Annotated in this window: 46 protein-coding genes (1 of these 46 cut by a window edge); 21 read left to right on the top strand and 25 right to left on the bottom strand. The window is 65.9% G+C overall.

What is annotated here, in order from left to right; genetic code table 11:
- Nucleotides 1-134: 134 nt before the first annotated feature.
- Entirely contained in the window at nucleotides 135-1,223 is a 1,089-nt protein-coding gene (locus tag ACQR1F_RS16140) for a Zn-dependent alcohol dehydrogenase (RefSeq protein ID WP_316239409.1), read from the bottom strand.
- 220 nt (nucleotides 1,224-1,443) lie between these two features.
- Nucleotides 1,444-3,228 carry an acyl-CoA dehydrogenase family protein gene (locus ACQR1F_RS16135; protein WP_434913445.1) on the bottom strand — a complete coding sequence of 595 codons (1,785 nt, stop codon included), beginning with the start codon at nucleotides 3,226-3,228 and terminating at the stop codon, nucleotides 1,444-1,446.
- Nucleotides 3,229-3,338: 110 nt separating this feature from the next.
- Here ACQR1F_RS16135 and ACQR1F_RS16130 point away from each other — a divergent pair, with 110 nt between their 5' ends.
- Nucleotides 3,339-4,358 (top strand): glutathione S-transferase family protein, encoded by a 1,020-nt coding sequence (locus ACQR1F_RS16130; RefSeq protein WP_434913444.1) that lies wholly within the window; start codon nucleotides 3,339-3,341, stop codon nucleotides 4,356-4,358.
- Nucleotides 4,359-4,453: 95 nt separating this feature from the next.
- On the top strand, nucleotides 4,454-5,155 hold the full coding sequence (locus tag ACQR1F_RS16125; protein WP_315805206.1) for an SDR family NAD(P)-dependent oxidoreductase: 702 nt from the start codon (nucleotides 4,454-4,456) through the stop codon (nucleotides 5,153-5,155).
- Between the two features lie 260 nt (nucleotides 5,156-5,415).
- Here the strand turns inward: ACQR1F_RS16125 and ACQR1F_RS16120 are convergent, their stop codons facing one another.
- Both ACQR1F_RS16120 and ACQR1F_RS16115 read right to left on the bottom strand, forming a co-directional pair.
- Nucleotides 5,416-6,036: a GNAT family N-acetyltransferase gene (locus ACQR1F_RS16120; RefSeq protein ID WP_434913443.1), complete on the bottom strand. Its 621-nt coding sequence runs from the start codon at nucleotides 6,034-6,036 to the stop codon at nucleotides 5,416-5,418.
- Between the two features lie 77 nt (nucleotides 6,037-6,113).
- A complete protein-coding gene (locus ACQR1F_RS16115) occupies nucleotides 6,114-6,317 on the bottom strand; it encodes a DUF1127 domain-containing protein (RefSeq protein ID WP_315805208.1) in 204 nt (67 codons plus the stop codon).
- A 114-nt stretch (nucleotides 6,318-6,431) separates the two neighbouring features.
- Between ACQR1F_RS16115 and ACQR1F_RS16110 the strand changes: the two genes are divergently transcribed.
- The 3 genes from ACQR1F_RS16110 (at nucleotide 6,432) to ACQR1F_RS16100 (ending at nucleotide 9,352) form a co-directional block, all read left to right on the top strand.
- Nucleotides 6,432-7,352: a transcriptional regulator GcvA gene (locus ACQR1F_RS16110; protein WP_434913442.1), complete on the top strand. Its 921-nt coding sequence runs from the start codon at nucleotides 6,432-6,434 to the stop codon at nucleotides 7,350-7,352.
- 119 nt (nucleotides 7,353-7,471) lie between these two features.
- Nucleotides 7,472-8,782, top strand: coding sequence for an MFS transporter (locus ACQR1F_RS16105; RefSeq protein ID WP_434913441.1), 1,311 nt, complete (start codon nucleotides 7,472-7,474; stop codon nucleotides 8,780-8,782).
- Nucleotides 8,783-8,869: 87 nt separating this feature from the next.
- A complete protein-coding gene (locus ACQR1F_RS16100; protein ID WP_434838536.1) occupies nucleotides 8,870-9,352 on the top strand; it encodes a CinA family protein in 483 nt (160 codons plus the stop codon).
- A gap of 211 nt (nucleotides 9,353-9,563) precedes the next feature.
- Here ACQR1F_RS16100 and ACQR1F_RS16095 read toward each other — a convergent pair whose 3' ends face one another.
- The 10 genes from ACQR1F_RS16095 to ACQR1F_RS16050 form a co-directional block, all read right to left on the bottom strand.
- Entirely contained in the window at nucleotides 9,564-10,904 is a 1,341-nt protein-coding gene (locus tag ACQR1F_RS16095; protein WP_315805212.1) for an HlyD family type I secretion periplasmic adaptor subunit, read from the bottom strand.
- Nucleotides 10,901-12,643, bottom strand: coding sequence for a type I secretion system permease/ATPase (locus ACQR1F_RS16090; protein ID WP_434838535.1), 1,743 nt, complete (start codon nucleotides 12,641-12,643; stop codon nucleotides 10,901-10,903). Before ACQR1F_RS16090 ends, ACQR1F_RS16095 begins: the two co-directional genes overlap by 4 nt.
- Nucleotides 12,644-12,837: 194 nt before the next feature.
- Nucleotides 12,838-13,107, bottom strand: a complete 270-nt coding sequence (locus ACQR1F_RS16085) for a GlsB/YeaQ/YmgE family stress response membrane protein (protein ID WP_316182845.1) — start codon at nucleotides 13,105-13,107, stop codon at nucleotides 12,838-12,840.
- A 124-nt stretch (nucleotides 13,108-13,231) separates the two neighbouring features.
- Nucleotides 13,232-14,215 (bottom strand): ABC transporter ATP-binding protein, encoded by a 984-nt coding sequence (locus tag ACQR1F_RS16080; protein ID WP_434890285.1) that lies wholly within the window; start codon nucleotides 14,213-14,215, stop codon nucleotides 13,232-13,234.
- A 235-nt stretch (nucleotides 14,216-14,450) separates the two neighbouring features.
- The gene (locus tag ACQR1F_RS16075; protein ID WP_434890284.1) at nucleotides 14,451-15,863 is read right to left on the bottom strand and encodes an amidase; all 1,413 of its coding nucleotides are present in this window, start codon (nucleotides 15,861-15,863) and stop codon (nucleotides 14,451-14,453) included.
- Nucleotides 15,860-16,057: a hypothetical protein gene (locus ACQR1F_RS16070; protein ID WP_315805217.1), complete on the bottom strand. Its 198-nt coding sequence runs from the start codon at nucleotides 16,055-16,057 to the stop codon at nucleotides 15,860-15,862. Before ACQR1F_RS16070 ends, ACQR1F_RS16075 begins: the two co-directional genes overlap by 4 nt.
- Before the next feature lie 29 nt (nucleotides 16,058-16,086).
- Nucleotides 16,087-17,136 (bottom strand): ABC transporter ATP-binding protein, encoded by a 1,050-nt coding sequence (locus ACQR1F_RS16065; RefSeq protein ID WP_315805218.1) that lies wholly within the window; start codon nucleotides 17,134-17,136, stop codon nucleotides 16,087-16,089.
- A gap of 223 nt (nucleotides 17,137-17,359) precedes the next feature.
- The gene (locus ACQR1F_RS16060; RefSeq protein ID WP_316216678.1) at nucleotides 17,360-18,262 is read right to left on the bottom strand and encodes an ABC transporter permease; all 903 of its coding nucleotides are present in this window, start codon (nucleotides 18,260-18,262) and stop codon (nucleotides 17,360-17,362) included.
- Between the two features lie 2 nt (nucleotides 18,263-18,264).
- A complete protein-coding gene (locus tag ACQR1F_RS16055) occupies nucleotides 18,265-19,218 on the bottom strand; it encodes an ABC transporter permease (protein ID WP_315805220.1) in 954 nt (317 codons plus the stop codon).
- Between the two features lie 170 nt (nucleotides 19,219-19,388).
- On the bottom strand, nucleotides 19,389-21,008 hold the full coding sequence (locus ACQR1F_RS16050; protein ID WP_434913440.1) for an ABC transporter substrate-binding protein: 1,620 nt from the start codon (nucleotides 21,006-21,008) through the stop codon (nucleotides 19,389-19,391).
- Nucleotides 21,009-21,256: 248 nt separating this feature from the next.
- On the opposite strand from ACQR1F_RS16050, the gene ACQR1F_RS16045 reads away from it, so the two are divergent.
- On the top strand, nucleotides 21,257-22,852 hold the full coding sequence (locus tag ACQR1F_RS16045; protein ID WP_434913439.1) for an ABC transporter substrate-binding protein: 1,596 nt from the start codon (nucleotides 21,257-21,259) through the stop codon (nucleotides 22,850-22,852).
- 82 nt (nucleotides 22,853-22,934) lie between these two features.
- Here ACQR1F_RS16045 and ACQR1F_RS16040 read toward each other — a convergent pair whose 3' ends face one another.
- Nucleotides 22,935-23,954 carry a hypothetical protein gene (locus ACQR1F_RS16040; protein WP_315805223.1) on the bottom strand — a complete coding sequence of 340 codons (1,020 nt, stop codon included), beginning with the start codon at nucleotides 23,952-23,954 and terminating at the stop codon, nucleotides 22,935-22,937.
- Nucleotides 23,955-24,041: 87 nt separating this feature from the next.
- Here ACQR1F_RS16040 and ACQR1F_RS16035 point away from each other — a divergent pair, with 87 nt between their 5' ends.
- Entirely contained in the window at nucleotides 24,042-24,431 is a 390-nt protein-coding gene (locus ACQR1F_RS16035; RefSeq protein WP_434913438.1) for a hypothetical protein, read from the top strand.
- A gap of 59 nt (nucleotides 24,432-24,490) precedes the next feature.
- Here the strand turns inward: ACQR1F_RS16035 and ACQR1F_RS16030 are convergent, their stop codons facing one another.
- Both ACQR1F_RS16030 and ACQR1F_RS16025 read right to left on the bottom strand, forming a co-directional pair.
- Nucleotides 24,491-26,716 (bottom strand): CHASE2 domain-containing protein, encoded by a 2,226-nt coding sequence (locus tag ACQR1F_RS16030; RefSeq protein WP_315805225.1) that lies wholly within the window; start codon nucleotides 26,714-26,716, stop codon nucleotides 24,491-24,493.
- Between the two features lie 47 nt (nucleotides 26,717-26,763).
- Nucleotides 26,764-33,063, bottom strand: a complete 6,300-nt coding sequence (locus tag ACQR1F_RS16025) for an Npun_F0296 family exosortase-dependent surface protein (protein ID WP_434913437.1) — start codon at nucleotides 33,061-33,063, stop codon at nucleotides 26,764-26,766.
- A 606-nt stretch (nucleotides 33,064-33,669) separates the two neighbouring features.
- Here ACQR1F_RS16025 and ACQR1F_RS16020 point away from each other — a divergent pair.
- The 3 genes from ACQR1F_RS16020 (at nucleotide 33,670) to ACQR1F_RS16010 (ending at nucleotide 36,843) form a co-directional block, all read left to right on the top strand.
- Nucleotides 33,670-34,425, top strand: a complete 756-nt coding sequence (locus ACQR1F_RS16020) for a transglutaminase-like cysteine peptidase (RefSeq protein ID WP_434913436.1) — start codon at nucleotides 33,670-33,672, stop codon at nucleotides 34,423-34,425.
- A 145-nt stretch (nucleotides 34,426-34,570) separates the two neighbouring features.
- Nucleotides 34,571-35,320 (top strand): ABC transporter ATP-binding protein, encoded by a 750-nt coding sequence (locus ACQR1F_RS16015; protein ID WP_316182836.1) that lies wholly within the window; start codon nucleotides 34,571-34,573, stop codon nucleotides 35,318-35,320.
- Nucleotides 35,317-36,843 carry a permease gene (locus ACQR1F_RS16010; RefSeq protein ID WP_434913435.1) on the top strand — a complete coding sequence of 509 codons (1,527 nt, stop codon included), beginning with the start codon at nucleotides 35,317-35,319 and terminating at the stop codon, nucleotides 36,841-36,843. The genes ACQR1F_RS16015 and ACQR1F_RS16010 overlap by 4 nt, the downstream gene beginning before the upstream one ends.
- A 5-nt stretch (nucleotides 36,844-36,848) precedes the next feature.
- On the opposite strand, the gene ACQR1F_RS16005 is transcribed toward ACQR1F_RS16010, so the two are convergent.
- A complete protein-coding gene (locus tag ACQR1F_RS16005) occupies nucleotides 36,849-37,754 on the bottom strand; it encodes an alpha/beta fold hydrolase (RefSeq protein WP_434913434.1) in 906 nt (301 codons plus the stop codon).
- 107 nt (nucleotides 37,755-37,861) lie between these two features.
- Here ACQR1F_RS16005 and ACQR1F_RS16000 point away from each other — a divergent pair, with 107 nt between their 5' ends.
- On the top strand, nucleotides 37,862-38,680 hold the full coding sequence (locus ACQR1F_RS16000; protein WP_434913433.1) for an MBL fold metallo-hydrolase: 819 nt from the start codon (nucleotides 37,862-37,864) through the stop codon (nucleotides 38,678-38,680).
- Here the strand turns inward: ACQR1F_RS16000 and ACQR1F_RS15995 are convergent.
- Nucleotides 38,677-39,129, bottom strand: a complete 453-nt coding sequence (locus ACQR1F_RS15995; RefSeq protein WP_316182833.1) for a cupin domain-containing protein — start codon at nucleotides 39,127-39,129, stop codon at nucleotides 38,677-38,679. The genes ACQR1F_RS16000 and ACQR1F_RS15995 overlap by 4 nt on opposite strands.
- A gap of 328 nt (nucleotides 39,130-39,457) precedes the next feature.
- Here ACQR1F_RS15995 and ACQR1F_RS15990 point away from each other — a divergent pair, with 328 nt between their 5' ends.
- Nucleotides 39,458-39,922, top strand: a complete 465-nt coding sequence (locus ACQR1F_RS15990; protein WP_434913432.1) for a DUF4399 domain-containing protein — start codon at nucleotides 39,458-39,460, stop codon at nucleotides 39,920-39,922.
- Between the two features lie 102 nt (nucleotides 39,923-40,024).
- Here the strand turns inward: ACQR1F_RS15990 and ACQR1F_RS15985 are convergent, their stop codons facing one another.
- Together ACQR1F_RS15985 and ACQR1F_RS15980 are read right to left on the bottom strand one after the other, a co-directional pair.
- Nucleotides 40,025-41,281 (bottom strand): aminopeptidase, encoded by a 1,257-nt coding sequence (locus ACQR1F_RS15985; RefSeq protein WP_434907463.1) that lies wholly within the window; start codon nucleotides 41,279-41,281, stop codon nucleotides 40,025-40,027.
- A 988-nt stretch (nucleotides 41,282-42,269) separates the two neighbouring features.
- The gene (locus tag ACQR1F_RS15980) at nucleotides 42,270-42,584 is read right to left on the bottom strand and encodes a hypothetical protein (protein ID WP_434913431.1); all 315 of its coding nucleotides are present in this window, start codon (nucleotides 42,582-42,584) and stop codon (nucleotides 42,270-42,272) included.
- Nucleotides 42,585-42,926: 342 nt separating this feature from the next.
- Here ACQR1F_RS15980 and ACQR1F_RS15975 point away from each other — a divergent pair, with 342 nt between their 5' ends.
- Nucleotides 42,927-43,493 carry a hypothetical protein gene (locus tag ACQR1F_RS15975; RefSeq protein WP_434863994.1) on the top strand — a complete coding sequence of 189 codons (567 nt, stop codon included), beginning with the start codon at nucleotides 42,927-42,929 and terminating at the stop codon, nucleotides 43,491-43,493.
- Between the two features lie 60 nt (nucleotides 43,494-43,553).
- Here the strand turns inward: ACQR1F_RS15975 and ACQR1F_RS15970 are convergent, their stop codons facing one another.
- The 4 genes from ACQR1F_RS15970 to ACQR1F_RS15955 are packed head-to-tail and all read right to left on the bottom strand — an operon-like array spanning nucleotide 43,554 to nucleotide 49,443.
- Entirely contained in the window at nucleotides 43,554-46,721 is a 3,168-nt protein-coding gene (locus ACQR1F_RS15970) for an efflux RND transporter permease subunit (protein WP_434913430.1), read from the bottom strand.
- Complete coding sequence (gene ihpB / locus ACQR1F_RS15965) at nucleotides 46,714-47,700, bottom strand: divalent metal ion exporter adaptor subunit IhpB (RefSeq protein WP_434863992.1); 987 nt, start codon at nucleotides 47,698-47,700, stop codon at nucleotides 46,714-46,716. The genes ACQR1F_RS15970 and ihpB overlap by 8 nt, the downstream gene beginning before the upstream one ends.
- Entirely contained in the window at nucleotides 47,697-48,965 is a 1,269-nt protein-coding gene (gene ihpA / locus ACQR1F_RS15960) for a divalent metal ion exporter subunit IhpA (protein WP_434913429.1), read from the bottom strand. The genes ihpB and ihpA overlap by 4 nt, the downstream gene beginning before the upstream one ends.
- Before the next feature lie 58 nt (nucleotides 48,966-49,023).
- Nucleotides 49,024-49,443 carry a hypothetical protein gene (locus ACQR1F_RS15955; protein WP_434913428.1) on the bottom strand — a complete coding sequence of 140 codons (420 nt, stop codon included), beginning with the start codon at nucleotides 49,441-49,443 and terminating at the stop codon, nucleotides 49,024-49,026.
- Nucleotides 49,444-49,764: 321 nt separating this feature from the next.
- Between ACQR1F_RS15955 and ACQR1F_RS15950 the strand changes: the two genes are divergently transcribed.
- The 8 genes from ACQR1F_RS15950 to ACQR1F_RS15915 all read left to right on the top strand — a co-directional run.
- Nucleotides 49,765-51,240 carry an amidase gene (locus tag ACQR1F_RS15950; protein ID WP_434913427.1) on the top strand — a complete coding sequence of 492 codons (1,476 nt, stop codon included), beginning with the start codon at nucleotides 49,765-49,767 and terminating at the stop codon, nucleotides 51,238-51,240.
- Nucleotides 51,241-51,434: 194 nt separating this feature from the next.
- On the top strand, nucleotides 51,435-51,614 hold the full coding sequence (locus tag ACQR1F_RS15945; protein ID WP_316216693.1) for a DUF2256 domain-containing protein: 180 nt from the start codon (nucleotides 51,435-51,437) through the stop codon (nucleotides 51,612-51,614).
- Nucleotides 51,615-51,618: 4 nt separating this feature from the next.
- Nucleotides 51,619-52,071 carry a DUF3429 domain-containing protein gene (locus ACQR1F_RS15940; RefSeq protein WP_434913426.1) on the top strand — a complete coding sequence of 151 codons (453 nt, stop codon included), beginning with the start codon at nucleotides 51,619-51,621 and terminating at the stop codon, nucleotides 52,069-52,071.
- A gap of 65 nt (nucleotides 52,072-52,136) precedes the next feature.
- Complete coding sequence (locus ACQR1F_RS15935) at nucleotides 52,137-52,886, top strand: aspartate/glutamate racemase family protein (protein ID WP_316182822.1); 750 nt, start codon at nucleotides 52,137-52,139, stop codon at nucleotides 52,884-52,886.
- A gap of 149 nt (nucleotides 52,887-53,035) precedes the next feature.
- Nucleotides 53,036-54,121 (top strand): ABC transporter ATP-binding protein, encoded by a 1,086-nt coding sequence (locus ACQR1F_RS15930; protein ID WP_434913425.1) that lies wholly within the window; start codon nucleotides 53,036-53,038, stop codon nucleotides 54,119-54,121.
- A 25-nt stretch (nucleotides 54,122-54,146) separates the two neighbouring features.
- Nucleotides 54,147-55,193: an ABC transporter substrate-binding protein gene (locus ACQR1F_RS15925; protein WP_434894059.1), complete on the top strand. Its 1,047-nt coding sequence runs from the start codon at nucleotides 54,147-54,149 to the stop codon at nucleotides 55,191-55,193.
- A 4-nt stretch (nucleotides 55,194-55,197) separates the two neighbouring features.
- On the top strand, nucleotides 55,198-56,067 hold the full coding sequence (locus ACQR1F_RS15920; RefSeq protein ID WP_316182820.1) for an ABC transporter permease: 870 nt from the start codon (nucleotides 55,198-55,200) through the stop codon (nucleotides 56,065-56,067).
- Nucleotides 56,064-56,665, top strand: partial view of an ABC transporter permease gene (locus ACQR1F_RS15915; RefSeq protein WP_434873484.1) — the 5' portion only. It continues 214 nt past the right edge of the window; 602 of the gene's 816 nt are visible here — the first part of the coding sequence; its start codon is at nucleotides 56,064-56,066; the stop codon falls past the right edge of the window. Before ACQR1F_RS15920 ends, ACQR1F_RS15915 begins: the two co-directional genes overlap by 4 nt.

Genomic DNA, 56,665 nt, shown 5'->3' with positions numbered 1-56,665 from the left:
AAAACCCACAACAGTTGAGCCTCGCAATATGCGGAAGCTGAACCGGACAGCCGTGGGTCAAGCCCGGGCATGACGAGTGACTAATAGGCAGACCCGCCGAACCTAATCAACTTCCTCACACCCGACCGTGCCCCTCATGCATCGAACATGATCACGCTGCGCAGCGTCTTGCCGGCCTTCATGTTGGCAAAGCCCTCGTTGATCTCCGACAGCTTCAGCTTGGCGGAGATCCAGTCCTCCAGGTGCAGCTTGCCGCGCAAGTAGAACTCGACGAGTCGGGGCATGTCGACGCGGAAATGGTTGGAGCCCATCGACGAGCCCTGGATGCGGCGCTCGCGCAGGAAGTCGAAGCCGTGCAGCTCGATCTTCTGGCCGAACGGGATCATGCCGACGATGGTCGCGGTGCCGCCCGGCGCCAGCATCGCGAACGCCTGCTCGGCGGTCTCTTTGCGCCCGAGCACCTCGAAGGCGTGATGCACGCCGCCCTTGGTGAGCTCGCGCACCTGGGCCACGACGTCGCCCTCAGTGGGATTGATGATGTCGGTCGCGCCCAGTTTCGTCGCAAGCTGCAGCTTGGCCGGATTGGTGTCGATGGCGATGATGCGGCCCGCGCCCGCGATCTCCGCCCCGTTGATCGCGGCCATGCCGACGCCGCCGCAACCGATCACGGCCACCGTCTCGCCGGCCGTTACCCGCGCCGTGTTGACGACGGCGCCATAGCCGGTGATGACGCCGCAGCCGATCAGCGCCGCGAGATCGAGCGGCATGTCCGGGCGGATCTTCACGATCGCATTCTCGTGCACCAGCATCTGCTCGGCAAAGGACGACAAATTGAGGAACTGATGCAGCTTCTCAGCTCTCGCCCATGACAGCCGGTTGGAGGCGCCGGGCGGCATCTTCACCGTCGCATCGGTGCACAGCACCGGGCGGCCCGTCGTGCAGTTGTCGCAGGTGCCGCAGAACACCGAGAGGCAGGTGACGACGTGATCGCCCGGCTTCACATAGGTGACGTCGGAGCCGACCTGCTCGACGATCCCAGCCGATTCATGGCCGAGCACCGCAGGCAGCGGATGCGGATACAGGCCCTCGATGAAGTGGAGGTCGGAATGACAGAGACCGGCCACCGCCGTGCGGATCAGCACTTCCCGCGGCCCCGGCTTTGGCACGCTGACGTCCTCGATGACGAGCGGCTTGTTGACCTCCATCAGCACGGCGGCTTTCATTGGCGTTCTCCCTGTTTCGTTTATTGTGAGTTGTTATCCGGCTATTTCGACGTAGCCGCTGCGCTCCCTCTCCCCGTTCTTCACGGGGAGAGGGTTGGGGTGAGGGGCAGCCGCACGGGTGGTGCAAATGATTGGACCTGTACCCCCAGCCTGTTCGCTCATCACTCGCACAAAGCAGAAGCCATGAGCTCGCGATCCATCTTCGTGACATTCCACAAGACTACGCCGCCGAAATCAGTTCGCCAACCTCGTCCATGCCTGCGACGCGATCGCCGAGCAGCAACGTCGCCATCGCGTCGTCCGTTTCGTTTTCCGCGAGCCGGAACGGATCGGACGGCGTCAGACGATGATCGACGACGAGCTTCGCCAATAGCAACCGCCGTGCGTCGCCGCGCATCGCGTGGATGCGCGCGCTTTCCCAGGTCAGCGAGACCGCGCTGGCCGTGTGATACAGCAGGCTGGTGGCGCGGCGCGCTTCCGACTCCTTGTCGGCGCGTCCCGCGATCTCGCGCGCAAAGCCCACGGCACGATCCACGAGTCGATGCAGCTGGTCGCGCCAGGCCTGCGGCACGGCGGCGCTGTCGTCGAGCCGTGCATGTAGATCTGCCGCCAGCGCGGCCTCCGCACCGTGCCGGCCCACGGCGCGCTTCAACGCATCGAGCGCGACGATGTTGCCGGTGCCTTCCCAGATCGAGCCGAGATGGGCGTCGCGCAGCAGCCGCGCGGTGACGAACTCCTCGACATAGCCGATCCCGCCGCGCATCTCCAACGCATCGCCGCAGACCTTGCGCGCGTCGCGCGTGGCACGGAATTTCAATGTCGGCGTCAGAATGCGCAGCATCGCCGCGGCATCCTGGCTGCCGGCCTCGGCACGGTCGAGCGCGTCGGCGGTAAGGAAGCTCAGCGACAGCGCCTGCTCGGTCGCGAGCAGGATCTTCAGCAGTTGTCGCCGCCCGAGCGGCAGGTCGACGATGCGTTTTCCGAACACCACGCGGTTGCGCGCGACCGTGATTGCGTCGTGCCAGGCCCGCCGCATCAGCGCCGTCGACTTGACGCCGTTGGAGAGACGCGACGAGTTGACCATCTCGGCCATCTGCACGAAGCCGCGATCGAGCCTCCCGACCGCATAGGCGACGGCGCCCTCCAGCTTGATCTCGCCCGAGGCCATCGAGCGCGTTCCGAGCTTGTCCTTCAGGCGCACGATCCGATAGTGGTTCTGACTGCCGTCATCGAGGAAGCGCGGCATCAGGAACAGGCCGACGCCGCGCGTTCCCGCTTCGGCACCTTGTGGCCGCGCCAGCAGCATCACCACTTTCGCGTCGGCATTGGAGCAGAACCATTTCTCGCCATGCAGGCGCCAATGGTCGCCCTCCGGCACGGCGACCGTCGTCAACGTGCCGACATCGGAGCCGCCTTCCTTCTCGGTCATGAACTGGCCACCCTGGGTCAGCTTTCTCATGTCGGTCTGGGTCAGGCCATCGAGGTACTTGGCCTTGAGCCCGTCGCTGCCGAAGCTCGCCAGCAGCTTGGCGCAGCCGTCGGTGACGTTGATCGGACAGCCCAGACCGAACTCCGCCTGGTTGAACAGGAAGGTGAAGGCGTGCTTGGCCGTGACCGGATACTTGGTCGGCCAGCCGAGAATGCCCTTGCGGATCGACATCGCGTGGATGCCGAACTCGCCAAAGGCGGCGCGCTCGAGCTCGCGATAGGCCGGATGGTACTCGACCCACTGCACGTCGCGGCCGAAGCGGTCGCGCTGGTGCAGCACAGGGCCATGGCGGTCAGCCAGGCGGGCGCATTCGTCGAGATAGGAGCCGGCGAGCTCGCCGAGGCGGTCGAGATGCGGCACGAGGTGCCGAAACAGCGCCTCGGGCAGATGGATGCGCAAGAGATCGGCGAGCGCGGGGTCGGCGCGATAGAAGTTCAGCCCGGTGGTATCGGGCGCCAGCAGCTCCGGCCTCGCGCCGCCGGTCATCACGTCATCGCGCTTCAGGAACTGATGCATGATCGTTAAGCCCTCGTTCGTTTCCGCAAGTCTCTGATGGACTCTTCGACAGGTTGCGCCTGATCGGATACACAACAGGCAGCGGCGTGCGCCGAACCGGGAGCAGATCCATGACCAATCAGCCGACGGAGGTTTATCGCATCTTCGGGGCGGAGATGTCGCCCTATTCGGTCAAGGTGCGATCGTATCTGCGTTACAAGGGCATCCCGCATCACTGGATATTGCGCAATGCGGAAAGCGAGGCGGAGTTCGCACGGCACGCCAAGCTGCCGATCATTCCGCTGGTGGTCGCCCCCGACGAGGTGCCGATGCAGGACTCGACGCCGATCATCGATGCGCTCGAGCTCGACTTTCCGCAGCCGACGATTCATCCAGGCGACGCGCTGACGAGCTTCATCTCGGCCCTGATCGAGGAGTTCGGCGACGAGTGGGGCAACAAGTGGATGTTCCACTATCGCTGGGCCCGCGATCTCGACCAGCGCGCCTCAGCCGGGCGCATCGCCCGCATCCGCGCCCCCAAGGCGGACGAGATCGAGGTCGGCGAACTGGCCGAGAAGATCCGCGCGCGCATGGTCGAGCGGCTGTGGTACGTCGGCTCGAACGAGATCAACGCGCCGCAGATCGAGCAGGGGTTTGCCGAAATGCTCGACCTGCTCGAACGGCATCTCTCGGTCAGGCCGTATCTGTTCGGCCGGCGTCCGGCCTATGGCGATTTCGGACTGTGGGCCCAGTTCTACGAGCTGTGGACCGATCCGACCGCAGGCGCTTTGATCGAGGGCCGCGCGCCGCACGTGCTGGCCTGGATCCACCGCATGCTGTGGCCGCGCGCCGAAGGCGAGTTCGAGCTGTGGCCGGAACTGTCGCTGACCCTGATGCCGATCCTGACCCGCCAGGTCGGCGCGCTGTTCATGCCGTGGACGCTCGCCAATGAACAGGCGCTGGCCGAGAAACGCGATGCCTTTCGCGTCCAGTTCGGCGACTTCACGTGGATGCAGAAGCCGCAGAAATATCACGCGCGCTCGCTGGCGATGCTCCGCGGCAAATATGCCTTCCTGCACGATCGCAGCCGGCTCGATGTCGTGCTGGAGGAGATCGGCTGCCTCGCCGGATTGCAGCCGCGTCCCACCTGAGGACGCGCAGCAAAAATGTGGGGACGAGCCGTAGGAAGTCGGCCGCCGGTGCACTAGCTTGATGTCTGCGGACGCTCTGGCTCAAGGACATGCCCATGGACATCCCTGCCTACAAGATCGCCCTCATCGTCGGTGCCGGCGAAGGGCTCTCGGCCTCGCTGGCGCGGCTGTTCGCGCGCGAGAAGATCCGCGTGGCGCTGGCCGCCCGCAAGATCGAGAAGCTCGGAGCGCTCTGCAACGAAACCGGCGCCCGCGCCTACCCCTGCGATGCGACCAATCCGGAGGAGGTCGAGCGGCTGTTCGGCATCGTCGAGCGCGAGATCGGCGCGCCCGATCTCGTGGTCTACAACGCCAGCGCGCGGGCGCGCGGAGCGCTCACCGATCTCGTGCCGGCCGACGTGCAGCAGTCGATTGCCATCAGCGCCTTCGGCGGCTTCCTGGTGGCGCAGCAGGCGGCACAGCGCATGCTGCCGAACAAGCACGGCGCCATCCTGTTCACCGGCGCCTCCGCCAGCGTGAAGGGCTACGCCCAGTCGGCGCCGTTCGCGATGGGCAAGTTCGCGCTGCGCGGCCTAGCCCAGAGCATGGCGCGCGAATTGTCTCCGCAGGGCATCCACGTCGCGCATTTCGTCATCGACGGCGCGATCAGGAGCGCGGAACGCCAGGAGCCGGCGGAGCGACCGAATTCGATGCTCGATCCGGATGCCATCGCCGCGAGTTATTGGAGCGTGCTGCAGCAGCCGCGCAGCGCCTGGAGCTGGGAGATGGAGCTGCGGCCATGGGTCGAGACGTTTTGAGAGCTGATGTCGCTCGGAGCTGTAGCTGTTTCGAGCACCGCTCTCTCACCTCGTCATTGCGAGCGAAGCGAAGCAATCCAGGGCCGAGCAAGGACTCTGGATTGCTTCGCTTCGCTCGCAATGACGTGGATAGGTCGGCGCCTCACAACGACTGTCATCGCCCGGCTGGATCGAGCGATTTAGCAATCGCAACTGATAGCCGATGACACTGTAACGCCGCGGCGTACGGGATGCCCCGCCTTCGCGGGACATGACGACCGCTATTTGTTGTCGAACATCACGGCTTGCAGCCCGCGACTGATAAGTTGAAAATCTGCACTCGGTGAATCCGCCACCACGCCGCTCAGCCCCTTCTCGAACCTCACCAGCGTCCAGTCATCCGCATGCGGCTGGATCGTGAAACCGGCCTTGCGGGCGAGCGCGATCATCACGTCGTTGGTACGCAGCGCGTCGCCTGACAGCGTGGCGCCGCCGAGCGCGCGGGCGCGCCGCTCGAGATTTGCGATCAGGGCCGGGCCGATGCCGTGGCCGTGCCAGCGGTCGAGCACCGAGAGGCCGAACTCGACGCGACCAGTGGCGCGGTCCAGCGCATAGCGCGCCTCGGCCACGATGCCTTCGACGCCGTCATGGTCCATCGTCGCGATCAGGCTGTACCGGTCGTTGCGGCCGAGCGCGACGAAATCCCCGAGCACCGCCTTTGGCAGCTCGTTGAGCGCGCCGAGGAAACGCTTGTGGCGCGAGCGTTGGCTCAAGGACCGGACATAGCTCTGCAGCGCCTCGGCGTCGTCAGGTGTGACGAAGCGCAGGCGCACCTCCTCACCGCGCCGCGTGTGAATGATGTTGGAGCCGGCAGCGAGATCGGCAATGGCGGGCGTCGGCATGCGCGGCTCCAACCGGGAAGCTTGCCGGCGCCCTCCTTTGCGGAGCGGCGCCGGCGCGGCGGGATGAGTGAGGGGGATCAACCCCGCCAGAACGGCTTATCGATCTCGGCGGCGATATCGCTGCGGGACAGGCCGAGGTCGTGCAGGTCGCGCTCCGACCACTGCGCGAGCTCGTGCCGGGTCCGGTAGCGGAAGCGCCAGGCCGCAAGCAGCTCCACGACGCCGGACCAGAACCCCGGGCCATGATGTTTCGTCATTGACGAGGAGACGTAGACGGACATGAAAGCCTCCTGAAAATTCCTTGAGGCTGCAATATCGAGCGCTTGCGCTTCATCCACAAACGACATTTACTACCGGTTCGGATGAAATAACGTCATGAACCGGGGAGGCCGCGAATGACACGGCTGCCGTCGCTGAATGGATTGCGGGCGTTCGAGGCTGCGGCGCGGCATCTGAGCTTCACCCGCGCGGCCTCCGAGCTGAACGTGACGCAGACCGCGATCAGCCATCAGATCAAGCGCTTGGAAGACGAGCTCGGCATCCGCTTGTTCGTCCGCCAGAACCGCAGCCTCGCGCTGACGCCGCAGGCCCGCGACTATCTTCCGCTGGTGCGGGCCGCATTCGACGATCTCCGGCTGGCAACGGAACGGCTGGTCCGCAAGGACAACGCCAAGGTGCTGACGGTCTCCACCATCGCCTCGCTGGCGGCGAAATGGCTGCTACCGCGGCTGACGGCCTTTCAGGAGGCCCATCCCGGCATCGACGTGCGCATCACGACCTCGACCGGCCTGGTCGATTTTCGCAAGGACGATGTCGACGCCGCGATCCGCTATGGCCGCGGCCACTGGCCGGGCGTGCGCGCGGAATGGCTGATGGCCGACGAGTTGTTTCCGGTATGCAGTCCGGCGCTGCTGCAGGGCGAAAAGCCGCTGCGCTGTCCGGCGGATCTCGCGCATCACACGCTGCTGCAGGCCAGCGGCGGCTATGATGACGACTGGCGGCTCTGGCTGACCGCGGCGGGTCTGCCGGTGGAGATGTCGCGGCAGGGCCGGCTGAGCTTCGACCTGTCGCTGATGACCGTCCAGGCCGCGATCGACGGCCTCGGCGTTGCGATTGGGCGGACCGCCTACGTCCAGGACGACATCGCCAAGGGCCGGCTGGTGGTGCCGTTCAAGATGACGCTGCCGAGCGATGCCGGCTTCTATCTGGTGACGCCGGAGGGTCGGACCGATCCGCCGAAGCTGAAGGCGTTCCGGCAATGGCTGAAGGGTGCAATGCAGCAGAAATCGGCCGCCGCCAATTCTGTTCAAGCCTAGGCTCCTTCGGCGCAAAGCTATTGGCCGCCAGGGCTCGACGTGGCAGATTGTCGCACCTTTCCCATCGGCCGGCGTAGAAATCCTCCGCACGAGCCTCTCGACGGTAGGAGTCTCCCCGCGTGTCCTCAACGTCAATCCCGCAGCCGGCCACGATCCATTCGCGCATCGGCGCGATCCTGCGCGCCACCAGCGGCAATTTCCTCGAGCAGTTCGACTTCTTCCTGTTCGGCTTCTACGCGCCGATCATCGCCAAGGCGTTCTTCCCATCGGAGAACGAGACTGCATCGCTGCTCAATGCCTATGGCGTGTTCTGGCTCGGCGCCCTGATGCGACCGGTCGGCGCTATCGTGCTCGGCGCCTATGTCGACAAGATCGGCCGACGCCAGGGCCTGATCGTGACGCTCGGCATCATGGCGATCGGCACGATCGTCATCGCATTCTGCCCGACGTATGCGACGATCGGCATCGCGGCCCCGATCATCGTGCTGCTCGGCCGGCTGTTGCAGGGCTTCTCGGCCGGTGTCGAGCTCGGCGGCGTGTCGGTCTATCTGTCCGAGATCTCCACGCCCGGCAATCGCGGCCTCTACACCTCGTTCCAGTCGTCCAGCCAGCAGGTCGCGATCTTCGTCGCGTCGGTCATCGGCTACGTGCTCAACCAGGCCATGCCGGCGGACATCGTGGCCGCCTGGGGCTGGCGCATTCCCTTCTTCATCGGCTGCCTGATCATTCCGCTGATCTTCTTCCTGCGCCGCACGCTGGAGGAGACGCCGGCCTTCCTCGCGATGAAGAAGCACCCGACCGCGCGCGAAGTGTTCGCCTCGGCGCTGGAGAACTGGCGCATCGTGATCCTCGGCATGATGATCGCCGTGCTGACCACGACGATGTTCTACTTCATCACCGTCTACGGTCCCGGCTTCGGCAAGCAGCTGAAGCTGTCGGCGTCGGATTCACTGCTCGTCACTTTGCTGGTCGCCGTGACCAACTTTCTCTGGAATCCGGTCGGCGGCGCGGTGTCGGATCGGATCGGACGCAAGCCGGTGCTCGTGACCATCGCGGCGCTGGCATTCCTCACCGCCTACCCGGCGTTGCACTGGCTCGCGGCGGCGCCGAGCTTCGGCAAGCTGCTCACTGTCGAAATGCTGTTCTCGTTCTATTTCGGCTTCTATAGCGGCACCATGCTGGGCTGCCTGGTCGAGATCGTGCCGGCGCATGTCCGCACCACCTGCTTCTCGATCGCCTTTGCGCTGGCAGCTGGGCTGTTCGGCACCGCGACGCCTGCGGTCTCGACCTGGCTCATCAACAAGACCGGCGACAAGGCCTCGCCCGGCTACTGGCTGATGTGCGCCGCCGTGCTCGGCATCATCGCGGCAATGACGGTCTATCGCGGCGGCCGCCAGGCGGTCGCGGCGCGCGAACCCGTGGCCGCCTGATCGGGTTGTCTGTTAACGTCGCGGGCGGCATCATCGGATGCCGCCCATTTTTTTGACGGTGCGGCGGGAGCCGGAGCGAGGTTTGCCATGGATGAACTGATTGCCATCGCCGGTCAGGTCGCGGCGCGGCTGGTCGCACGCAAGCAGACGATCGCGGTGGCGGAATCCTCCGCCGGCGGCCTGATCGCGGCGGCGCTGCTCGCGGTGCCCGGCGCCTCGGCCTATTTTCTCGGCGGCGCCGTGGTCTATACGCGAGACGCGCGTCGCGTGCTGATGGACATTCCGGACGACGCGATGAAAGGGATCCGCTCGGCGTCCGAGCCGTATGCGGAGCTGCTGGCGCGGCAGATCAGGACGCGCTTTGCCACTGATTGGGGAGTGTCGGAGACCGGCGCCGCGGGTCCTGCCGGCAATCGCTACGGGGATGCGGCGGGCCATGCGTGTTTTGCCGTGGCCGGGCCAGCGTCGGCGGTGGTGACACTGGAAAGCGGCAGCAACGACCGCTTCGCCAATATGCGTTTGTTCGCGAAGAGCGCGCTGGAGTTGTTGCTGGAGAAGCTCGGCGAATAGCCTCCGCTGTCGTCCCGGGCAAGCCCGGCGACGCGAAGCGGCGGCGGGCGCCGACCCGGGACCCATACCGCGTGATCTGTCTTGGGGCAGGCTGCGTGTTGCGCCGGTTGCGCAAACCGACTTCCCCCTGTGGCTATGGATCCACGCATTCGCGGGGATGACACCGAAATTGGGGCGCCGCCAGTGGCCACTCAGCGACCGGCCGACGATCTCACTTCTCCCGGAACGCGCGCATCAGCTGGTCGTGCAGTGGCTTCATCAGGTAGGAGATCACGGTGCGGTCGCCGGTCTGGACGAAGGCTTCCACCGGCATGCCCGGGATCAGCTTGACGTCGCCGAGCCGTGCGATCTCCTCCGGCGGCATCGACACGCGGATGGTGTAGTAGCTCTGGCCGGTGCGCTGGTCGGTGGTGACGTCGGGCGAGACGCGGCTGACGACGCCGTTCAGCTCCGGCGTCGTGCGCTGGTTGAAGGCGGACAGCCGCAGCAAGGTCTTCTGACCGACCTGCAGCTTGTCGATGTCCTGCGGGTTGACCTTGGCCTCGACCTGGAGATCGTCGCTCTGCGGCACGATCAGCATGATGGTATCGCCGGCGGTGATGACGCCGCCCACGGTATGCACGGAGGACTGCAGCACCATGCCGTCCTGCGGCGCGCGGATGTCGACGCGGCGGAGCTGATCCTCGGCGGTGACCTTGCGCTCGACGAACTCGCCGATCTTGTCGGTGGTCTCGCGCAGATCCTTGGACACCTCGCTGACCATGTCCTTATCGACCTGGATGATCTGCAGCTCGGTCTCGCTGATCTTGCCCTTGGCCTGCGCCCGCGCCGCGATGAACTGCGCACGCTCGCCGTTGAGCCGGGCGGCGTCGCGCTCCAAGGTGGTCAGGCGCGACAGCTGCACCAGATGCTGCTCATAGAGCTGGCGCACGCCGTCGAGCTCCTTCTGCACCAGCGCGATCTCCTGGTCCTTGGCACTGACCTGCGCCGAGAGCCCCTCGATCTCCTCGTTCAGCTGGGTGACCCGCTCGCGCAGCTGCGCCTTCTGGCCGATGCGGCCGTTGACGCGGACCTCGAACAGCTTGGTCTCGCTCGCCGTCAGGCTCTTGACCTCGGGATCGCTCATGCGCTGCAGCAACTGCGGCGGAAACAGGATCTTGGCCCAGCCGCGCTGCTCGGCCTCCAGCCGCGCGGCGCGCGCCTGCAGCGCATCGAGATTCTTGGTGACGATGGCGAGAGACGCCTTGGTCACGGTGTCGTCGAGCCTGACGACGATGTCGCCGGATTTGACGACGTCGCCGTCGCGCGCCCGGAGCTCGCCGACCACGCCGCCGGTCGGATGCTGCACCTTCTTGACGTTGGATTCGACCACGATCTGGCCGGGCGCGATCAGCGCGCCGGAGATCTGCTGCGTTGCGGCCCAGCCGCCGAACCCGCCGGCGACCGCGACGACGACGCCCATGCCGATCAGCAGGTGGCGGCGGATCGACTCGCGCACACTTTCCGTCTTGCGGCCGCCAGGAAGTGGACCGGCAATGACCTGACTGCTCATGGCTTCGCCACTCCGGCTTCCGAGACGATCTTGATCGGCGACGGCGCACGCGGCTGCAGCACCTGCGCCAGCACCGTCTCCTTCGGACCGAACGCCTGGGCCCGGCCGTCCTTCATCACCAGCACCTGATCGACCGCCTCGATGCCGATCGGCCGGTGCGCGACGACGACGACGATGGCGCCGCGCGCCCGCGCCGAGCGCACGGCGCGCGACAGCGCCTCGTCGCCCTCGGTGTCGAGATTGGAGTTGGGCTCGTCGAGCACGATCAGGAACGGGTTGCCATAGAGCGCGCGCGCCAGCGCCACACGCTGCGCCTGCCCTGCGGAGAGCGCCGCGCCCTGCTCGCCGATCTCTGTATCGTAGCCCTCGCGCATCTTGATGATCATGTCATGCACGCCGGCCTCCTTGGCAGCGGCGATGATGCCCTCGGCCGAGGCATTCGGGTCGAAGCGACAGATGTTCTGCGCCACGGTGCCGGCGAACAGCTCGACGTCCTGCGGCAGATAGCCGACATGGCGGCCAAGCTCATCCGTCGACCATTGGTCGAGCGCGGCGCCGTCCAGCCGGACATGGCCGCGCACCGGACGCCAGACACCGACGAGCGCGCGGACCAGAGAGGACTTGCCCGACGCGCTCGGACCGATGATGCCGAGGCCATTGCCGGCCGACAGCGCGAAGCTCACGTCCTGCACGATCGCTTTCTGATCCCCCGGAGCGACGATCGAGATGGCCTCGACCGAGAGCTTGCCGACCGGCGGCTGCAGCAGGGTCGGCGCCGATCGCTGCGGCATCGTCTGCAACAGATGGCTGAGACGGCGCCAGCTCTGGCGCGCGGCGACGAAACTCTTCCAATGCGCGATCGCGAGATCGACCGGCGCCAGCGCCCGCGCGCTCAGGATCGAGCCGGCGATGATGATGCCGGCGGTCGCCTCCTGGTGGATCACGAGATAGGCGCCGACCGCGAGCACCGCCGACTGCAGCATCATGCGCAGCACCTTGGCGATGGCACCGAGGCCGCCGGCGACATCGCTGGCGCGCTGGTTGCCGGCGAGATATTTCTCGTTGGTCTCGCTCCAGCGCGACAGCATGCGCCCAGTCATGCCCATCGCGACCAGGACCTCGGCGTTGCGGCGGCTTGCGGTGACCAGATCGTTGCGGCGCGCGGCGAGCCCCATCGCCTCCTTGGCCGGCGAGCGGGTGAGGAATTCGGTGATCAGCGTCAAGGTGACGAGGATGATGGCGCCGGCGAGCGCGGTGACGCCGAGCATGACGTGGAAGGCGAAGCAGATCGCCAGATACAGCGGCAGCCACGGCAGGTCGAAGAACGCGCCCGGCCCCTGGCTGCCGAGGAAGCTCCTGATGTTGTCGAGGTCGCGCAGCGGCTGCAGCCCCTCGTTGCGGCCGCCCGCCGACAGCGGCAGCCGCACCACGGTGTCGAACACCCGCGCGTTCAGGCTCTCGTCGAGCGCGGTGCCGATCCGGCCGAGAATGCGGCTGCGGATCATGTCGAGTGCGCCCTGGGCGGCGTACAGCCCGGCGGCGATGATGATGAGGCCGATCAGCGTCGGCACGGACCGGCTCGGCAGCACCCGGTCGTAGACCTCGAGCATGAAGATCGAGCCGGTGAGATACAGCAGGTTGATGATGCAGCTCATCACCCCGACGCCGATGAAGGCGCTGCGGCAACCGCGCAAGGCATCGCTGAGCTCGGATTGCCTCACGTGAGGTGCGGCCGCCATCACCACCATCTCTTCAATTGATCAAATGAGCTGCATGACCGCCGATCAAAGGCACAAACTGGCGGTAAACAAGGCGAAATATACTGATTCCCGCGGTGAGCGTCCAACGATGCTCACTTTAGCGTAAATTAGTGATGTGTTCGGGTATGTCGCATAGCCCGGTGCAAACGTTCAGCCGCGCAGGATCGCGAGCCCTAGAGCCGCCCGCCGGTCCGCACCAGCCGCACCACCAGCAGGAGAATGATGGCGCCGAGCGCGGAATAGACGATTTCCGACACGAGGCCGGTCCCGATCCGGATTCCGAGCCGCGGGAAGATCAGGCTCGCGACCAAGGCGCCGAGCACCCCGATCACGATGTCGCCGACCAGGCCGAAGCCGGTGCCGCGGACGATCTTGCCGGCCAGCCAGCCAGCGATCAGACCGACAAACAGGATGACCAAGATACCTTCGTTCGATACGTGCATGGCATGTCCTCAACCGGCGCGGCCGATCGAGGGCGCGCATTGCCGCACCTTAGCGAGGCGACCGCGACGCTTCGACACGCGATGCACAGTTCCGGCCTGGGAATGGAGCGTTTCGGGCCAACCGTTACGTTGCCGCCACACTTGCCGAAGCTTCCGCGAGGATGCAGCGCGCCAGCCGCTGCGGGCCGAGCGCGACGTTCGGCGGCGGCGCCTCCGCGCAGCGCGGCTGCGCCAGGCCGCAGCGCGGTGCGAACGAGCAGCTCCGCGGCGCCTGGTCGAGCGAGGGCGGCGTGCCCGGGATGGTCTGCAGCCGCTCGCCGCGTTTTGCGCCGTGAATGGTCGAAGCCAGCAGGCCCCGGGCATAGGGGTGCACGGGCTGACGGACGATATCGCGCAAGCTGCCCTGCTCCACGATCTCTCCGGCATACATCACGGCAACGCGGTCGCAGATCTCGATGGCGACGCCGATGTCGTGGGTGACGAAGATGACGGACATGCCGAACTCGCGCTGCAGCTCGCGCAGCAGCAGCAGGATCTGGATCTGAACAGTGGCGTCGAGCGCGGTGGTGGGCTCGTCGGCGAGCAGCACCTTCGGCCGGCACGCCAGCGCCAGCGCGATCATCGCGCGCTGCCGCATGCCGCCGGACATCTCGTGCGGGTAGGACTCCAGCCGCCGCTTGGCCGAGGGAATGCGGACGACGTCGAGCATCTCCAGCGCCCGCGCGGAGGCTTCCGCGTAGCTCTTGCCCTCGTGGCGCATCACGGTCTCGGCGATCTGCCGGCCGATCGTATAGACCGGATCGAGCGCCAGCCCCGGCTCCTGGAAGATCATCGACACCGAGCGGCCGCGAAACTGCGACAGCTCGTCATCGCTCATCGCCAGCACGTCGCGGCCCAGCACCTTGACGTGGCCTGCGATCTGCGTGCGCTTCTTCGGCAACAACCGCATCAGCGCCCGCATCGTCACGCTCTTGCCCGAGCCGGACTCGCCGAGCAGCCCGAGCACCTCGCCATCGCCGAGCGACAGGCTGACATCGTTCACCGCATGCACGGTGCGCTCGCCGGTGAAGCGGATGGTGAGGTTGTCGATCTCGACGAGATTGGTCATGGCAATCTGATCCTGACAAACTCGGTGTCGTCCCGGGCAAGCACGGCGGCGCAACGCGCCGTCGCGCGCCGACCCGGGACCCATACTCCCGATCCACAATTGCGGCACCATCGCCACTCCGAGCCATCGCAAAACGACGGCCGGTGGCTATGGATCCCGGCTCTGCGCCTGCCGTCGCTGCGCGACGTCAGGCTTGGCCGGGACGACACCGAATGTGAGGAGCGAGCGCTACGCTTCATGGCAGCGTCGGCACCCTGGCGTGGAAATCCGTCGCGCGCTGGAACGCGGCGCCGATGGTCAGGATGGTGGCTTCATCGAAGGAGCGGCCGATCAATTGCATGCCGACCGGAAGTCCCGTCGACGTGAAGCCGGTCGGGATCGCCAGCGACGGCAGGCCGAGATAGTTCACCGGGCGCGTGAAGCGGGTGATGCGCTGGATCACGGCTTCCGCGCCGGGCGCGCCGCCGACATCGCTGTCGGCGATCGACGGCGTCACCAGCGGCGACACCGGCGCGATCACGGCATCGACGCCGGAGGTTGCCGCGACATGCGCCGCCAGGGCCGCACCGCGCCAGCGCAACGCTTCGAGATAGGCGACGCCGGAGACGGCCAGAGCGTTCTGCAGCCGCATCAGCACCTGCGGGCCATAGTCCTGCGGACGCTCGATCATCCAGCGCTTATGGAAGGCCGCCGCTTCGACCGCGAGCACGAGCTGGCAGGCTGCGGTGAGCTGGCGCTGATCCGGCAGCTCGACCTGAACCACATCGGCACCCTCGGTCTTCAGCACCGCGATGGTCGCATCGAGACAGCGCGCCACCTCAGGATCGAGGTCGTCGACATAGAACGCCTTGGGCACACCGATCCTGAGACCCTTGATCGAGGCCTGGGTGGCGGCGACATAGTCCGACACGGGCGCCGCGCTGGCGGTGGGATCCTCGGGATCGGGACCAGCCATCAGCCCGAGAATCAGCGCACAATCCTCCGCCGTCTGCGCCAGCGGCCCGACCGTGTCGAGCGATTGCGACAGCGGCATCGCACCGGCGCGGCTGACGCGGCCCCAGGTCACCTTCAGGCCGGTGACGCCGCAGAAATTCGCGGGCATGCGGATCGAGCCGCCGGTGTCGGAGCCGAGCGCCGCGAAGGTCAGGCGCGCGCCGACCGCCGAGCCGGAGCCGGACGACGAGCCGCCGGTGACGTAGCCGAGCTTCCAGGGATTGTGCACCGGACCATAATGCGCGTTGTGCCCGGTCGGGCCGTAGGCGAATTCGGCCATCTGCAAGGTGCCGAGCCGGATCGAACCGGCATCCTTCAGCAGCTGCAGCGCGGTCGAGGTCGTCGTTGCGACGAAGTCGCGCCGGATCAGCGAGCCGCAGGTCGAGATGTGGCCGGCCTCGTAATACATGTCCTTGTGCGCGAGCGGAACGCCGTGCAGCGGCCCCTTGGGGCCGTCCTTGGCAAGCGCGGCATCGGCCTCGGCGGCGGCCTTCAGCGCCGGCTCGGACTCGATCGCCATGAAGGCGTTCAGCTTCGGCTGCCACTGCGCAATGCGATGCAGACAGGAGCGCGTCACCTCGACCGAAGAGAGCTTCCTGTCCGCGATCGCCTTCGCGACGTCCATCAGGGTCATCAAGGCAGGTTCGGTGCTCATCGGCCCACCTTCAGCGTCTGCGCCACGACGTAGCTCGCCGGCTCCAGGTCGAACGGCAGGGTGCCGGCAACGGCCGCGAAGTTGTCGAAGGCCGGTCCGATCGAGTCGGCGATCCGGGTCGCAACCTCCTTGTCGACGGGCAGGCCGGAGGCCTCCGCGATGGCTTGGACTTGCTGGGGCGTGGGTCTGGTCATTGACGCTTCTCGCTGCTGGTGTCCGCTCGTCAGGCGGCCGGCGCCCGGCTGTGTCCCGAGCCGGGGATCGCCATGTGGCAGGCGGCCTGATGGCCCATTGTATCCAGCTCCGTCAACCTTGGCGCGACATTCGCGCATGGCGCCTCGGCAAATGGACAGCGGGTGTGGAAGCGGCAGCCGGCGGGCGGATCGATCGGATTGGGCGGATCCCCGGACAGCGGCGGCACCTCCGTGCGCCTGTCGGGATCGGAGGACGGCATCGCCGCCAGCAGCGCCCGTGTATAGGGATGCGCCGGCTTGGCCCAGACCTGCTCGACCGGGCCGAGCTCGACGACCTCACCGAGATACATCACCAGCACGCGGTCGGAGATGTAGTTGATGACGTTGAGGTCGTGGCTGATGAACAGATAGGTCAAGCCGAACTCGCGTTTCAGGTCCATCAGCAGGTTCAGCACCTGCGCCTCGACCGACTTGTCGAGCGCCGACACCGCCTCATCGAGGATGACGAGCCGTGGCGAGAGAGCCAGCGCGCGCGCGATGTTGACACGCTGGCGCTGACCGCCGGAGATCTCGTGCGGATAGCGGTTGGCGAAGGTTTCAGGCCGCAGCCCGACCTTGCCGAGCAGATCGCGGGCAAGCGCGCGCGCCGCGCCATCCGCCATGCCATGCACCTTCGGCCCGAACGCGATCGACTCCTCGATCGTCAGTCGCGGATTGAGCGAAGCATAGGAGTCCTGGAACACCATCTGCATGCCGCGGCGCAGCTCGCGCAGGGACATCTCTTGGCCGACCTGCCGGCCGTCGAAGATGATCTCGCCGGCATCGCGGTCCATCAGATGCATCAGGAGCCGCGCCGTCGTCGACTTGCCACAGCCGGACTCGCCGACGATGCCGACCGTCTCGCCCTTGCCGATCGCGAACGAGACATCATCGACCGCGCGCACCGTCTTGCGCGCGCCGAACAGGCCACCGCGCACCGGGAAGTGTTTCGTGAGCCCATCAACGCGCAGCAATGGCTGCGCCTTGCCGCCGAGATCCTCGATCGGGGCAAGACCCATGACAGCTGTTGCTTCACTCATAGCGATAGACCCAGGTAGGTGCGGCAGATGCCGCTGCGCTCCCTCTCCCCGTTCTTACGGGGAGAGGGTTGGGGTGAGGGGCAGCCGCACGGGAAGTGTATGTGGTGAGACCTGTACCCCCTCACCCGGATCGCATCTTGCGATGCGATCCGACCTCTCCCCGCAGGCGGGGAGAGGTGCACTGCCGATGCCGTTCGACCGTTGTTTAAAATGGCCATGCCCATCAGCTCCGGATATCCATCGCACTGCGCAGGCCGTCGCTCAGCAGATTGAAGCAGATCGAGACCGCGAAGATCATCACGCCGGGCAGCGCCGCCACCCAGGGGTTGACGTAGATCGCGGTACGCAAGGTGTTCAGCATCAGGCCCCATTCCGGCTCCGGCGGCTTGGTACCGAGGCCGAGGAAGGAGAGACCGGCGGCGAGGATCATCGACACCGAGATCAGGCCGGTCGCGTAGACGAAGATCGGCCCGAGCACATTGCCGAGCATATGCGCGCGCATGATCGTGAAGGCATTCGCGCCGGAGGCCCGCGCAGCCTCGACAAAGTCGCGGTTTCGCACGCCCGTGGTGACGCTCTCGGCGACGCGGGTGATCTGCGGCACGAACACGATGGTCAAGGAGACAATGGAGTTGGTGATGCCGGCGCCGAGCGCGCCGGAGATCGCGATCGCCAGCAGCACCGAGGGGAACGCGTAGAACACGTCGATGGTGCGCATGATCGCGGTGTTGACCCAGCCGCCGACATAGCCGGCGACGAGGCCCAGCATGGTGCCGATGCCGAACGCGAGAATGACCGGCGACATGCCGATCAGCAGCGACAGCCGGCCGCCATAGATCAGCCGCGCCAGCATGTCGCGTCCCAGCTCGTCGGTGCCGAGCAGATAGTTCGGCGTGCCGATGTGGCGCAGGCGCCGGATCATCGAGCCCTGATAGGGATCGGCGAGATGCAGATAGGGCGCTGATAGCGCCGAGAGAAAGATCAGCAGCAGGATCGCGACGCAGACCATGCTGACCTTGTCGCGGACGATCCGGCGACCGACGGTCGCCCAATAGCCGCGTGCGTTCGCGACCGGCGCGGCCTGCAGCGAGGCGTCGTCGATGGCGCCGGGGGGACTGACGCTCATCGTTAGCCTCGCTTGATGCGCGGATCGATCGCGGCCTGCGCGATGTCGACCACGAGATTGAGGATGACGAAGAACATCGCCAGCACCAGGATCGTGCCCTGCAAGAGCGGAAGGTCACGCTGGAAGATCGCCGAGTTCAACAGCAGGCCCGAGCCGGGCCAAGAGAAGACCGTCTCGATCAGGATCGAGCCGCCCAGCATGTAGCCGAGCTGCAGGCCCATGACCGCCAGCGCGGTCGGCGCGGCGTTCTTCAGCACATGGCGGAACACCTGGGTTTCGCGCAGGCCCTTCGCGCGCAACGCCTCGACGAAATCCTGGCTGAGGATGTCGCCGGTCAGCGCGCGCACGGTGCGGGTGATGATGCCCATCGGAATCACCGATGTTGTGATCGCGGGCAGGACCAGGAAGCGGATATGGGCCCAGTCCCACGACCATGCGCCCGAGCCGGACGGACCGGCGCCAACCGCGGGCAGCCAGTTCAACTCGACCGAGAAGATGATGACCAAGACCATGCCGAGCCAGTAATGCGGCACCGACACGCCGGCGATCGCGATCGAGGTCGCGACCTTGTCGATCCAGCTGTCGCGGAAATAGCCAGCGACGAGGCCGAAAAACAGGCCGAGCGAGAAGCCGATGATGGCCGCTGCGATCGCCAGGGTCACGGTGTTGGACACCGCGCGCAGCACCTCGGCGAGCACGGGCCGGCCGGTCGCGATCGAGCTGCCGAGATCGCCATTGACGGCGCGCCACAGCCACAGCCCGAACTGCACCGGCAGCGGCTTGTCGAAGCCGTAGGCGACGCGCAGCTGCTGCGCGAGCTCCTGCGACGCGTCGGCCGGCAGCACCGCGACGAGCGGATCACCGGGCGTGATGTGAACAAGCATGAAGCAGACGAGCGCGACGCCGATGATGATCGGGATCGCATAGACCATCCGCCTGGCAGCATAAGAAAGCACGAGTCACCTTACTGAAAGTCTATCGATCGTCATGCCCGGGCTTGACCCGCCTGCGCGGCCGAAGCCGCTTCGGCGCGGCGAAGGCCCGGGCATCCACACCGCTCCCTCCGCGGGTCAAGCATGGATGGCCGGGTCAAGCCCGGCCATGATGAAGTGTAGATGGTGGATGCTTACGGCTCCACCGAGATCGGCGAGAAGTCGATGAACCAGCTCTTCGGCTGCACCACGCCTTTCACCTTCGGGCTCATCGCGCGCGGACCGACGTCATGCGCCACGTAGAGGAACGCGGCGTCATCGACCGAAGCCGCATGCAGCTCCGCCAGAGCCTTGTCACGCTCGGTGGGATCGAAGGTCTGGCGCGCCTTCTTCACCAGCTCATCGAACTTCGGATTGTTGATGAAGCCCCAATTGTTGGAGACGGGCGGCGCCATCGACGACTGCAGGAAGCGCACCAGTGCGAAGAACGGATCCATCGCAGCATAGGTCACGTTGGTGGCGTTGGCGCCGTTGGCGGACGGATCCTTAGCGCCGCGCCGCCAGTTGGTGAACAGCGTATTCCACTCGATGACGTCGAGCTTGACGTCGAAATAGCACTCCGCCAGCGCCTGCTGCAGGTATTCGTTCATCGGCAGCGGCTGCATCTGGCCCGAGCCCGACGCCGAGGTCTGGATCTTGACCTCGAGCTTCTTGTTCGGCCCGAAGCCCGCCTCCTGCATCAGCTTCTGCGCGGCCGCCTTGTCGTATTTGATCTCGAAGGTGACGTTGCCGCGCCAGGGATGGCCCTTCTCGAACGTGCCGGTCGCCGGCACCATCAGGCCGGCAAGCAGCCCGTCGCGCAGACCCTCGCGATCGACGCAGAGATTGGCGGCTTTGCGGACGCGGATGTCGTTCCACGGCGAGCCTTCGATGCGCGAGAACTGCCACGGCCAGACATGCGGCTGCTCATTGGCGTAGAGCTTGAAGCCGCGCTGCTTGATCTCGGGCAGCGCATCAGGCGCCGGCGCCTCGACCCAGTCGACCTGGCCGGACAGCAGCGCTGCGGTGCGCGCGTTCGCCTCCGGCATCGGCAGCAGGATCATCTTGTCGGACTTGGGAATGCGTGCCTTGTCCCAGTAGGCCTCGTTCCTGACGAGCTCCAGCCGCTCGCGTGGCGAGAACTTCGCCATCTTCCACGGACCGGTGCCTGAGGCGTCCTTGGCGAAGGCGGCCCAGGCGGCTTGCGACTTCGCCTTGTCGTCGGCGCCGGTCGCGGACTCATAGAGCTTCTGCCACTTGGTCGGGCTCGCCATGAACAGATTGGTGAGGTTGATCGGCAGGAAGCTGTCCGGCTCCTTGGTCGTCAGCTCGACGGTGAGATCATCGATCTTGCGCGCCGACGCCAACGTCGGCATGCGCGAGGCGGTGACGCCGACCTGGCTCGGATCGAATTGCGGCGCGTCCTGCTTCAGCACCTTCTCGACGTTCCACACCACGGCGTCGGCATTGAACGGCGCGCCGTCATGGAAGGTGACGCCGGGACGCAGCTTGAACGTCCACTTGGTCTTGTCGGACTCGTCGACCTTCCACTCGCTGGCGAGGCCGGGAATGACGACGCTCGGCTTGTCCGCCGACGACAGATCCCACATTGTCAGCGCGTCGTACATCGTGAGGCCGGTGAAACGGTTGCCCTCGAAGCCCTGATCGGGCTGGCCGAGCGTCCGCGGAATGTCTGCCGCAGTCATGCCGATGCGCAGCACCGATTCCGCGCCGGCCGTTGCCGGTAGCGCGAGGACCGCTACGGTCGTCATCATCGCGGCCGCAACGGCTGCATGTTTGTCGATTGAAGTCGCAATACGCGAGAGCACGATCTTATCTCCGATCAGCTGGCTAAATTCTGTGCAGCGTTATGCAACGGCTATGCCAGCCCTGCGCCTGACCGTGGTCCTGCGACGCGAGGTCACAACGTTTGTACTCAAATGATCCGCTTTTTGGCTTTGGCACCCGGATTGCAGGATTTTGGCATTGAATTTGATCCGGGTCCCCACGGAGCTTCATCCTGATGCGTACTAGATTGTCCCTGCTCGCCACGGCGCTTGCCCTCGGCCTCTCCATGGTTGCCGCGCGCGCCGAAACCGTCCTGCGCTACGGCATCTCAATGGCGGACATTCCGCTGACGACGGGCCAGCCCGATCGCGGCGCCGGCGCCTATCAGTTTACCGGCTACACGATCTATGATCCGCTGGTGGCCTGGGACATGAGCGTCGCCGACAAACCGGGCAAGCTCATTCCGGGCCTCGCCACCGAATGGAAGGTCAACGACGCCGACAAGACGAAGTGGCGGTTCACCCTGCGCAAGGGCGTCAAGTTCCACGATGGCAGCGACTTCAATGCCGATGCGGTGATCTGGAATCTGGACAAGGTGCTCAACGATAAGGCACCTCAGTTCGACAAGCGGCAGAGCGCGCAGGTGAAGACGCGGCTCCCATCGGTGGCGAGCTACGCCAAGATCGACGACTCCACGATCGAGATCACGACCAAGACGGTCGACTCGTTCTTCCCCTATCAGATGCTGTGGTTCCTGATTTCGAGCCCGGCGCAATACGAGAAGCTCGGCAAGGACTGGGACAAGTTCGCCAGCCAGCCCTCGGGCACCGGTCCGTTCAAGCTGACCAAGCTGGTACCGCGGGAGCTCGCGGAGCTTTCGAAGAATTCCGAATATTGGAACAAGGACCGCATCCCGAAGACGGACAAGCTCGTGCTGGTACCGATGCCGGAGGCGCTGACCCGCACCAACGCGCTGCTCGCCGGCCAAGTCGATCTGATCGAGACGCCGGCGCCCGACGCCGTGCCGCAGCTCAAGGCCGCCGGCATGAAGCTGGTCGACAACGTCACGCCGCACGTCTGGAACTATCATCTCAGCGTTCTGCCGGGATCGCCCTGGACCGACATCCGGCTGCGCAAGGCGCTCAACCTCGCGATCAATCGCGACGAGGTGGTCGGTCTGATGAACGGCCTGGCGAAGCCCGCCAAGGGCCAGGTCGACCCGTCGAGCCCGTGGTTCGGCAAGCCCACCTTCGACCTGAAATATGATCTCGCCGCAGCAAAGAAGCTGGTCGAGGATGCCGGCTACTCCAAGGACAAGCCGCTGAAGACGACCTTCATCATCGCACAGGGCGGCACGGGCCAGATGCTGTCGCTGCCGATGAACGAATATCTGCAGCAGAGCTTCAAGGAGATCGGCATCGACATCGACTTCAAGGTCGTCGAGCTGGAGACGCTGTACATGCATTGGCGCAAGGGCGCCGCCGACGAGATGAACGCCGGCATCACCGCCAACAACATCGCCTATGTGACCTCCGATCCGCTCTACGCGATCGTGCGCTTCTTCGCCTCCGACCAGATCGCGCCCACGGGCGTCAACTGGGGCGGCTACAAGAACCCGAAGGTCGATGCGCTGATCAGCGAGGCGAAGCAGACCTTCGATCCGGCGAAGCAGGACGAGCTGATCGCACAGGCGCATGCGCTGGTCGTCGACGATGCCGCGCTGGTGTGGGTCGTGCACGACACCAACCCGCACGCGCTGTCGCCCAAAGTGAAGAAGTTCGTGCAGGCCCAGCACTGGTTCCAGGACCTGACCACGATCGGCGTGGAGTAGCGGTTCGGCGCCGGTTGCCGTCGCACTCGCAAAGAAGCCCGGCCGTCTGCCGGGCTTCTTCTTCAGCACAACAGCCAATATGTCATTTGCCGACGACGAACGCGCCCGAGTCAAATTTGTATGATGCTTGGAGAAAGCCGCCGTACCGCTCGTAGCTGAATGTCGTGGGCGATCCCGGGACGCCCGGGAATTGCGTGGTCCCGGATGTCGTCCGAGCGTACCAATAGCGCCCCCCGAGACCGACGCTGAAGTTTCTCGTCACGTCGTAAGACACGATACCTTCGAGCTGATAGCCCCAGCCGTTTCCGGACTGCGGAAGCGGATTGATGTCGGGCCGCAGCCAATGATTGTCGAACCCGCTCAGCCGGACATAGGGCAGAACGGCGCCATCGAGGGTGACGTTCCAGTTCTGACCCAGATGGAAGACGCCGTTCAACCCCACACGAAGCGAGTCCCAGTTCTCGGTCTTGCTGAGCACCAGCACGCCTCCGGCAACCGGAGCGAGACCACAGATGAACGGGTTGGTCGCGACCTGAGTACATCCGTACGCGTTGACGGTCTCATAGAAATGGTTGTAGCCGATGAAGGCGCCGACCTTGAACGCAGGCCCTCTCCAGAAATTATAGCCGGCGTCGATCGTGCCGTACCACAGCCTGCCGCTGTTCACGTCGCTGACCGTGTTTGAGTATGGAATGACTGCCGGCGGATAGTCTTCGTCGTTGAGCGTGCCGCTGAAGATGTTTCCGCCGCCAGCAAAGCCCTTGGCGAAGAAGCCGACATTGTGATCGACCCTGGCGAAGCCTTCGCCGGCATGGCTGTTGAGATTCTTGTAGGTCAGCTGGGAATTGATCTGGCCTGCGACGAAAGGATCACCCAGCGTGTAACGGGTACGGCCTGAACTGTAGAAATAGCGAGCGCCGACCTCGAACTCCCACAGCGAAACCGGCGCCGGCGGCGCCTTGACCGGAAGATCCGCAGCGGACACCCCGCTGGCCCCAAGCACACACGCTGCCGCCGCGATGAGGCTGCCCCAGTGTGGCCGAGTGAAACGATATGGCGGAGCGAAACGCTTGACTGGACCCCATGCCGGCTTCTCCTTCATTGGAGCAGCCGCACTTGTATCCTCGAAAGACTGCATCAATGCCCCCCATTTGCAGCATTTTGCCACCTTAAGTGGTTCATTATTGTATTGCACGTCTATAACGAGTACAATCCGACGCACATGCTCCCGAATCTTTCCTATCCCGCTGTTGCAGCCGCGCAACAAACGCCAAGCGCTCGACATCTGCTGGATCGCGCCGACGCCGTGCCGATCCTGCAGCGCCGGAGGCGCTTTCGTTCAGTCAAACTCGTTGTCGTCACGCTCGCGCTTGCCGGCAACATCGCGGTGGTGGACGCGCAGACATCCTCCACGAAGCCTGGCAACGTCGTCGCGCCATCGCCGCTGGCGCACGAGGGAGGCAAGCCACCGCGTATCAAACGGAGCCTTCCGCCGTCGCGTCCCGCCCGCCACGCTCCCGGCACTGAGAAACGCAGCACGCGTTGCCCGCCCTATTCGGCCTATGTGATCTGCAATTGATTACCATCGTCGCCGCGCCATGCCCGTCAGCGCGGCCGGGTCCATCCTTCGACGGATTGCTACTTCGTCAACAGCGCGTAGGCGCCGTTCCAATCCTCGGGCGGCGGATCGACCCGATAGTGGCGGATGCGCGCCTCGTAGAGATCGTAGAGCTTAGCCAGCTCCTTCGCCTCGTCCTTCCTCCGCCCTCGTTCGATTGCAGCCAGCGCCTCGTCCCAGTCGCAGTTGCGATAGGCGGCCAGCATCTCGATGGTGAGGTTGCGCAGCAGCTGGAAGCGCTCGGAATGCATCACGTCCTCGCGGCCGGTGATGGCATAGATCACCTCCGGCTCGGTCTTGCCCTTCACCATGATGAAGTCGAGCTCAAGGATGGCGAGCCTGTCCTTGACTGCCATAGCCGTCGCCGAGCCGACGATGATCGGGAAGCCGTATTCCTTGGATTGTCCTTCGAGGCGGGAGGCGAGGTTGACGCTGTCGCCGAGCGCCGAATAGTTGAACTTCAGATCGGAGCCCATGTTGCCGACCACGCCGATGCCGGTGTTGAGGCCGATGCCGACCTTGAGCGGAATGTAGACGTGGCCGCCATGCGCGGCCTCCTGCTCGCGCTCGCCGTTCACCCGGTCGATCCGGTCGAGCATGTCGAGCGCGGCTTCGCAGGCGTTGATCTGATGGTCCTTGTCGGCGAGCGGCGCGTTCCAGAACGCCATGATGGCGTCGCCCATATATTTGTCGACATAGCCCTTGCGGGCGATGATGGCGTCGGTGAGCGGCGTCAGGAACCGGTTCATGAGCTGGGTCAAGCCTTGCGGATCGTGCTTGTAGCTCTCCGAGATCGTGGTGAAACCGCGCACGTCCGAGAACATGACCGTGATCTCGCGCTCCTCGCCGCCGAGCTTGGGCGGCGAGTCCGCCAACTGCTCGACCAGAACGGGCGACAGATATTGCCCGAACACGGAGCGCATCTGCCGGCGCTGCTCCTGCTCGCGGACGAAATTGGCGAAGATCAGCGTCAGGTAGACCGCGGTTGTCGACAGCATCGGATAGGTGAAGTCGATCATCAGCCGGTGCTGGGTGTAGAAGTACCAGGAGAGGCCGAGCAGCGCGCTCGCGAACAGTCCCCCAACCATCACCAGGGTGATGGCGCCGAGCTGCGGCGCGAACACAATGACGAGAAAACCGAGCAGGACGGCCCCAAGGAACTCGACCACAACGCCCCAATAAGGCCGTGTCAGAATTGAGCCTGTCAGCACCGACTCCAGCACCTGGGCGTGTACCTCGACGCCCGGCATGGCCGAGTACACCGGAGTGGTCTTGATGTCGTTCAACCCGATGGCGGACGGGCCTATCAGGATCAGCTTCCGCGCAATCTTCTCCGGTGACACGCGGCCCTCGAGCACGTCGATGGCAGAGACATAGATGGATGGATCATGATTGGCGTAGTGCACCCAGATCTTGCCGTTGCCGTCGGTCGGAATCTGAAACCCACGCAGGCCAAGGCTGGTGATGCCGCCCTCCTCAGCCTTGACGAACACCGTGTCCGTGGCGGTCAGAACCCGCAGCATCTCGAAGCTCAGCGCCAGCATCGTGACGTCCTGTGCCCGCATGATCATCGGCACCCGGCGGATGATGCCGTCGCGCTCGGGCGGGATCGTGAACAGGCCACGCCCCGCCGCCGCATGCTCGATCACCGGCACGTTGCGCAGCAGCCCAGGAAACGGCTCCATGAACGGGATCGGGTCACCCAGCATCGCAAAGCCGGTCACGGGCAGTGTCTTGTCCAGATCGGTGCGCTTCTCGAGGCTGGCCGTCTCACCGAGCACGATGCGCGATCTTCGCAAGGTCTCGGCGAACACCTGATCGTTTGACGGCAACGCCTTCAGCTTCTCACGTGTCACCTCATCCAGACCGGGGAAGGTATCCGCCGCGATAGCCGGATTGAGCCGGTCGGGCTCGGCAAACACGACGTCGAAGGCGATGACAAGGGCGCCGAGCTGGGTCAGTTTCTCGATGATCTCGGCGATGCGCGTCCGCGGCCATGGCCACTGGCCGAGCTTGGGATCAGCGAGGCTCTTCTCGTCGATGTCGACAATGGTGACCGGGCGAACCGTCTTGGGCCGCGGACTGAGCGCCTGGAAATTATCGAAGGTGCGAAGACGCAACTCCTGCACCAGGGCCGGATCAGCGACGCGCAGCGCCGCGAACGCGACCAGCAGCAGCAGGCAGATCAGGCGCGCATAGCCAAACCTGCGTGCAAACCACCGGGGAACTGCTCTCAATCGCTTCATGCAGCAACCGATATCACACCGTGGCCTGCAGCCCGAACGCCGCGGACTCAGACCAGGTGAAAGCCGTCGTGATGCGCCTTGAATTGATCCAGCGTCACGCCCTTGAGCGTGAGCGTATCATGCGCCGCATCGGTGATGACGGTGTCGTGGCCGTTGTTGGCCGACTGCGCGGCGGCCACCATCGCGTCCACGCTGGCGAACAGCGAATGATCGAGCTCGACGATGTCCTTGTTGAGATCGAAATCGCCGATCGTGGCGCTGCCGAAATGCGGATTGAAGACGAAGGTGTCGTTACCGCCCTTGCCGAAGATCGTGACACCGCCGCCGACATTGACGAAATTGTCGTTCTGATCGGTGCCGTTGATCGTCGAGGCGCCGTTGCCGGCCAACGTGACGGTCAGTGCCTTGCTCGCAGTGCCGCCGTGGCCGTCGCTGACCTCCGCCTGATAGGTCACGGTCAGCGTGTCGCCGGGATTGAGGAAATCCAGGTTCACGTCGGCCGGATGATACGTCCAGTGCAGGACATCGGCACCGCCATCGGATGTCGCGCTGTCGAAGGTGATCGCGTGGGCATCGGCCAGCGCCTGGACATGGGCATTCGAGGGCAGGCTGAGAGAGCCATTGTATTTGATCACGCCATTGTCGTGCACCGAAGCGGTCAGCGTGTCGCCGACATCCTTGTCGAGCACCGTCAAGGTGCCGGACATGTCGCTCGCCAATTTCACCGGCTGATCGGCGATGGTGCCCGCCGAGACGTTGTCGAGCTCGAACGCATTCTGGCTGCTGGCGAGCACCACCTTGTTGAACGGCGACAGCCCGAGAAACTCGACATAGCCGTTCGAGGCCAGCGACGCCTGCCCGCCATTGGCGAGCAGCGGCGCGACGTCGCTGCCCGAGTAGGACGCCACCAGCTTGTTGCCGTTGTAGAACGAGATGCTGTTGTAGCTGTCGACCGACCCCCAATACAGCCCGAAGCTGTTCTTGACGCTGTCAAAGGTGATCGTCTCCTGGGCTTGGCTGCCGATGCTGAGATAGTTGGTCTTGTCCGCCCCGTCGACCATGTAGGGCGCCGCGGATACCGGCGACGAGCCGTGCACGATTCCCGCATTGCCGGAGGCCGTGAACGTCGCGTGCAGCGCCTGGCTGTAGAAGCTGCCGTGGCCGCGTCCGTTGTCGGAGATCGCGCCTTCCGACACGTGATCGAACGTCTCGGTGGGCATGCCCTCCGTGTTCGTTTTGGCGGAGCTCGCCAGCACCCTCGCCTGCTCTGCCAAGATGACAGTCTGGACCGGCGGGTTCGTCTCACCGGTGATGACGGGCGCATCCTCGGCACCATTGACGGTGATGGTGACGGGCACCTCGACCACGCCGCCATGGCCGTCATCGATGGCAACCGTGTAGGTCAGCGTCACCTGCTGGCCGACGCCGAGGTAGTCGAACGCCTTGTCGCCGGCAGCGAAGCTCCAGGCCTGCGATCCCGTCCCCTTGCCGGATTCGGTGAGCGCGCCGAGCGACAGCCAGCTCTTGAGCACGGACATGTCCGACGGCAGGCCGCCGTCGTTACCCGAGGTCGCGACGTCGCCGATCACCTTCAGGACATGCGTGTCGGTGATATCAGCGTCCGTGAAAGTGATGGTGCCGCTCGCGGTGTCGGGCAGGTCCGAGCCGGAGCTGGCCGTACGCTCCGCGACGACGGCCGCCTGCGCTTCGCTCGTCACGACCGGCAGATCGTTAGTGCCGGTGATCGTGACGACGACGTCCGCGGCCACCATTCGGCCCTGGTGATCATCAACCTGAACCGTGGTGGTCACTGTGACGGTCTGGCCGGCACCGAGAAAATCCAGCTTCCCGTCAGCAATGGCATAGGCCCAGTCGATCTTGCCATTATTGGTATTGCCGTCCTGGCTGAGTTGCAGGGCGTGTTCGAGCGCAGCGATCTGATCCGAGCTCAGCCGGCTCGACAGATCGGTCTGGTCGGCCGCAGTCCAGGTCACCCTTTGCGTGCCGATCGATGCGGTGGGCCGATCGGTCAGGTCGACATCGGCGAAATGAATGTGTCCCTTGGCGACCTGCGGATCGGATGCCCCGGTCTGCGCTGCCGCTTCTGTGATCGCACCCGGCTGGCCGGCATCTGCGATCACCGGCGCGTCGTCCTTGGCCGTCAACGTGATCAGCGTTCCGCCATTCGCGTCTTTGCTGCCGGCGAAATGCAGGCCGCTGAAATTGCCGACGAGGGTCAGAGCGATGCTGTGCCCTTCACCGTCGATCACGGTGAGCACGCCCGTTTCGGCATCATAGGACGCCGTCGTCGCGTCACTCCATTTGATCGTCTGGAGATCGATCTTGTCGTCTGCTCCGAGGCCGGCGAGTTTGGCGGAGAAGCTGGCGTCGTCGATGACGATCTCGCTGCTTCCTTCGCTGCTGAAGTCGATGACCTGATCGACGTGGCCATCGACGGTCAGCGTCGCGCCGGCATCCACCTTGATCAGCCCCGAGCCGGTGACATCCCCGTTGATCTCGAACGTCCCGGCCGTGATCTCGATCGTGCCGTCGTTGTAGATGGTTCCGCTGAGTCCGCTCGCGCCGCTCGCCGTGATCGTCCCATAGATATAGAGACTGCCATCACCGCTCACCGCAGTGCCGGCGAGATCGAGCGTCGCACCGAGATCGACGGTCATTTTGCCGACATTGTCGACGTCCACGCCCGAAAGGGTCACGACATCGTGGCCGGCAATCTCCAACGTGCCGGCGATCCGAATGTCCAACGTGCCGCCGGTGATCGTCGTGCTTCCATCGAGCACCAGGGTCGACGCCACCGGGACCACACCGTCCTCATCGATGATGATCTGGCCGCCGGTGTTGTCGATGGTGACATTGTCGAAGGTCGTCGCCGCCTCGGTCTCGACATGCACGATGCCGCGGTTGACGAGATCGCCGCCGGTGATCGTGCTGTGCTCGATCAGCAGCAGCGCGGCTTCGTCCACCTGGACCGTGCCGGAATTGTCGACGGTGACACCGACCAGGCTCGCGCCCGCCTCCGATGCGACCTCGAGCGTCGATCCGTCGCCGATCGTGACGCCGGCATCGCTCAACGACGCGCCACCCTGGACGGTGAGGATGGCCGTCATCTCCGCAAGCGGACCGGTCTCACCGATCAGCAGCGCACCGCCCGCGACGGCGCTGCCGTCGATCGTGCTGTCGCCGTCGACGGAGATCGTCCCGTGATTGCTGATGGTCCCACCGGCGATGCTCGTGCCGCTCAGCGAGAGCGCACCGCTCAGCGCAATGGTAATTACGGCAGCGTTCGCATTCGTGATCGTCTCGTCTTCGAATGCATTGCCAGTGCCGGATAAGGCGACGATGCCGGAATTGTCGAGCGTGCCGCCGATCAGCGCGGCTGCGCCGGTCAGGGCGACGGTACCACCGGACTCGTTGGTCAACGTGCCGCCGCTGACGCGCGACTGCGAGAGGGTCAGCATCGCACCGTCTTCGACCGTAATTGTACCGTCGGTATTGTCGACGCTGGTGTCGTCGTCGAGCGCGAGCGCGCCATCCGGCTTGATGTCGATCAGGCCGACGTTGGTGACGAACTCATTCGAGATGGCATTTCCGGCACCAGACACATCGATCGTGCCGAAATTGGTCAGTTCGCCATTGCTGATCTCGGCCCCGTCTTTCAGGGCGAGCAGGCCGTTGGCTTGCGGTGGCGTCTGCCCACCTTCGTCCAGCGTGCCGATATTCTGAACGATCGGCACGCCATCGATCAGGATGGTGCCGCCGTCGATGCTGCCGCCGTCGAGTGTCAGGGTGGCGCCCAGGTCGACCCTGATCAAGCCGGAGCTGTCCTCATCGGCATTCGCGACGTTGCCATGCACGGTCAGCGTGCCAGCCGACAGCTCGACCGTCCCGGTGTTGATGATGCTGGCCGCAGCCCCGAAGACGCCGCCGCCATCCAGCACCACAGCGCCGGCATTGTGCAGCTCGCTCTGGTCCAGCATCTGCGCCGAACCATTCACCGTAATCGTGGCGCCCGAGAAGTTAACGATGCGAGAGTCGGCCTTGGCCGTCAGCGCGCCGCCGATCGTCAGCAAGCCGTGATTGTCGAGTTCGGGGACGGCGCCGCCGCCAAAGTCATTCAGCGTGACCGATTTGGCGGAGGCGTAGGCGCCGTCATCGATCCTCACCGGGAAGGCCGGCGTCAGGCCGTGCAGCTGATCGGTGATGATGATGACGTCATCATCGGCGGTCGGAGCCAGACCGGTTGCCCAGTTCGCGCCGTCGCTCCACAGATGAACCCCCCCGCCGCTGCTCTCGCCAGGCTGCGTCGTGGCAATCCAGACCACCGCCGGATCGTCGGTGCCGGTGATCGTGACCGTGACCGTCTGCGTCGATGTCGCGCCTTGCGAGTCCGTCACGGTCACCGTGTAGGTGAGCGTCAGCGTCTGGCCTGCGGGGATGAAATCCGCGACATAGACCGGCAGGCTGGCGAAGCTCCAATTGATCTTGCCGGTGCCGCTCCCGGTGCTGTCGGAGGCCAGTGATGCCGTCAGCGCCTGTTCGAACAGCGCCAGTGGGGCCGGCGGAATGCTGCCGCCGCCTTCCAGAACCGCGCCGGTCAGCTTGGCCGAGACGGTATGGCTGTCGGTGAGGTCGACATCCTTGAAGGTCAGCGTGCCCGAGGTCGGATCGTCCGAGGTCAGCGGCCCGCCGGGCACGCTGGTGCCGCCCTCGAACGCGATCGTCTGCACGGTTGCGACGATCTCGGGCTTGTCATTGGTGCCCGTCACCGTGATCGTGATCGGCACCACGGTGAATTCATTGGACGGCGCGAAATTGTTGTCGACGCGTACGAGGTAGGTCAGCGTAAGCGTCTCGCCGGCCGCCAGAAAGTCGAAGTAGTTGTCGGGAACGCTGTAGGTCAGCGTCGCCGTGCCATAGTTCTTGTTGTTCGGATCTGGCGTGACCGCGATCTTCACGGCCGTCGCCATGACGTCCTGCAGTTGCAGGGCGTTCAACGAGCCCGTGACATCAGTCTGCTGCGCACTCTTGTAGGCATAGGACTTGAAGCTCACCGACACCGTCGGCCGGTCGATGCCGTTGATGTCGACGAAATTGATGCGGCTGAGAACGGTGTCGAGATCGGTGCCGTTCCCGGTCTGACCGGCACGCTCCATCAATCCGAAGGCCGTCGTCAGCCGGCCGCCAGCATCGAGAATCCTGACGTCCGGCGGACCTGGGATGTGCGACGGCTGCTCGCCGGTCTGGCCAGTCCCGGTCGTCGGGCCGGAGTCGTCGACCACGCGAACCACCGGCGTTGCGCTGGTGCCGTTGGGCAAGGTCAGCGGCGTCAGCGTCTGCGGCACCCCGATATCGGTGAAGTGGGTGTTCGACTTCGGATTGGTGTTGTCGGTGAACTTGATCGAGAAGACGTCGTTGATGAGCTTCTGGATGTCCGGCGTGAGCGGGACAGCGCTCTGATTCACGATTCCGTTGCTGATCTGGATCTGCTGTCCGGCCTGATTCACCACGGCGATCGGCTGCAGCGTCGTCTTGTCGAACAGGACGTAGGAGCCGGTGTGGCCGTCCGGCTCGACCAGCACCTGGAACTTGGCATCGGGCAGACTGCCCTGCCCCGGCACTGTGAAATCAATCTCGACCAGCACCGCCGTGCCGCGAATGCCCATGGTCGCCACGGGCGTGTCGACCTTCATGTCGCCGTGCTTGGCGGTCTCGCCGGCCACGAACGAGATCGTGCCGGCGACGAGGCTGATCAGCGAGGAATTGTTCGACCCGTTGGGGTCGTACACCATCTCATTCAGCACCATCCGCGCATTGGACGACAGGCCGAACACGGTGCCGTCGATGAAGGTGATGCCGAGCGTCGAATCCGATCCGGACTGGACGACGTCGCCCTTCTCGACGTTGTCGCCGTTGTGCAGGAGAATCGAAACGCCGTTGCGGATGACCGTCGCGGTGCCCTGCAGCTTGGTCACATGGCCGATGACCTTGCTCACGCTCGCAGCCGCCCCGGCCTGGCTGACCTGCACCGCGCCGGAGAGCGCATTGACGAGGTCGCCGGTCAGATGCGCACCATCGGGTGACGCCAGGGGCGCCCGTTTCTCGCCCTTGAAATAGTCGGGCAGCACCATCTCGCGCCCATCGGACGAGAGGATCAGATCGAGGCCGGACCGCTTGAAATCGGCGTTGAACAGAAAATGCGCGTCCGGAACGACGATCGCGTCCGTCGGCGCATGGGCGTGCGGCGCCTCCAGCCGCACGTGACCGTGCGAGGAGGCGCCCCGGCCGTCGGAGAAAAGCGCGGCGTCAGAATTGCCAGCGTAATTCACGGGGCCACCGACTATGGTTAATGAATACATAAGAATGAGTGTTCAAGGCGTGCATATCACTGGCAAGTGTCTGGCGGAACCACCTTCAGCTTGTGCTTCAGGTGGCCAAAAACGGCGGCTTCCGCGGGATCGCTACGATGTTGTCGAGTTTCTGCCCTCTTTACAGCTGGCTCCGGGCGGAACCGGCCAAGTCAAAATTCATGTCTCTCCAGAAAATATAAGTAACTCCAAGTATTCATAGACCAGCCAATACCTTTGCCGACACCGACATCCGCACCGGCTTACCCCTGACAACGGATTTCAAGTGCAGGACTGTGGGTGGGAGAACAAGAATCGACGAATTGCATTAATTTGGCGGGAGCGGCGGCTGAGTTCAAAGCACAACTTCACCGCGAACCTTTCCGACCTTCGCGACCATCGCTCAGCTTTCGCTAAGATTTGTCGCATCGGAGCAACACAACGTTCAGCGTAAATCCTGCGATTTGATCGCCCGCGTGCCGGTTTTAAGCAGAGGCCAAGCCTCCACATCCATGCTGACCGCCAACAAGCATCCGGTTCCGTCAGGCGCTGCATCGCGCCGACCGAGATCCGGGCACGGGGCGTCACATGAATTTTCTCGCGCTGATGCGCGCATCGCTGGCGGCCGCGGCCGCCAGCGCCGCCATGTGGATCGGCAGTCCGGCGAGCGCCGGTCCTGCCGCGCGGCCATTGGGGCTCGCCGCCATCGAGGATGCGGAGCCTTTCGCCCTGCCGCGGGTGGTCCTCGATGCCGGCGCGTTGCGCGACAAGTGGCTGGCGCTCGCGCGCAAGCTCGAGGACGAGCGCGTGCAGCTTGCGCTGTGCGATGGCGACCGCGAGCGCTGCGTTTCCCCCGCCGCCCTCAGCCTGCTCACGATCATCGATCAGGGCCGTCTCCGCGAGGGGCGGGCACGGCTCGGCCAGATCAATCGCGCGATCAACCTGGCCATCCGCCCCGCCAGCGACCTCGCTCAATATGGCCAGATGGATGTCTGGGCCTCTCCTCTCGTGACGTTCGAGCACCGGGCCGGCGACTGTGAGGACTACGCGATCGCCAAGTTCGTCGCGCTTCAGATGGCCGGCATTGCCGCCGACGATCTGCGGATCGTGATCCTGCACGACGTCGTCCGCGGCGAAGATCACGCCGTCGCGGCCGCGCGTCTCGACGGGCGCTGGCTCATGCTCGACAATCAGCGCATGGCGATGGTCCAGGACAGCGACGCGCGGCAGGTTCGGCCGCTGTTCGTGATCGACGAGACCGGCATCTCCCGGTATCAGCCGTTGCCGCTGATGGCGGAGGCCCGGGTGCTGTCGCCTGAGAGCACGGGTTCCGTGAACCATTGACCATCGCCCGCAGCGGTGCAGCTCTCCAGTGGCGCAGGACCACGGCGGGAGCGCGGAATTGGTCGGCACCGCTGGTCCGTTCACCACGCCGCAACGAGTTGCATCCACATTGCAGACGCCAACCGAACGAGGCGATAGTGCCGTCATGATCCCAGGCAGCCCCGCCCTCGCCGTGCGAGGACTGACGAAATGTTTCGAGCGGCCGGCGGTCGATGCGCTCGACCTCGTGGTGCGCTCGGGTGAATTCTACGCACTGGTCGGCCCGAACGGCGCCGGCAAGACGACCACGCTGCGCATGGTCGCGGGCCTGCTGCGGCCGGATGCCGGGCGGATCGAGATCTTCGGCATCGACGCGCTGCGCGACCCGATCGCGGCCAAGCAGGTGATGGCCTGGGTCTCCGACGAGCCCATGATCTACGACAAGCTCACGCCGCTCGAATATCTCGAATTCGTCGCCGGACTGTGGGGCATCGATCCCGCGAGATCAGGTGAGGCGGCAACCGAGCTTCTGGTCTCGCTCGGGCTGGAGCCGCATCTGCACGAGCGCTGCGAAGGCTTCTCCAAGGGCATGCGCCAGAAGGTGGCGCTCGCCGGCGCGCTGATCCACGACCCGCGGCTGATCATCCTGGACGAGCCGCTGACCGGCCTGGACGCGGTGTCGGCGCGGCACGTCAAGGGCCTGCTGGCCGAGCGCGTCCGCCGCGGCGGCACGGTGATCATGACCACGCACATTCTCGAAGTCGCCGAGCGCATGGCCGACCGGATTGGCGTCATCGCCGCCGGACGCGTCGTCGCCGAGGGCACGCTCGCCGAGCTCCGCCAGCAGAACGGGCGCACCGACACCAGCCTGGAGGAGCTGTTCATCGCGCTGGTCGACGTCGAGTCCGCGGCATGACGCGGGCGGCGACGCTCGCCTGGTTCGCCCGTCACGAGCTCCGGCTCGCCTGGCGGGAATGGCTCGGCATGATCACGGCCGGCCGGCGGCGCCGCACGCGGGCCGCCATCATCGGTCTCGTGCTGTTCGGCGCCCTCATGCATCTGCCGGCCTGGGTCGTGGTCGGCCGCTACGCCGATCTCGCGCCGCCGCTCGACAAGACCGCGCTGATCGTCATCACCGCGACCATCATGCTGTCCTGGGCCTTGATGCTGTCGCAGGCGATCGAGTCCGTCACCCGCGTGTTCTACGCCCGAGCCGACCTCGATCTCATCATGTCGTCGCCGGTGCGGCTGGCCGAGATCTTCTCCGTCCGGATCGCGGCGATCGCGCTCTCCGTGACCAGCATGGCGCTGCTGCTCGCGACCCCCTTCGTCGACGTGCTCCTGATCGAGGGTGGCGCGCGCTGGCTCGCGGCGTTCGTCGTGGTCGCAGCCGTCGGCCTGTCGGCGGCGGCTATCGCCATCGCCATCACGATCGTCCTGTTCCGCCTGATCGGCCCGGCGCGAACGCGGCTGGTCGCCCAGATCCTGGCGGCCGTGATCGGCGCCGGCTTCGTCATCGTGCTGCAGATCGCTGCGATCGTCTCCTATGGCACGCTGTCGCGCTTCGCCGTCCTCACCTCGGATGCCGCGGCCACCATCGCGCCCGATCCCGACAGTCTTGTCTGGCTGCCGGCCCGAGCGGCGCTCGGCGACGGCCAGGCGCTGCTGATTCTGCTGGCCACCGGACTGCTGCTGCTCGGCGTCGTCATGATCATGTTCTCGCCGCGTTTCGCCGACACCGCGATCAGCGCCGCGGCCCAGGGCGTCTCCAGCCGCGCCGGCGCACGCGTCAGGTCGTTTCGCGGCGGCTCGCGGCAGCAGGCGCTGCGGCGCAAGGAGTTCATGCTGCTGCGGCGCGATCCCTGGCTGATCTCGCAGACGCTGATGCAACTGCTCTATCTGGTGCCTCCGGCGCTGCTGCTGTGGCGCAGCTACTCCGACAGCTCGCAGGCGGTGTTCCTGATCACGCCGGTCGTCGTGATGGCGGCGGGCCAGCTCGCGGGCGGCCTCGCCTGGCTCACCATCTCCGGCGAGGACGCGCCCGAACTGGTGGCGACGGCGCCGCTGCCGGGGACGCGCATCGTGCGCGCCAAGGTCGAGGTCGTGCTGATCACGATCGCAATGATCTTTGCGCCTCTCGTGCTCGCGCTCGGCTGGGTCGCGCCGGCGCAGGCGGTGGTCACAGCCGTTGCCGTTCTGGTTGCGACCGTCTCCTCCACGGCCATCCAGCTCTGGTTCCGGATCCAGGCGCGGCGCAGCCAGTTCCGGCGCCGCCAGACCTCGTCGCGGCTGGCGACCTTTGCCGAGGCCTTCTCCTCGATCGGCTGGGCGGCGACCGCGGCGCTGGCGCTCGCGCTGCCCGAGGCTGCGATCGTCTGCGGCCTGATGACCGCGGGCCTCTTGCTCGCGGCCTGGAAGCTGAGCCCGGCACGGACCTGAAGCGTTCAGCGCAGCACCTCCATCACGGCGGCGGCGAACGCCGCCGGCTCTTCCTGCGGCAAATTGTGGCCGGCCCGAGGGATCACGCGATGGCCGATCCGGTTGCTGAACTTCGCAGCATGCGCCTGGCCGTCCGTCGCCGGGATCACGCCGTCGGCGTCGCCATCGAGCGTGATCGTGGGCACCGCGATGACAGGCAGGCTCGCCAGCCGCTGCTCGATGTCCTGATAGCGCGGGTCCCCCTCGGCCAGCCCGTAGCGATGCCGATAGCTGTGGATCACGACATCGACGTGATCGGGATTGTCGAACGCCTCCGCCGCGCGCGCGAAGGTCGCATCGTCGAAGCGCCAGTGCGGTGACCATTGCTGCCACAGCAGCCGTGCAATTTCGGCGCGGTGGGCCGCGAGCCCGGCCCGTCCGCGCTCGGTCTGGAAGTACCATTGATACCAGAACGCGAACTCGCGCGGCACCGGCGCCGGCTCCAGCGCCCGCGCGATGTCCTGGATCAGATAGCCGTTCACGGAGACCAGGCCCGTGCAGCGCTTGGGCCACAGCGCCGCGCCGACGCAGGCCGCGCGGCCACCCCAATCATAGCCGGCGAACACCGCGCGCGGGATCGCCAGCGCATCCATCAGCGCGATCAGGTCGGCGCCGACCGCGGCCTGCTGGCCCGAGCGCGGCGTCGATGCGTCGCGGAAACGAGTGGGTCCATAGCCGCGCAGATAGGGCACGACGACGCGGCAGCCTTGTGCCGCGAGCCGCGGCGCGACCTCGACATAGGCGTGGATATCGTAGGGATAGCCGTGCAGCAGGATGACGACGGGACCGTCGGCCGGCCCGCTCTCGAAATAGGCAATGCGGAGCACGCCTGCGTCGATCTCGCGCAGCGGCTGCAACACCTGATCCGTCATGCCATCCTCCCGCATCGCGCCGCGCTCTCGAGCCGGGCGTTGCGCCGAGGATAGTTCTGATCGCAATTCCTCGCTACACTCACACGCGCTGTCGAAGGGGAACTGCCATGCTGCGCTCGCTGGTCTCGCTGCTCGCCGTCCTGGTCGCGTTCGCATCGCCCGCGGTGGCGCAATCGGGGCCGCGCACCAGCGAGTGCCTGGCGATGGCCGGCGGCCCGCCGCGCGCCGTGCCGGTCAGCCTGCGCCGGACGGCGGCGGCCGGCAACGAGGTGACGATCACCTATGCCGGCCACTCGACCTACTTCATCGACACGCCGATGGGCATCCGCATCGCCACCGACTACAGCGGCGCCTATCAGGTCGGGCGGCTGCCCGACGTCATCACCATGAACCGGGCCCATTCGACGCACTACACGCTGGCGCCCGATCCGCGCATCCCGCACGTGCTGCATGGCTGGGGCGACGACGGCAAGCCGGCCCAGATCTACGAGCGGATCGGCGACGTGCTGATCCGCAACATCACCACCGACATCCGCCGCTATTTCAGCGATTCGATCGGCGCCGACATGATCAAGGACGGCAACTCGATCTTCATCTTCGAGGTTGCCGGCCTGTGCATCGGCCATCTCGGCCATCTGCACGTCAAGCTGGACGAGACGCATTTCGCCGCGATCGGCCGGCTCGACGTGGTGATGGTGCCGATCGACGGCACCTATACGATGTCGCTCGACGGCATCTCCGAGATCACCAAGCGTCTGCGCGCCTCGGTGGTGCTGCCGATGCACCGCTTCGCGACGCCGCTCGACGAGTTCATGCGCAAGATCGGCCAGCAGTTCGAGATCGACCGGCGCGGCGAGCGGACGTTGAAGATGTCGCGCGAGCTGCTGCCCTCGATGCCGACGGTGATCATTCTCGACGGCGTCTAGGCGCCCGCGAGGCTGGTGCCGCGGCGGCCTTCCGGCGTCAGGAACATGCGCTTGAGCTTGTTGATCACGCGCACCGCGAGGCCGAGCACATAGGGCTGCGTCTTCAGGCAGAAGGCGAGCTTCTTGACGTGGCCCTCGACATGCCATTTGGCATGCGCGCCGTCGCGGAAGAAGATCACGTCGCCCGGCCCATAGCGCTTTGCCGGGAGCCCATCGCTCTCCAGCACGATCGCGCCTTCGAGGATCAGGATGGTCTCGTCGAAATCGTAGTACCAGTTGAACTTGCCCTCGGTGCAATGCCAGACGATGGTCGAGCCCAGCCCGTCGCTGCTGCGCGCGATGGTGCAGGAGGTCGCGGTCGGAGTGCCCTCGATGATCCACGACGGCTCGATCGGAGCGGGCGCCAGGTCGACGGTGAGGTTGGCGGTTTCGATCAAGGACGGCGACATCGTGGACCTCAAATGCATGGGACTGAAATGACCGGGCGAACGCCGGCATGAGCCTGCGACCGTAGCCGGTTGCACCTAATGGCTGCTTTCCGCAGTCGTTAAGATTTGAACCAATCGCCGCGACCAGCCGTCGCATCACAACCACGCCAGCGCTATAAACTTCACGCGAACGCCGCAATTTGTTCGCGGCCTCGCCAAACCTGCTGATCTACTGTTTAGCCGCACTGCAAGATGCGGACAGGCGCCCCTCCGGTCGCCCTGCCCATCCCCAAGCTGTGCCGTCGCCTTTAAAGATTTGCCGCCTTCGCAGAGATAAGGATTTCCCAGGATGCGCCGACTGAGCCTCGCACTCGCCCTTACGCTGTCCGCTGCCACACTTGCAACCAACAGCCTCGTCATGGCGGGCGAAACGCCCGCCCCCGACAACGCCAAGGCCTACTTCATCAACCTGAAGGACGGCGACACCGTCTCCTCGCCGGTCCTGATCCGCTTCGGCCTGTCCGGCATGGGCGTCGCGCCGTCCGGCACCGAGGCTCCCAACACCGGCCACCACCATCTGCTGATCGACGCGCCCGCGCTCGAGGGCGACGCACTCAACGAGGCGATCCCGGTCGATGCCGGCCACGTGCATTTCGGCAAGGGCCAGACCGAAGCCTCGGTCAATCTCACGCCGGGCAAACATACCTTGCAGCTCGTGCTCGGCGACTGGAGCCATATCCCGCACAACAAGCCGGTCATGTCGGAACGGATCACGATCGACGTGCAGGCCACCACCGGCAGCGCCAAGCAGTAGGACCGTTCGATCGACGACGGCCCCGCCGCGAGCACTGCTCGCGGCCCGCTTCGGGCCGGTGCACGTGGCGCCGGCCCGTCATGCGTCAGGCCCACTCGCCCTTCAAGCCCACTCGCCCTTGCGGAACACCGGGACGCGGCGGCCGTCTTCATGGAGGCCGTCGATGTCGGTGTCGGCCGAGCCGATCATCCAGTCGATGTGGATCAGGCTCTGGTTGCCGCCCTGGGCGGCGATCTGCTGCGGCGACAGCGACGTTCCGTTGACGAAGCACTTCGAGTAGCACTGGCCGAGCGCGATGTGCGAGGCGGCGTTCTCGTCGAACAGCGTGTTGTAGAACAACAGGCCGCTCTTGGAGATCGGCGACGAGTGCGGCACCAGCGCGACTTCGCCGAGCCGGCGCGCGCCCTCGTCGGTGTCGAGCACCTTGTTCAGCACTTCCTCGCCCTTCGAGGCCTTGGCCTCGACGATGCGGCCCTCCTCGAACTTCACCTGGATGTTGTCGATCAGCGTGCCCTGATAGGACAGCGGCTTGGAGCTGACGACGTGACCCGACACGCGACGGCAATGCGGCGTCGTGAACACTTCCTCGGTCGGGATGTTGGCATTGCAGGTGATGCCGTTCTTGGCGGTCGAGGCGCCGCCCTCCCATTCATGGCCGTCGGCGAGACCGATCGTCAGGTCCATGCCGGGTCCGGTGTAATGCAGCGCACTGAAGCGCTGGCCGTTGAGCCATTCGGTGCGCTCGCGCAGCACCGCGTTGTGGCGCTCCCAGGCCGACACCGCATCCTCGCGATCGACGCGCGACGCCGCGAAGATCGCGTCCGCGAGCTTCGCCACCGCGACCTCTTCCGGGACATCCGGGAAGACCAGCTTGGCCCAGGAGAGGCTCGGATAGGCGATGATGTTCCAGTTGGTCTCGAAATTCGTGATCTTCTCCAGCGCCGGCTGATAGGCCTTGGAGTTGGCCTTGCTGGCGCGCGCCACCTTGGCCGGATCCTGGCCGGACAGCAGCATCGGATTGTCGCCGACGATGGCGAGCCGCGCGGTGTTCTCCGAGAACGCCTTGGCCATGCCCTGATAGAGCCAGTCGGCGGCGCGATCGAAGCTGTTGTCATGGCCGAAACGATAGCGCGCCAAGGTCAGCTCCTCGTCGGAGAAGAACGACGTCACGATCCCCGCGCCGGCCTTGTAGGCGTGCTCGGCGACCTTGCGCACCAGCGGCAGCGCCACCGACGGCGCGGTCAGCAGCAGATCCTGACCGGGCCGAAGCTGCAAGCCGACCTTCACCGCGACCTCGGCCAGGCGGTCGAGCTTCACGGGATCGATGGCGGCATCGAAGTTGCTGACATGTGCGGTCATCAGGGGTGTCCAGTTCCGTTTCTTTGCGGTGTTGAAGAGATAGGCCAAACGGTCGGGCGGTCAATGGCGAACGGGGGCGACTCCGGCATCGCCTCTCCGCCCTTGTCGCCGCCGAGCATGGCGCTGACAACTGCCGTGAAGGCGTTCGGAGACATGGCTGACACCTCAAAACGGCCCTGTGGGTCCGCACCCGTCGCTTTCCAAAGCTGAGCCGCGAGCTCGGTGCCGCTCTCCCTCGGAGGGCAGGGCTATCACATATGGCGATCGAGGTTTTGCGCTTACCTCTCTCCGCGTCATCATGCTGAGAACGACGTGGATGCCCGGGCAAGGCGGGCATGACGGAGTAACTAACCTGCAGAATCGTTCATCGCGATGGCCCTGTATCTCCATATGCGATAGCCCTGCCCTGGAGGGGGAGGGTCGGCACTGAGCCAGTGGCGCGTCGTGATCAACAATTTTGAGCGGCATATGGAGATGTGCGTCCATAGCCTCGCGGCGCCCCACGCGTCCGAGTGATACAGTGGTCTCACCCTCTTCAAACGAAAGGGTGCAGGGAAGGCCGGACCTCGACTGAGGCCCGTGGCCCGCCTGCTCAAAAAATGCAGGCGGCAGGTACCACAGGTCCAGCCGGATGATCCGGCCCTCCCTGCGCGATGGCTTTACGGCTGCTTCGCGTTCTCCCCGGTGCGCCGGGCTTTTTGGTCACCGTCACCCACGCGGCGCCATTGGCGCCAACGCAGGCTTGATACTGGCATCGGAGTATCAGGACCACGCGACTTGACCGTGCGAGCCGATGTTGTTCGTCCGCGCGAATGACCACGCTGCAAACCGGCCCGCCCATCACATCCCGCCTCCACGTGTCGTGACGACCGCGATACGCCCCTCGTCGATGAGGCGGGACAGCGACAAACAATCATGATTTTCCGAAACCGCCAAGCAGGATATTTTTTCTGCCGGGACTGGACAGCCCAAATCGGCCTGAACGTGCTCAGGAAATCAGTCTCCAGACGCAGCGGCGATCGAGCAGATCAGGAGCAGGAACAGGCCTGTTCATCACAGCCCAACGACATGAGTCGCCCGACGGGCGGCGTTCTCGATCGCGCCAGTCGTCGACACGCAGCCCACCACCATCGACGTACCAGTCGGCACGTGACGCCCAGTGCACGTGGCGATCGGGAACGGTGCCGAGCGGCTCATCGAAGCCGCCGGCTGGCGAGCAATGGCAATTGAGGAATTTGTCGAACGGCCCATCGACCTCGAAGCCGACCCGGCCGCAGAGGCAACTGCCGCGGAACGTGGTCATGACGATCTCCTATGAGTGCGCTGGAATGTCCAAGAGCGCCGCACGCGTGGAGGATGTTACTTATACCGACTGCATCCTTGCAGCTATCAGGACGACTGAAGGCCCGCCTCGGTCGCCGCATTGTTAGTAGGTAGCATGGTCTTCCCACGCGGAACACTCGACTGTTTGTGAGTCATCCTCGACATCGAGAGTCAATCACTCCTCATGAATTGGAACCGGGATGACCGGACAGCGCTGTCGCGCAAATGCATGGCTCACAGGGGATTCGGTCACTTTGAGGACATGTTTAGAGGTTGATTGGCGCGCGGCAGGGGGATTTCACAGCGTACAGGAGTCCTCCAAATGTACCGCGTTGTTATTGTCGTCGCCGCATTGCTGGCTCTCTCCGTTCAAGCCGAGGCGCGTCCTCGTCACCATCATCATCACTACTCGTACCGTCACCATCACTCCTTCATGAACGCCATGGCCTCGATCCCCGGCGAGGGCCGCGTTGTCGGTGGCCGGCCGTCGGGATGCCCGCATGCCTTCTGTGGCTGCGAAGCGTCGCTCTATACGTTCGGCCGGGTCATTCCCGAGTTGAATCTCGCATCCAACTGGCGTCGCTTTCCACGCGCGGCTCCCGCACCGGGCATGGCGGCGGTCCGCTCCGGCCACGTCATGATCCTGCAGCAGCAGGTCGCGGGCAACATCTGGTATGTGCACGACGGCAATTCCGGCGGTCACGTCACCCGCGAGCATCCGCGCTCGATTGCCGGCTACACGATCGTGAACCCGACGGGCGGTTCCACGATGTTCGGCGCAGCGGCGCGTGTCACGCGCGAAGCCCGTGCGCCGAGATATCAGCGGCTCGCCCGCAACGCGCGGCCGGACGGCTGGATGGCCAGCGCGGCGCCGATGGCCTTCAACTAGGTTCGACGCCAGCGCGCGCGGCATGCAGCTACGAAGTCGCGAACTGCATGCCGCTTCCGCCTACACGCTCCGCGCCTCGCGTCTGAACAGCACGTACAGCGCCGGCAGCACCAGCAGCGTCAGCACCGTCGACGAGATGATGCCGCCGATCACGACAGTGGCGAGCGGGCGCTGGACCTCGGCGCCGGCGCCGGTCGCGATCGCCATCGGCACGAAGCCGAGCGAGGCGACGAGCGCCGTCATCAGCACCGGCCGCAATCGCGCCAGCGCGCCCTCCTCCACCGCCGCGCGGACGGAGCGCCCCTCCTGGCGCAGCCGTTCGATGAAGGCGATGATGACGAGACCGTTGAGCACGGCGACGCCTGACAGCGCGATGAAGCCGACGCCGGCCGAGATCGACAGCGGCAGGCCGCGCAGCAGCAGCGCGGCGATGCCGCCGGTCAGCGCCAATGGCACGCCGGAGAACACCAGCGCGGCGTCGGCGAACGAGCTCATGCTCATGAACAGCAGCAGGAACACCAGCGCCAGCGCGATCGGCACCACGATCGTGAGACGCTTGGTCGCCGACACCAGTTGCTCGAACTGCCCGCCCCAGCCGATCCAATAGCCCGGCGGCAGCTTGACCTTCTCGGCAACGGCGGCTTGCGCCTCGGTCACGAACGAGCCGAGGTCGCGGGCGCGAACATTGGCCGACACGACGATCCGCCGCTTGCCGTTCTCGCGGCTGACCTGGTTCGGGCCCGGCGCCGAGGCGACCGCGGCCACCGACGACAGCGGCACGTAGCGCGGCTGTGCGACCGAGGAGAACGCGGTGCGCAGCGGCGCGGCATTCGCCTCCTCACCCGCCGGCAGCGGAATCGGGATCGCGCGGATCGCATCGAGATTGCCGCGCAGACGCTCGGGGAGCCGGACGACGATGTCGAAGCGGCGGTCGCCGTCGAACAGCTTCCCGGCGGCCTTGCCGCCGATCGCGATCTCCACCACGCTCTGCACCTCGGCCACGCTGAGGCCGTAACGCGACAGCGCTTGGCGGTCGATCCTGACGGTCAGGATCGGCAGTCCCGCGACCTGCTCGGTCTTGACGTCGGTGGCGCCATTGACGCCGCGGATCGCGGCTTCGACCTGGCGCGCGGCACCCTGCAGGATGTCGAGGTCGTCGCCGAAGATCTTGATGCCGACGTCGCTGCGCACGCCGGAGATCAGCTCGTTGAAACGCAACTGGATCGGCTGCGAAATCTCGTAGTTGCTGCCGGGGATCTCGTCGGCCGCCGCCTCGATCTCGGCGACGAGCTGCGCCTTCGGCTTCGCCGGGTCGGGCCATTCCTGGCGCGGCTTCAGCATGATGTAGCCGTCGCCCTGCGACGGCGCCATTGGATCGGTCGCCACCTCCGCCGTGCCGATGCGGGTGAAGACGTCCTTCACTTCGGGTATCAGCCGCAGCCGCGCCTCCAGCGCCTTCTGCAGGTCGACCGAGAGGGTCAGGCTCGTTCCCGGGATGCGCAACGCCGCAAGCGCGACATCGCCCTCGTCGAGGCTCGGGATGAACTCGCCGCCCATGCGCGTCGCGGCAAAGCCGCTCGCCGCGACGATCATCACGGCGACCGCCGCGACCATCAGGCGGTGCGCGATCACGCCGCGCAGCAGCGGCGCGTAGATCCGTCGCGCACCGCGCATGACGAGATTCTCCTGCTCGGAGACCTTGCCGGTGACGAAGATCGCGACCGCCGCCGGCACGAAGGTGATCGAGAACAGCACGGCGGCGCCGAGCGCCATCAGCACCGTCAGCGCCATCGGCGTGAACATCTTGCCCTCGACGCCGGTCAGGGTCAGCACCGGCAGATAGACCACGGCGATGATGCCGGTGCCGAACAGGCTCGGGCCGATCACCTCGCGCGCGCCGCTGACGATGGTCTGCAACCGCTCGGCGGTCGTGAGCAGCCCGCCCTTGCGATGCTGCGCCTGCGCCAGCAGCCGCAGACAGTTCTCGACGATGATGACGGCGCCATCGACGATGATGCCGAAATCGATCGCGCCGAGACTCATCAGGTTGGCGCTGACCCTGCTCTCGACCATGCCGGTGATGGTCATCGCCATCGACAGCGGGATGATGCAGGCTGTGACCAGTGCGGCCCGGATGTTGCCGAGCAGCAGGAACAGCACGACGACGACCAGCGCGGCGCCTTCGACCAGGTTCTTCTCCACGGTGCGGATCGTCGCTTCGACCAGATGGGTGCGGTCATAGAGCGTGCGCGTGACCACGCCCTCCGGCAGCGACTTCGCGATGTCGTCGAGCCGGGCCGCGACGCGCCGCGCAACGGCGCGGCTGTTCTCGCCGATCAGGAGCATCGCCGTGCCCAGGATCGTCTCGTCGCCGTTGAGCGTCGCCGCCCCCGTGCGCAGGTCGCGCCCTTCGTTGACCTCGGCGACGTCGCCGATGCGCACCGGCGTGCCGCCGCGGGCGCCGATCACGATGTCCTTGAGCTCGGCGGCGCTGCCGACCTGGCCGGGCGCGCGCACCAGATATTGCTCGCCATTGCGCTCGATGTAGCCGGCGCCGACATTGGCGTTGTTGGAGGCCAGCGCGGCGATGACGTCGCGGAAGCTGATCTTGTAGGCCATGAGACGGCCGGGATCGGGCAGCACGTGGAACTGGCGCTCGAAGCCGCCGATGGTGTTGACCTCGATCACGCCCTGCACGCCGCGCAGTTGCGGCCGGATGATCCAGTCCTGAATGGTGCGCAGATCCGTCGGCGAGTAGTCCGCGCCGTCAGGCATCTTGGCGCCGGGCCTGGCTTCGACCGCATACATGAAGATCTCGCCGAGCCCGGTCGAGAGCGGTCCCATCGCCACCTCGACGCCGGGCGGCAGCTGGTCCTTGATCTGCTGGATGCGCTCGTTGACAAGCTGGCGCGCGAAATAGATGTCGGTGCCGTCCTGGAACACGACGGTGACCTGGCTCAGCCCATAGCGCGACAGCGAGCGGGTGTAGTCCAGCTTCGGCAGGCCGCCCATCGCGGTCTCGACCGGGAAGGTGATGCGCTGCTCGGTCTCGAGCGGCGAGTAGCCGGGCGCCTTGGTGTTGATCTGCACCTGCACGTTGGTGATATCGGGCACGGCGTCGATCGGCAGCCGGGTGAAATTCCAGGCGCCGAATCCGGCCGCAGCGAGCGCGACGAGCAGCACCAGCCAACGCTGGCGCACGGCGAAGGCGAGGATCGCGTCAATCATGCTCGGCCTCCCCCTTGCCCATCTCCGCCTTCACCACAAAGCTGTTCTCGGCGACGTAGTGTTCGCCGGCAGAGAGACCGTCACGGATTTCGACATAGGTCGGATCCGATTCGCCGAGCGCGACGGGACGCGCCTCGATCTTGTCGCCCTCCTCGCGCACGAACACGACGGTCTTGTTCTCCAGGGTCTGGATCGCGCTGGCGCGGACCGCCACGGCGACGCTGCGCTTGGCCAGAACCAGCCGCGCAGTGACGAACAGGCCCGGACGCAGCCGGCCGTCGGGATTGGCCAGCACGACGCGGGCGAGCGCGGTCTGCGTTTCGCTGGCGCCGACCGGCGCGATGTAGGAGACGTGGCCGCGGATCGCGCCGCGGCCGTCATCGGGGTCGATCAGCACCTCGTCGTCGAGGCGGACGCGCCGGAGATCCTGGCGGTAGATCGACAGGTCGACCCAGATCGTGGAGAGATCGGCGACCACGAAGGCCGGCTTCTGCTCGGAGGCGTATTCGCCGAGCGAGATCTGGCGGTCGATGATGGTGCCGCCGATCGGCGCCTTGAGATCATACGCCGTCAGGCTCTGATTGCTCTCGATCGCGGCGAGCAGCTCGTCCTTGGCGACGGTGTCGCCGATGCGCTTCTTGATGGCACGGACGATGCCGGGAAAGCGCGGCGTCACCTGCACCAATGCTTCCTGGTTGGCGCGCAGCACGCCGTTGAACGATAGCGTATCCGACAAGGTCGCGGGTCCGGCTTCGGCGAGCGCGACGCCGGCCGCGGCGAGCTTCACGTCGCTGATGCGGATGCGGTCGGCGCCATGTTCGTCCTGCTCGACATGATCCTTCGGCGCCGCCTTCTCGGCATGATCGGCATGGCCGACCGTTGCGTCGGCATGCGGCTCCGCCTCGCCCAGCAGGCGCGATGCGCCGGCGCCGGCCGCGGCGGCGAGGACGGCAATCAGGATGACGGTGAATGGTCTCATCGCGCGGTCTCCCGTGCCAGGGTGAAGGGACGGCCGACCAGGCCTTCGATCGTCGCCACGGCGACATGGATGTTCTGCAGCGCCTCCTGCTCGCGCAGCCGCGCCTGTGCCACGCTCGCCTGTGCGTCCAGCACTTCGAGCAAAGAGAAGCGACCGGCGCTGTAGCCCTGCGCGATCTCGTCGGCGGCCTCCTGCGCCTTCGGGATTGCGATCTCGCGCAGCACGGACAATTCGCGCAGCGAGCCTTGCAGCGAATCGTAGGCGCGGCCGGCGATCACCAGCAGCGCGTTGCGGTTGGCCTTGCGCTCGGCTTCGGTCTTGGCGAGGCTTTCCTGCGCCGAGAGGATGTTGCCCTGGTTCTGGTCGAACACCGGGATCGGCACGGAGACGCTGAGCCTGACGGCATCATCCTGGGTGTCGTTGAAGTGCCGCCATCCGGCACCGATGCGGACGTCGGGATAGGGCTTGAGCCGGGCCAGCAGCAGCTCGGCATTGCGCTGCGCGTAGACCGCGGTCCAGCGGACGAGCTGCGGATTGGCATCGATGGCCGCGATCACGGTCTGGAACGCCGGCGGCTGGCCGGTCGCGTCGAAACGACCGGTGACGGCCGGAAGCTTCGCCGAGCTGTCGCCGATCAGCACGGCGAGCTCGCGGCGCGCGCTCGACAGCGTCGCCTTGACGCGCTCGCGATCGGCCCGCACCAGCGCCGAGGCGACCTCGGCGCGGCCGGTCTCCGCCGGCGACGACGCGCCGGCCTCGACGCGACGGCGCAGCAGCGGCGTCAGGCGATCGAGCGCTGCGACCTGATCGTCCAGGATCTGGATGCGCCGCTGCGTGGCGAGCACCGTCACGAAGGCGATCGCGGTCTCCGACAGCACTTCCAGCCGCACCGCTTGGCGCTGAATCTCGGCGACCCGTACGCCGGCCTGGCCGGCGGCGATGCGCGCGTCGCGCTTGCCGAACCATTCGAACGCCTGGCTGATCTGCAAGGTGGTCTCGGCCGATCGCGTGCCGCGATACGGACCCGAGCCGAATGAATTGTCCTGCTCGTAGGACAGCTCCGGATTGAGCAGCGCGCCGGCCTGCAGCCGCTGGCCGGAAGCGACGCCGATGTCGCGGTCGGCGGCGGACAGCCGTGGATTGGCGGCGAGCGCGCGCGACAGCGCCGCGCGGAGGGTCAGCGTCTGCGCCGCGGCGGCGTGCACGGACAGAGCGAGCAGGGCTGCGGCGCCGATGACGCGCGCAGCCATCCCGGGGAATGGCATGAGATGAACCTGTCTGGACGGGCAAGGATGGACGGCGTCGGCCGTCCGGCACGTTGCGTCAGCTCAGGTGTCTTGGCGGTGGAGAGTCGGACTCGGACTTGACGGCGGTACCAGGCAGCGGAACGGCCCAGCGGGCTGCGGCCACGATCTCGGCCGGGACGGCGGCGAGCTGCGGCTGCGGCACGGCCACCGAGAAGCAGCCATGGCAATGATGGTCGGCGACGCCGCGCTGATCGGTGTGGCCTGTTCTGTCGAGCAGCGACGCGATCTCCGGCTTGCCGGCAAAGGGATGGGCAACGTCGATGTCGCAGGCGCCGTGCAGCGCCCCCGCGAGGACATAGGCGAGCATCAGGCAAGCAGCCGCGATCCGGCGCAGCATGCGCGGACGGCTCGTGAGATATCGCTGGCCTATGATGCGCACCGCGCCCCCTGTTCGGCCAGCGGATAGCATGTGGCCGGCACGGTTGTCGATCAGCAACAATGTAACAAGCGGAACCACTCATCTGGCGCCGAGCGCAGGCACGAGGATCGCGCAGGCGAGCACGACGCTCGGCAGACCCATATGTGCATCGCGCGCGTCCGCCCGCGATCGGCCCAAGCCTGCACGAGTGCCGATTTCCGGAACGCGCGTGGACCTGTGCGATCACCGGTAAGCCGTGGCGCATGAGCGCGCCGTATTGGCGGCATGCAGCGTGCTTGATTGACTCGCCGCCTTCGCAAACTAAGGTTCGCGTCGCGGAACATGCAAGGCGCGAACTCATCGAACACGCGATGCGCCGCGCGAAAGATCGGAAGACAGATGACGTTGGCGATGAGCTGGGACGAGTGGGCCCGGCATGATGGCATGGCGCTGGCGGCGCGCGTTCGCAATGGCGAACTGACGGCGGCGGAGCTGGCGCGGCAGGCCGCTGAAGGCATTGCCAAGGTCGATCCCGCGCTGTCGGGCGTGGTCGAGGTCTTTGCCGACGCCGTCGAAGATCCCATCAAGGCGGGCGCCAATGCCGACGGCGCTTTCGCCGGCCTGCCGTTCCTGATGAAGGATCTCGGACCGACCATGGCTGGGCGGCTGCAGGAGCAGGGCTCGCTCTACATGCGCGGCAACCGCCCCGCCGCCGACACGCATCTCACGGGGAAGATGCGCAAGGCCGGCCTCAACCTGATGGGGCGCACCACGACGCCGGAGTTCGGCGTCTGCAGCTCGGCGGAGAACCCGGCCGTCTACGTCACGCGTAATCCCTGGAATACGGACTACACGACCTGCGGCTCGTCGGCCGGCAGCGCGGCGATGGTCGCCGCCGGCGTCGTGCCGATCGCGCATGCGACCGATGGCGGCGGCTCGATCCGGATTCCCGCCGGCGTCAACGGCAATATCGGGCTGAAGGTCTCGCGCGGCGTGTTCTCGATCGCGCCGCATCTGTCGGATCTCTCCGGGCTGGTCTCGATCCAGGGCTGCCAGTCGCGCAGCGTGCGCGACACCGCGGCGTTCGTCGACCATTGCCGCGGCGGCGCGCCGGGTGAGTTCATGCCGTACTGGACCACGCCGGAGCCGTATGTCGAGCTGATCAAGCGCGATCCCGGCAAGCTGAAAATCGCGCTGTCGCATCAATGGGGCGACTATCGCGCCACGCCGCACATCGCGGCCGAGCTGGCGCGCGTCGGCAAGTTCCTGGAAGGCCTCGGCCATCACGTCGGCTACGCGCTGCCGGACGTCGATTATCGCGCCGCGTTCGCCGCGCAGACGACCTGCTACATCTCCAACTTCGCGATCGTCATCAACAACCTGCTGGCGCAGCGCAAGCTCGAGCGGCCGCCGGCCGAGCTGATCGAGCCGATCAACATCCGCATCTGGGAAGCGGGTCGCGATACGAGCTTCGCCGAGCGCGCGGCGATGCAGGCGGTGTTCAACACGACGTCGCGCGCCTTCGGTGCCTTCTTCGAGGACTGGGACATCATCCTGACCCCGATCACCGCGCTGCCGACGCCGAAGATCGGCACCACCGAATATCTGACCATCAGCGACAATCCGTCCGTGCTCGACTGGTTCGAGAACCTGTGGCGCAACTTCGCGTTCACGCCGCTCGCCAATCTCTGCGGCATCCCCGCGATCTCGCTGCCGCTCGCGACCAACGAGCACGGCCTGCCGCTCGGCATCCAGGCGATCGGCAAGCAGGCCGACGACGGCCTGCTGCTGCAGCTCGCGGCCCAGATCGAGCGCGCGATCGAGGGCAAGTGGAACGGCGGTGCGACACCCGCCGTGCACGTGACCAAAGCCTGAGCCGCGACCACGGGCCACTGATCCGTCGTTGCCCGTCGATCGTTGCCCAGCGTGGATGGTGCCGGCCGGAGCCGGCGCCGCGCACTGGTCGGCGAGGACGAACATGATGGGCGAACGGATCGCGACGCGCTCCGGCAAGGCAGCAGCGGATGCGGCCCTGCCCCGGCGCGGCACGCCGGTCCCGTGGTGACGCCATGCCGAAGATGCGGCGCAAGGCCGACTTGCCGACCAGGATATGCGCTGCGTGCGGCCGCCCGTTCGCGTGGCGGCGCAAATGGGCACGCGACTGGGACGAGGTGAAATACTGTTCGGACCGCTGCCGATCCGACCGCGGCCGGACCTCCACTGCGGTCGCCAAGTGCCGAGAAGGCTAGCATCATGATGTCCGGCGTCCCCGCTCCGATACGCATTCTCGGCCTCGCCGGGCTGATTCCGTTCGCGGGCCTCGCGGTGTTGGCGATCGCAGGTGACGATCCGATCCGGCAGGCCGCGCTGCGCGCGCAGATCGGCTATGGCGCGGTCGTCGTGAGCTTTCTCGGCGCGATCCATTGGGGCATCGCCGTGCAGACGCCGGTCCTGGCAGGCTGGCCGCGCATGAGCTGGGGGGTGACGCCCTCTTTGCTCGGCTGGGTCGCGCTGCTGCTGCCGCCGCTGCCCGCTTTGGTGCTGCTCACAGTCGCGCTGCTGACGGCGCAGGTCTCCGATGAGTACAGCTTCGGCGGCGACCACCCGCGCGCCTGGTTCCTGAAGCTGCGGCGGCTGCTCAGCATCGGTGCGATCCTCTCTCTGCTTGCCACGCTGATAGGCATCGTGGTCGAAGGCGCGCCCTGACGGCCACCGTTCTGGACAACGCAGCAATCCCTCGGGCAAGCTCGCATATCCACTCGCGAGGCGCCATGAACATCCTGCTGCTCAATCCCAACATCCGCACCGACATCACCGAGCTGATGCTGCAGGTCGGCCGCGAGGCCGCCGCGCCCGGCACCACGCTGATCCCCTGCACCGCGCCGCGCGGCGTACCCTATATCGCCACCCGCGCCGAGGCGCAGATCGGCGGCGCGGTGGCGCTTGAGATGCTGGCAGAACGCAACGGCACGTTCGATGCCGCGATCATCGCCGCGTTCGGCGATCCCGGCCTGTTCGCGGCCCGCGAGCTGTTCGACGTGCCGGTGATCGGGCTTGCGGAAGCGGCGATGCTGACGGCCTGCATGGCCGGTCGGCGCTTTGCCATCGTCACTTTCGCGCAGGCGCTCGGCCCCTGGTACGAGGAGTGCGTGCGCATGCACGGGCTGATGGAGCGCTGCGCCGGCATCCGCATGCTCGACGGCAGCTTCAAGCAGATCTCCGACGTGCAGCACGAGAAGGAAGAGCTGCTGGTCGAGCTGGCGCTGCGCGCGGTCGAGGAGAACGATGCCGACGTGCTGATCTTTGCCGGCGCGCCGCTGTCGGGCCTTGCCGCGCGCGTCGCGCACCGCATTCCCGTGCCCGTGGTCGACCAGGTGATCGCGGCGGTGAAGCAGGCCGAGGCACTGCTGGCGCTGAGGATGCGCAAGGCCACCGCCGGCACCTTCCGCCGCCCGGCCGCGAAGCCGACGACGGGGCTGCCGGAGGCCTTGGCCGCGCGACTGGAGCATCGCGACGGATAGTTGGGCCGAGCCAATGTTGTTAGCTGGCGCTCGGGGCGAAACTCGTCCTACTCCCCTACCCCCACTTCCACTTCTGTACACAAGCCGCCGCCGCTGCCTGAAAAGGCGGCACGCTTCTTGCTTTTTCAAACGAATAGAGCAGGAAGCCCATGGCCAGCGTATCGGACGCCAAGTCGCTCGTTCTGGATCGGATCACGCACCGCTTCGCCAGCGGAACGATCGCCGTCTCCGACATCAATCTCGACGTGAAAGGCGGCGAGATCATTGCCCTGCTCGGGCCCTCGGGCTGCGGCAAGACCACGCTTTTGCGCATCATCGCCGGCTTCATCGGCCAGAGCGAGGGACGTGTCATCATCGGCAACGACGTCGTCGACGCGCTGCCGCCCAATCGCCGCGCGGTCGGCATCGTGTTCCAGAACTACGCGCTGTTTCCGCATCTCTCGATCACCGAGAATGTCGGCTACGGCCTCGCCGCGCGCGGCGTCGACAAGGCGACGCGCAACAAGGAGGCGCAGCGGCTGCTCGACATGGTGCAGCTCGGCCCGTTCGGCGAGCGGCTGCCGCGACAATTGTCCGGCGGCCAGCAGCAGCGCGTGGCGCTGGCGCGCGCGCTCGCGATCAAGCCGTCGATCCTGCTGCTCGATGAGCCGTTCGCCGCGCTCGACAAGAATCTGCGGCTGGACATGCAGATCGAGGTCAAGCGGCTGCAGCGCATGGCCGGCACGACCACGCTAATCGTGACCCACGACCAGGAGGAGGCGCTGTCGATGGCCGATCGCGTCGCGGTGCTCAGCCATGGCCATCTCGAACAGTTCGGCACACCGTCCGAGATCTACGACCAGCCGCAGACGCTGTTCGTGAACAGCTTCGTCGGCACCGCGAACAAGATGAAGGGCGTGGTCGTGACGGCCGATGCTAACGGCGTCAAGGTCGCGCTGGAGGCCGGCGGCGAGATCATCGCCCGAGCGCCGCAGCCGGTCCGTGCCTCCGACAAGGTCACCGTCTGCCTGCGTCCCGAGCATCTCACCTTCGTCGGCGATGACTCCGGCTTTGCCGGCGAGATCGGCATGGCGCTGCCGCTCGGCGCCACGGTGGTCCATGAGATCAAGGCGCGCGACGGATCGAGCATCAAGATTTCGCAGGCCCGCACCGGCGCCACGCCTTTGCGCGAGGCCGGCACGCCGGTGCGCGTCGCGCCGCTCGCGCCGGGCCTCGCCACCGTCTTCCCCCAATGAACCAACCGACACATCGGAGTGAAACATGATGCTTGACCGCCGCCGGCTCCTGACCAGCGCGTTGACGCTGGGAGCCATGCACGCCTTCCCCGGTCTCAGCCTCGCGCAGGCGCGACCGCTGGTGTTCGCGACCTTCACCGGAAGCTGGGAAGAAGCACATAAAGCCGTGCTCGTCCCTGCCTTCCGCAAGGCCAACGCTGATGCCGCGATCGTGCTCGATCCGATGCTGTCGGTCGACCAGATCGCCAAGGTCAACGCCGCCAAGGCCAATCCGCCGATCGACGTCATGCTGCACGATCCCGGTCCGGCGCTGGTCGCGATCGGACAGGATCTCGTCGAGCCCTACCCGGCCGACAAGAGCGCCTATTTCAAGGACCTGATTCCCGAAGCGCAGGACGCCATGGGCCCGGCGCCGTTCTTCCAGGTCGTCGGCCTCACCTACAATCCCGAGACGGTGAAGACGCCGCCGACGTCGTGGGCCGATCTGTGGAAGCCCGAATTCAAGGGCAAGGTCGGCATCACCAATCTGAACTCCACGCTCGGCACCGGCTGGCTGGTCGAGATCGCGCGCATGCGCGGCGGCTCGGAGGCCAATGTCGATGAGGGCTTCAAGGCGCTGGAGGAGCTGAAGCCGAACCTCGCCGCCGTCGCCGCCAATCCGGGCGCGCTGGCGACCCTGTTCCAGCAGGGCCAGATCGACATCTCGCCCGGCAATTTCAACGCCATCCAGATCCTGAAGGCCCGGGGCGTGCCGGTCGAGTTCGTGGCGCCGAAGGAAGGCGCCATCGCCTTCAAGACCACCATCCACATCGTCAAGAACTCGCCGAACAAGGAGCTCGCCTTCAAGCTGATCGAGGCGGCGCTGTCGCCGGAGGTGCAGACGGCGCTGATGAACCCGCCCTATCTGATCGTGCCGACCAACACCAAGGTCGCGATGACCGGCGAGATCGCAAAGGTGCTGGCCAAGGACACCGCGGAGCTGAAGAAGAAGTTCGTGTTCCAGGACTGGAAGAAGATCAACGAGCAGCGCGCGTCCTGGATCGAGAAGTTCAACCGCGACATCAAGATCTGACGCAATGAAGAGCGCGACGGCAGCGCCTGGAGACGTGACCAGCTTCAGCCTGGGGCTTGCGCTGCCCCTGAGCCTGGCATTCGCCATCTTCTTCGTGCTGCCGCTGGCGCAACTTCTTTTTCTCTCGCTGCACAACGACACCGCGGCGACGGTGTGGGGGCTCGGCCAGTACATCAAGTTCCTGACCGACCCCTTCAGCCTCGCCGTGCTCGGCTCGACCTTGCTGCTCGGCGCCGAGGTGACGCTCGCCTGCCTCGTACTCGGCTATCCCATCGCCTGGCTGTACCAGCGCTCCGGCAGCCGGGTGCAGACGCTCATCATCATGATCGTGCTGCTGCCGCTGCTCACCAGCGTCGTGGTCAGGACCTTCGCCTGGATCGTCATTCTGGGACGGCAGGGCATCATCAACTCCGTTCTGCAATCACTCGGGTTGATCGGCACGCCGCTGCGCATGATCTACACGCAAGGCGGGCTCATCGCCGCGCTTGCGCAGGTGCAGATGCCGCTGATGGTGCTGCCCCTTATCACGGCGATCGGCCGCATCGATCCCAACCTCTCCGACGCCTCGGCCTCGCTCGGCGCCGGCAGCTGGCGCACCTTCTTCAAGGTGATGCTGCCGCTGTCGATGCCCGGCATCATCGCCGGCTGCACATTGACCTATGCCGCGGCGATCACCGCCTTCATCACCCAGTCGCTGGTTGGCGGCGGCCAGATGCTGTTCATGCCGATGTATCTGTACCAGCAGGCTTCGACCCTGCAGAACTGGCCGTTCGCGGCGGCGATCTCGATCATCTTCCTGTTCGCGGTGCTCGCCATCGTCGCGCTGTTCTCGATGCTCGGGCGGCGTGCCCGCGGCTATGGAGAGGCGCGATGAGCAGGCGGCGAAAAAACTGGGAAGCGCTGAGCTTCCAGATCGTGATGACGGTCATTGCCATCATGGCGCTGATCCTGATCGTCTCGCCGTCGCTGGTCGTGGTCATCGTCTCCTTCACGTCCGGCTTCTCGCTGAAATTCCCGCCGCCCGGTTATTCGACGCGCTGGTACGTCGAATTGTGGAACGCCTGGCAACTGCAATTCGCCGCGCGCAACAGCCTCGTCGTCGCGCTGTGGTCGACCGGGCTCTCGATCGTGCTCGGGGTCGCCGCGGCGCTGGCGATCTCGCGCTCCAGGACGCTGACCGCAAAGCTCCTGGACTCCTTGTTCATGTCGCCGCTGGTGCTGCCCGCGCTCGCCTTCGGGCTTGCGGCGCTGATGTTCTTCTCGCTGGTCGGCCTGCCGGTGTCGCTGCTGACACTCGTCATCGGCCACACCATCGTCTGCGTGCCCTACGTCGTCCGCAACACCGTCGCCGCCCTGGCCCAGCTCGAGCCGACCTTGCTGGAAAGCTCGGCAATCCTCGGTGCCAGCAGGCTCTACACGTTCCGCCGCATCGTGCTGCCGCTGATCCGCCCCGGCATCATCTCCGGCGCGTT

Source organism: Bradyrhizobium sp. HKCCYLS3013 (assembly GCF_051167615.1).
Taxonomy (GTDB): Bacteria; Pseudomonadota; Alphaproteobacteria; order Rhizobiales; family Xanthobacteraceae; genus Bradyrhizobium.
The sequence above is the reverse complement of the archived record's forward strand: the minus strand, read 5'-3'. Positions and strand labels throughout refer to the sequence as shown.

What these genes read in the sequence shown, in the direction of transcription:
- ACQR1F_RS16005 (WP_434913434.1), bottom strand. Translation starts at nt 37,754, where the DNA reads ATGACGGATCAGGTGTTGCAGCCGCTGCGCGAGATCGACGCAGGCGTG.
- ACQR1F_RS16000 (WP_434913433.1), top strand. Translation starts at nt 37,862, where the DNA reads ATGCTGCGCTCGCTGGTCTCGCTGCTCGCCGTCCTGGTCGCGTTCGCA.
- ACQR1F_RS16050 (WP_434913440.1), bottom strand. Translation starts at nt 21,008, where the DNA reads ATGATGACGACCGTAGCGGTCCTCGCGCTACCGGCAACGGCCGGCGCG.
- ACQR1F_RS16130 (WP_434913444.1), top strand. Translation starts at nt 3,339, where the DNA reads ATGACCAATCAGCCGACGGAGGTTTATCGCATCTTCGGGGCGGAGATG.
- ACQR1F_RS16095 (WP_315805212.1), bottom strand. Translation starts at nt 10,904, where the DNA reads ATGAGCAGTCAGGTCATTGCCGGTCCACTTCCTGGCGGCCGCAAGACG.
- ACQR1F_RS15985 (WP_434907463.1), bottom strand. Translation starts at nt 41,281, where the DNA reads ATGACCGCACATGTCAGCAACTTCGATGCCGCCATCGATCCCGTGAAG.
- ACQR1F_RS16090 (WP_434838535.1), bottom strand. Translation starts at nt 12,643, where the DNA reads ATGGCGGCCGCACCTCACGTGAGGCAATCCGAGCTCAGCGATGCCTTG.
- ACQR1F_RS16070 (WP_315805217.1), bottom strand. Translation starts at nt 16,057, where the DNA reads ATGACCAGACCCACGCCCCAGCAAGTCCAAGCCATCGCGGAGGCCTCC.
- ACQR1F_RS15975 (WP_434863994.1), top strand. Translation starts at nt 42,927, where the DNA reads ATGTACCGCGTTGTTATTGTCGTCGCCGCATTGCTGGCTCTCTCCGTT.
- ACQR1F_RS16135 (WP_434913445.1), bottom strand. Translation starts at nt 3,228, where the DNA reads ATGCATCAGTTCCTGAAGCGCGATGACGTGATGACCGGCGGCGCGAGG.
- ACQR1F_RS15990 (WP_434913432.1), top strand. Translation starts at nt 39,458, where the DNA reads ATGCGCCGACTGAGCCTCGCACTCGCCCTTACGCTGTCCGCTGCCACA.
- ACQR1F_RS15995 (WP_316182833.1), bottom strand. Translation starts at nt 39,129, where the DNA reads ATGTCGCCGTCCTTGATCGAAACCGCCAACCTCACCGTCGACCTGGCG.
- ACQR1F_RS15930 (WP_434913425.1), top strand. Translation starts at nt 53,036, where the DNA reads ATGGCCAGCGTATCGGACGCCAAGTCGCTCGTTCTGGATCGGATCACG.
- ACQR1F_RS15970 (WP_434913430.1), bottom strand. Translation starts at nt 46,721, where the DNA reads ATGATTGACGCGATCCTCGCCTTCGCCGTGCGCCAGCGTTGGCTGGTG.
- ihpB (WP_434863992.1), bottom strand. Translation starts at nt 47,700, where the DNA reads ATGAGACCATTCACCGTCATCCTGATTGCCGTCCTCGCCGCCGCGGCC.
- ACQR1F_RS16040 (WP_315805223.1), bottom strand. Translation starts at nt 23,954, where the DNA reads ATGAAGGAGAAGCCGGCATGGGGTCCAGTCAAGCGTTTCGCTCCGCCA.
- ACQR1F_RS16125 (WP_315805206.1), top strand. Translation starts at nt 4,454, where the DNA reads ATGGACATCCCTGCCTACAAGATCGCCCTCATCGTCGGTGCCGGCGAA.
- ACQR1F_RS15925 (WP_434894059.1), top strand. Translation starts at nt 54,147, where the DNA reads ATGATGCTTGACCGCCGCCGGCTCCTGACCAGCGCGTTGACGCTGGGA.
- ACQR1F_RS15940 (WP_434913426.1), top strand. Translation starts at nt 51,619, where the DNA reads ATGATGTCCGGCGTCCCCGCTCCGATACGCATTCTCGGCCTCGCCGGG.
- ACQR1F_RS16110 (WP_434913442.1), top strand. Translation starts at nt 6,432, where the DNA reads ATGACACGGCTGCCGTCGCTGAATGGATTGCGGGCGTTCGAGGCTGCG.
- ACQR1F_RS15920 (WP_316182820.1), top strand. Translation starts at nt 55,198, where the DNA reads ATGAAGAGCGCGACGGCAGCGCCTGGAGACGTGACCAGCTTCAGCCTG.
- ACQR1F_RS16140 (WP_316239409.1), bottom strand. Translation starts at nt 1,223, where the DNA reads ATGAAAGCCGCCGTGCTGATGGAGGTCAACAAGCCGCTCGTCATCGAG.
- ACQR1F_RS16060 (WP_316216678.1), bottom strand. Translation starts at nt 18,262, where the DNA reads ATGAGCGTCAGTCCCCCCGGCGCCATCGACGACGCCTCGCTGCAGGCC.
- ACQR1F_RS15980 (WP_434913431.1), bottom strand. Translation starts at nt 42,584, where the DNA reads ATGACCACGTTCCGCGGCAGTTGCCTCTGCGGCCGGGTCGGCTTCGAG.
- ACQR1F_RS16085 (WP_316182845.1), bottom strand. Translation starts at nt 13,107, where the DNA reads ATGCACGTATCGAACGAAGGTATCTTGGTCATCCTGTTTGTCGGTCTG.
- ACQR1F_RS16020 (WP_434913436.1), top strand. Translation starts at nt 33,670, where the DNA reads ATGAATTTTCTCGCGCTGATGCGCGCATCGCTGGCGGCCGCGGCCGCC.
- ACQR1F_RS16075 (WP_434890284.1), bottom strand. Translation starts at nt 15,863, where the DNA reads ATGAGCACCGAACCTGCCTTGATGACCCTGATGGACGTCGCGAAGGCG.
- ACQR1F_RS16030 (WP_315805225.1), bottom strand. Translation starts at nt 26,716, where the DNA reads ATGAAGCGATTGAGAGCAGTTCCCCGGTGGTTTGCACGCAGGTTTGGC.
- ACQR1F_RS15950 (WP_434913427.1), top strand. Translation starts at nt 49,765, where the DNA reads ATGACGTTGGCGATGAGCTGGGACGAGTGGGCCCGGCATGATGGCATG.
- ACQR1F_RS16120 (WP_434913443.1), bottom strand. Translation starts at nt 6,036, where the DNA reads ATGCCGACGCCCGCCATTGCCGATCTCGCTGCCGGCTCCAACATCATT.
- ACQR1F_RS15935 (WP_316182822.1), top strand. Translation starts at nt 52,137, where the DNA reads ATGAACATCCTGCTGCTCAATCCCAACATCCGCACCGACATCACCGAG.
- ihpA (WP_434913429.1), bottom strand. Translation starts at nt 48,965, where the DNA reads ATGCCATTCCCCGGGATGGCTGCGCGCGTCATCGGCGCCGCAGCCCTG.
- ACQR1F_RS16100 (WP_434838536.1), top strand. Translation starts at nt 8,870, where the DNA reads ATGGATGAACTGATTGCCATCGCCGGTCAGGTCGCGGCGCGGCTGGTC.
- ACQR1F_RS16015 (WP_316182836.1), top strand. Translation starts at nt 34,571, where the DNA reads ATGATCCCAGGCAGCCCCGCCCTCGCCGTGCGAGGACTGACGAAATGT.
- ACQR1F_RS16010 (WP_434913435.1), top strand. Translation starts at nt 35,317, where the DNA reads ATGACGCGGGCGGCGACGCTCGCCTGGTTCGCCCGTCACGAGCTCCGG.
- ACQR1F_RS16080 (WP_434890285.1), bottom strand. Translation starts at nt 14,215, where the DNA reads ATGACCAATCTCGTCGAGATCGACAACCTCACCATCCGCTTCACCGGC.
- ACQR1F_RS16065 (WP_315805218.1), bottom strand. Translation starts at nt 17,136, where the DNA reads ATGAGTGAAGCAACAGCTGTCATGGGTCTTGCCCCGATCGAGGATCTC.
- ACQR1F_RS16115 (WP_315805208.1), bottom strand. Translation starts at nt 6,317, where the DNA reads ATGTCCGTCTACGTCTCCTCGTCAATGACGAAACATCATGGCCCGGGG.
- ACQR1F_RS16045 (WP_434913439.1), top strand. Translation starts at nt 21,257, where the DNA reads ATGCGTACTAGATTGTCCCTGCTCGCCACGGCGCTTGCCCTCGGCCTC.
- ACQR1F_RS15945 (WP_316216693.1), top strand. Translation starts at nt 51,435, where the DNA reads ATGCCGAAGATGCGGCGCAAGGCCGACTTGCCGACCAGGATATGCGCT.